The organism is Phenylobacterium sp. (assembly GCF_030651185.1).
GTDB lineage: Bacteria > Pseudomonadota > Alphaproteobacteria > Caulobacterales > Caulobacteraceae > Phenylobacterium.
The window spans coordinates 1-56045 of record NZ_JAUSCJ010000039.1 but is presented as its reverse complement, the minus strand read 5'-3'; the positions used below and the strand labels follow the sequence as shown (position 1 = coordinate 56045).

Annotated in this window: 51 protein-coding genes (1 of these 51 running past the window's edge); 32 read left to right on the top strand and 19 right to left on the bottom strand. The window is 69.7% G+C overall.

Going from position 1 to position 56045, the window contains the following annotated elements; all coding sequences use genetic code 11:
• A protein-coding gene (locus tag Q7J39_RS18445; protein ID WP_304828760.1) for an acyl-CoA dehydrogenase family protein crosses the window boundary here: on the bottom strand, nucleotides 1-417 show its beginning. Its footprint begins 873 nt before the window's first position; only the first 417 of its 1290 coding nucleotides appear in the window; it begins with the start codon at nucleotides 415-417; its stop codon lies off the left edge, out of view.
• A gap of 255 nt (nucleotides 418-672) precedes the next feature.
• Between Q7J39_RS18445 and Q7J39_RS18440 the strand changes: the two genes are divergently transcribed.
• The 10 genes from Q7J39_RS18440 to Q7J39_RS18395 all read left to right on the top strand — a co-directional run bounded on the left by Q7J39_RS18440 (nucleotide 673) and on the right by Q7J39_RS18395 (nucleotide 14193).
• Entirely contained in the window at nucleotides 673-3000 is a 2328-nt protein-coding gene (locus Q7J39_RS18440) for a TonB-dependent siderophore receptor (protein ID WP_304828757.1), read from the top strand.
• Between the two features lie 78 nt (nucleotides 3001-3078).
• On the top strand, nucleotides 3079-4170 hold the full coding sequence (locus tag Q7J39_RS18435; RefSeq protein WP_304828754.1) for an alpha-hydroxy acid oxidase: 1092 nt from the start codon (nucleotides 3079-3081) through the stop codon (nucleotides 4168-4170).
• Nucleotides 4170-4853 (top strand): Fe2+-dependent dioxygenase, encoded by a 684-nt coding sequence (locus Q7J39_RS18430; RefSeq protein WP_304828751.1) that lies wholly within the window; start codon nucleotides 4170-4172, stop codon nucleotides 4851-4853. Before Q7J39_RS18435 ends, Q7J39_RS18430 begins: the two co-directional genes overlap by 1 nt.
• Nucleotides 4854-4927: 74 nt before the next feature.
• Nucleotides 4928-5623, top strand: coding sequence for an energy transducer TonB (locus Q7J39_RS18425; RefSeq protein ID WP_304828748.1), 696 nt, complete (start codon nucleotides 4928-4930; stop codon nucleotides 5621-5623).
• A 9-nt stretch (nucleotides 5624-5632) separates the two neighbouring features.
• Nucleotides 5633-6367, top strand: coding sequence for a MotA/TolQ/ExbB proton channel family protein (locus Q7J39_RS18420; protein ID WP_304828745.1), 735 nt, complete (start codon nucleotides 5633-5635; stop codon nucleotides 6365-6367).
• A 44-nt stretch (nucleotides 6368-6411) separates the two neighbouring features.
• Nucleotides 6412-6831 (top strand): biopolymer transporter ExbD, encoded by a 420-nt coding sequence (locus tag Q7J39_RS18415; protein ID WP_304828742.1) that lies wholly within the window; start codon nucleotides 6412-6414, stop codon nucleotides 6829-6831.
• A gap of 14 nt (nucleotides 6832-6845) precedes the next feature.
• Nucleotides 6846-7121, top strand: a complete 276-nt coding sequence (locus Q7J39_RS18410) for a PepSY domain-containing protein (RefSeq protein ID WP_304828739.1) — start codon at nucleotides 6846-6848, stop codon at nucleotides 7119-7121.
• A gap of 4 nt (nucleotides 7122-7125) precedes the next feature.
• A complete protein-coding gene (locus Q7J39_RS18405) occupies nucleotides 7126-7575 on the top strand; it encodes a hypothetical protein (RefSeq protein WP_304828736.1) in 450 nt (149 codons plus the stop codon).
• A 96-nt stretch (nucleotides 7576-7671) separates the two neighbouring features.
• Nucleotides 7672-8127: a GNAT family N-acetyltransferase gene (locus tag Q7J39_RS18400; RefSeq protein WP_304828733.1), complete on the top strand. Its 456-nt coding sequence runs from the start codon at nucleotides 7672-7674 to the stop codon at nucleotides 8125-8127.
• A gap of 315 nt (nucleotides 8128-8442) precedes the next feature.
• Nucleotides 8443-14193: an ice nucleation protein gene (locus Q7J39_RS18395; protein WP_304828731.1), complete on the top strand. Its 5751-nt coding sequence runs from the start codon at nucleotides 8443-8445 to the stop codon at nucleotides 14191-14193.
• A 29-nt stretch (nucleotides 14194-14222) separates the two neighbouring features.
• On the opposite strand, the gene Q7J39_RS18390 is transcribed toward Q7J39_RS18395, so the two are convergent.
• The 10 genes from Q7J39_RS18390 to hemE form a co-directional block, all read right to left on the bottom strand.
• Entirely contained in the window at nucleotides 14223-14945 is a 723-nt protein-coding gene (locus tag Q7J39_RS18390) for a FadR/GntR family transcriptional regulator (protein ID WP_304828728.1), read from the bottom strand.
• Nucleotides 14946-15057: 112 nt separating this feature from the next.
• Complete coding sequence (cobA, locus tag Q7J39_RS18385) at nucleotides 15058-15831, bottom strand: uroporphyrinogen-III C-methyltransferase (protein ID WP_304828725.1); 774 nt, start codon at nucleotides 15829-15831, stop codon at nucleotides 15058-15060.
• Nucleotides 15821-18496, bottom strand: a complete 2676-nt coding sequence (locus tag Q7J39_RS18380) for a nitrate reductase (RefSeq protein ID WP_304828722.1) — start codon at nucleotides 18494-18496, stop codon at nucleotides 15821-15823. Before Q7J39_RS18380 ends, cobA begins: the two co-directional genes overlap by 11 nt.
• Before the next feature lie 4 nt (nucleotides 18497-18500).
• A complete protein-coding gene (locus tag Q7J39_RS18375; RefSeq protein ID WP_304828719.1) occupies nucleotides 18501-18848 on the bottom strand; it encodes a nitrite reductase (NAD(P)H) small subunit in 348 nt (115 codons plus the stop codon).
• On the bottom strand, nucleotides 18845-21313 hold the full coding sequence (gene nirB, locus Q7J39_RS18370) for a nitrite reductase large subunit NirB (RefSeq protein ID WP_304828716.1): 2469 nt from the start codon (nucleotides 21311-21313) through the stop codon (nucleotides 18845-18847). Before nirB ends, Q7J39_RS18375 begins: the two co-directional genes overlap by 4 nt.
• Before the next feature lie 4 nt (nucleotides 21314-21317).
• Nucleotides 21318-22541: a NarK/NasA family nitrate transporter gene (locus Q7J39_RS18365; RefSeq protein WP_304828713.1), complete on the bottom strand. Its 1224-nt coding sequence runs from the start codon at nucleotides 22539-22541 to the stop codon at nucleotides 21318-21320.
• A gap of 223 nt (nucleotides 22542-22764) precedes the next feature.
• Nucleotides 22765-23820, bottom strand: coding sequence for a CmpA/NrtA family ABC transporter substrate-binding protein (locus Q7J39_RS18360; RefSeq protein ID WP_304828710.1), 1056 nt, complete (start codon nucleotides 23818-23820; stop codon nucleotides 22765-22767).
• The gene (locus Q7J39_RS18355) at nucleotides 23817-24395 is read right to left on the bottom strand and encodes an ANTAR domain-containing response regulator (RefSeq protein WP_304828707.1); all 579 of its coding nucleotides are present in this window, start codon (nucleotides 24393-24395) and stop codon (nucleotides 23817-23819) included. Before Q7J39_RS18355 ends, Q7J39_RS18360 begins: the two co-directional genes overlap by 4 nt.
• 101 nt (nucleotides 24396-24496) lie before the next feature.
• A complete protein-coding gene (locus Q7J39_RS18350) occupies nucleotides 24497-25060 on the bottom strand; it encodes a molybdenum cofactor guanylyltransferase (RefSeq protein WP_304828704.1) in 564 nt (187 codons plus the stop codon).
• On the bottom strand, nucleotides 25060-26121 hold the full coding sequence (gene hemE / locus Q7J39_RS18345; protein WP_304828700.1) for a uroporphyrinogen decarboxylase: 1062 nt from the start codon (nucleotides 26119-26121) through the stop codon (nucleotides 25060-25062). Before hemE ends, Q7J39_RS18350 begins: the two co-directional genes overlap by 1 nt.
• A 127-nt stretch (nucleotides 26122-26248) precedes the next feature.
• Between hemE and Q7J39_RS18340 the strand changes: the two genes are divergently transcribed.
• Complete coding sequence (locus Q7J39_RS18340) at nucleotides 26249-26767, top strand: glycine cleavage system protein R (protein WP_304828697.1); 519 nt, start codon at nucleotides 26249-26251, stop codon at nucleotides 26765-26767.
• Between the two features lie 20 nt (nucleotides 26768-26787).
• On the opposite strand, the gene Q7J39_RS18335 is transcribed toward Q7J39_RS18340, so the two are convergent.
• On the bottom strand, nucleotides 26788-27693 hold the full coding sequence (locus tag Q7J39_RS18335; protein WP_304828694.1) for an ROK family protein: 906 nt from the start codon (nucleotides 27691-27693) through the stop codon (nucleotides 26788-26790).
• Nucleotides 27694-28353: 660 nt separating this feature from the next.
• Between Q7J39_RS18335 and Q7J39_RS18330 the strand changes: the two genes are divergently transcribed.
• Nucleotides 28354-28743: a helix-turn-helix domain-containing protein gene (locus Q7J39_RS18330; RefSeq protein WP_304828691.1), complete on the top strand. Its 390-nt coding sequence runs from the start codon at nucleotides 28354-28356 to the stop codon at nucleotides 28741-28743.
• A gap of 138 nt (nucleotides 28744-28881) precedes the next feature.
• Here the strand turns inward: Q7J39_RS18330 and Q7J39_RS18325 are convergent, their stop codons facing one another.
• Nucleotides 28882-29505, bottom strand: a complete 624-nt coding sequence (locus tag Q7J39_RS18325; protein ID WP_304828688.1) for a TlpA disulfide reductase family protein — start codon at nucleotides 29503-29505, stop codon at nucleotides 28882-28884.
• Between Q7J39_RS18325 and argH the strand changes: the two genes are divergently transcribed.
• The 4 genes from argH to Q7J39_RS18305 all read left to right on the top strand — a co-directional run bounded on the left by argH (nucleotide 29504) and on the right by Q7J39_RS18305 (nucleotide 32755).
• On the top strand, nucleotides 29504-30922 hold the full coding sequence (gene argH / locus Q7J39_RS18320) for an argininosuccinate lyase (protein ID WP_304828685.1): 1419 nt from the start codon (nucleotides 29504-29506) through the stop codon (nucleotides 30920-30922). The genes Q7J39_RS18325 and argH overlap by 2 nt on opposite strands.
• Nucleotides 30919-31203, top strand: coding sequence for a hypothetical protein (locus tag Q7J39_RS18315; RefSeq protein WP_304828682.1), 285 nt, complete (start codon nucleotides 30919-30921; stop codon nucleotides 31201-31203). Before argH ends, Q7J39_RS18315 begins: the two co-directional genes overlap by 4 nt.
• Complete coding sequence (gene lysA / locus Q7J39_RS18310; RefSeq protein ID WP_304828679.1) at nucleotides 31200-32480, top strand: diaminopimelate decarboxylase; 1281 nt, start codon at nucleotides 31200-31202, stop codon at nucleotides 32478-32480. The genes Q7J39_RS18315 and lysA overlap by 4 nt, the downstream gene beginning before the upstream one ends.
• 62 nt (nucleotides 32481-32542) lie before the next feature.
• Entirely contained in the window at nucleotides 32543-32755 is a 213-nt protein-coding gene (locus tag Q7J39_RS18305; RefSeq protein WP_304828676.1) for a hypothetical protein, read from the top strand.
• Between the two features lie 2 nt (nucleotides 32756-32757).
• Here the strand turns inward: Q7J39_RS18305 and Q7J39_RS18300 are convergent, their stop codons facing one another.
• Together Q7J39_RS18300 and Q7J39_RS18295 are read right to left on the bottom strand one after the other, a co-directional pair.
• Nucleotides 32758-33279: a phosphoribosyltransferase gene (locus tag Q7J39_RS18300; RefSeq protein WP_304828674.1), complete on the bottom strand. Its 522-nt coding sequence runs from the start codon at nucleotides 33277-33279 to the stop codon at nucleotides 32758-32760.
• Nucleotides 33272-34177: a DUF3426 domain-containing protein gene (locus tag Q7J39_RS18295; protein WP_304828671.1), complete on the bottom strand. Its 906-nt coding sequence runs from the start codon at nucleotides 34175-34177 to the stop codon at nucleotides 33272-33274. Before Q7J39_RS18295 ends, Q7J39_RS18300 begins: the two co-directional genes overlap by 8 nt.
• A gap of 302 nt (nucleotides 34178-34479) precedes the next feature.
• On the opposite strand from Q7J39_RS18295, the gene ftsE reads away from it, so the two are divergent.
• The 4 genes from ftsE to Q7J39_RS18275 are packed head-to-tail and all read left to right on the top strand — an operon-like array spanning nucleotide 34480 to nucleotide 37458.
• A complete protein-coding gene (gene ftsE, locus Q7J39_RS18290) occupies nucleotides 34480-35205 on the top strand; it encodes a cell division ATP-binding protein FtsE (protein ID WP_304828668.1) in 726 nt (241 codons plus the stop codon).
• Nucleotides 35202-36092 (top strand): ABC transporter permease, encoded by an 891-nt coding sequence (locus tag Q7J39_RS18285; RefSeq protein ID WP_304828665.1) that lies wholly within the window; start codon nucleotides 35202-35204, stop codon nucleotides 36090-36092. The genes ftsE and Q7J39_RS18285 overlap by 4 nt, the downstream gene beginning before the upstream one ends.
• On the top strand, nucleotides 36089-36706 hold the full coding sequence (locus Q7J39_RS18280) for a YdcF family protein (RefSeq protein WP_304828661.1): 618 nt from the start codon (nucleotides 36089-36091) through the stop codon (nucleotides 36704-36706). Before Q7J39_RS18285 ends, Q7J39_RS18280 begins: the two co-directional genes overlap by 4 nt.
• A gap of 2 nt (nucleotides 36707-36708) precedes the next feature.
• A complete protein-coding gene (locus Q7J39_RS18275) occupies nucleotides 36709-37458 on the top strand; it encodes a 1-acyl-sn-glycerol-3-phosphate acyltransferase (RefSeq protein ID WP_304828658.1) in 750 nt (249 codons plus the stop codon).
• On the opposite strand, the gene Q7J39_RS18270 is transcribed toward Q7J39_RS18275, so the two are convergent.
• The gene (locus Q7J39_RS18270) at nucleotides 37455-37994 is read right to left on the bottom strand and encodes a gamma-glutamylcyclotransferase (RefSeq protein ID WP_304828655.1); all 540 of its coding nucleotides are present in this window, start codon (nucleotides 37992-37994) and stop codon (nucleotides 37455-37457) included. The two genes, Q7J39_RS18275 and Q7J39_RS18270, sit on opposite strands and share 4 nt — an antisense overlap.
• A 34-nt stretch (nucleotides 37995-38028) precedes the next feature.
• Between Q7J39_RS18270 and Q7J39_RS18265 the strand changes: the two genes are divergently transcribed.
• The 3 genes from Q7J39_RS18265 to Q7J39_RS18255 are packed head-to-tail and all read left to right on the top strand — an operon-like array spanning nucleotide 38029 to nucleotide 42373.
• On the top strand, nucleotides 38029-39057 hold the full coding sequence (locus Q7J39_RS18265; RefSeq protein WP_304828651.1) for a DUF2125 domain-containing protein: 1029 nt from the start codon (nucleotides 38029-38031) through the stop codon (nucleotides 39055-39057).
• On the top strand, nucleotides 39057-40718 hold the full coding sequence (gene ggt / locus Q7J39_RS18260; protein ID WP_304828648.1) for a gamma-glutamyltransferase: 1662 nt from the start codon (nucleotides 39057-39059) through the stop codon (nucleotides 40716-40718). The genes Q7J39_RS18265 and ggt overlap by 1 nt, the downstream gene beginning before the upstream one ends.
• The gene (locus tag Q7J39_RS18255; protein WP_304828645.1) at nucleotides 40718-42373 is read left to right on the top strand and encodes a glycosyltransferase; all 1656 of its coding nucleotides are present in this window, start codon (nucleotides 40718-40720) and stop codon (nucleotides 42371-42373) included. The genes ggt and Q7J39_RS18255 overlap by 1 nt, the downstream gene beginning before the upstream one ends.
• On the opposite strand, the gene Q7J39_RS18250 is transcribed toward Q7J39_RS18255, so the two are convergent.
• A complete protein-coding gene (locus Q7J39_RS18250; RefSeq protein ID WP_304828642.1) occupies nucleotides 42351-42908 on the bottom strand; it encodes a class I SAM-dependent methyltransferase in 558 nt (185 codons plus the stop codon). The two genes, Q7J39_RS18255 and Q7J39_RS18250, sit on opposite strands and share 23 nt — an antisense overlap.
• A 156-nt stretch (nucleotides 42909-43064) precedes the next feature.
• Between Q7J39_RS18250 and Q7J39_RS18245 the strand changes: the two genes are divergently transcribed.
• From Q7J39_RS18245 to Q7J39_RS18230, 4 genes are read left to right on the top strand one after another with little or no spacing between them, the layout of a single operon-like run.
• Nucleotides 43065-43871 (top strand): chorismate mutase, encoded by an 807-nt coding sequence (locus Q7J39_RS18245; protein ID WP_304828639.1) that lies wholly within the window; start codon nucleotides 43065-43067, stop codon nucleotides 43869-43871.
• A 32-nt stretch (nucleotides 43872-43903) separates the two neighbouring features.
• The gene (hisC, locus tag Q7J39_RS18240) at nucleotides 43904-45025 is read left to right on the top strand and encodes a histidinol-phosphate transaminase (RefSeq protein ID WP_304828636.1); all 1122 of its coding nucleotides are present in this window, start codon (nucleotides 43904-43906) and stop codon (nucleotides 45023-45025) included.
• Nucleotides 45025-45957: a prephenate/arogenate dehydrogenase family protein gene (locus Q7J39_RS18235; protein WP_304828633.1), complete on the top strand. Its 933-nt coding sequence runs from the start codon at nucleotides 45025-45027 to the stop codon at nucleotides 45955-45957. Before hisC ends, Q7J39_RS18235 begins: the two co-directional genes overlap by 1 nt.
• A 53-nt stretch (nucleotides 45958-46010) precedes the next feature.
• On the top strand, nucleotides 46011-46340 hold the full coding sequence (locus Q7J39_RS18230) for a multidrug efflux SMR transporter (RefSeq protein ID WP_304828630.1): 330 nt from the start codon (nucleotides 46011-46013) through the stop codon (nucleotides 46338-46340).
• Here Q7J39_RS18230 and Q7J39_RS18225 read toward each other — a convergent pair.
• Both Q7J39_RS18225 and Q7J39_RS18220 read right to left on the bottom strand, forming a co-directional pair.
• Complete coding sequence (locus Q7J39_RS18225; RefSeq protein WP_304828627.1) at nucleotides 46337-47935, bottom strand: pectate lyase; 1599 nt, start codon at nucleotides 47933-47935, stop codon at nucleotides 46337-46339. The genes Q7J39_RS18230 and Q7J39_RS18225 overlap by 4 nt on opposite strands.
• 186 nt (nucleotides 47936-48121) lie before the next feature.
• On the bottom strand, nucleotides 48122-50821 hold the full coding sequence (locus Q7J39_RS18220) for an ATP-dependent DNA helicase (protein WP_370690111.1): 2700 nt from the start codon (nucleotides 50819-50821) through the stop codon (nucleotides 48122-48124).
• A 395-nt stretch (nucleotides 50822-51216) separates the two neighbouring features.
• On the opposite strand from Q7J39_RS18220, the gene Q7J39_RS18215 reads away from it, so the two are divergent.
• From Q7J39_RS18215 to Q7J39_RS18195, 5 genes are all read left to right on the top strand, one after another.
• Nucleotides 51217-53079: an ATP-binding protein gene (locus tag Q7J39_RS18215; protein ID WP_304828620.1), complete on the top strand. Its 1863-nt coding sequence runs from the start codon at nucleotides 51217-51219 to the stop codon at nucleotides 53077-53079.
• Nucleotides 53080-53177: 98 nt separating this feature from the next.
• The gene (locus Q7J39_RS18210; RefSeq protein ID WP_304828617.1) at nucleotides 53178-53453 is read left to right on the top strand and encodes a hypothetical protein; all 276 of its coding nucleotides are present in this window, start codon (nucleotides 53178-53180) and stop codon (nucleotides 53451-53453) included.
• Nucleotides 53450-54382, top strand: a complete 933-nt coding sequence (locus Q7J39_RS18205) for a phytanoyl-CoA dioxygenase family protein (protein ID WP_304828614.1) — start codon at nucleotides 53450-53452, stop codon at nucleotides 54380-54382. The genes Q7J39_RS18210 and Q7J39_RS18205 overlap by 4 nt, the downstream gene beginning before the upstream one ends.
• A 96-nt stretch (nucleotides 54383-54478) precedes the next feature.
• On the top strand, nucleotides 54479-55246 hold the full coding sequence (locus Q7J39_RS18200) for a DUF3313 domain-containing protein (RefSeq protein ID WP_304828611.1): 768 nt from the start codon (nucleotides 54479-54481) through the stop codon (nucleotides 55244-55246).
• 52 nt (nucleotides 55247-55298) lie between these two features.
• The coding region (locus tag Q7J39_RS18195) for a DEAD/DEAH box helicase (protein WP_304828608.1) at nucleotides 55299-56045 on the top strand (747 nt) is incomplete at its 3' end.

Sequence of the window (56045 nt, the reverse complement as noted above, 5' to 3'; positions counted from 1 at the left end):
CGAGCGGATCTCGCCGTCCATCAGCGGCCGCAGCCACTGGGCCTTCTGGCGCGCCGAGCCATACTGGCGCAGCACCTCCATATTGCCGGTGTCCGGCGCCGAGCAGTTGAACACCTCCGAGGCGAAGCCGACCCGGCCCATCTCCTCGGCGCAGAGCGCATATTCGAGGTTGCTGAGACCCGGGCCCGCATACTCATCCTCGTCCTGCTCAGACGGGTTCAGGAACAGGTTCCACAGCCCCTCGGAGAAGGCCCGCGCCTTGAGCTCCTCGACAATGGGAATGACGCTCCAGCGGGCGGCGCCCTCCCGGTCGGTCTGCTTCTGGTAGATCGGGATGGCGGGATAGACATGGGCGGCCATGAAGGTCCGGACGCGATCGCGCCACATGGTCTCGCGCTCGGAAAGGCCAAAGTCCATCGGCAGGCTCCATCAAGATTGAGGGCGAACCTAGGGCCGCGGCCCGTCCGACGCCTTGACGGGGGTCAACCCGCGGCTCGACGATGATCACGCGACCCGACGCCGACCGCCCGCGCGCCGTCGCACAATTGCCACGCTGGCACGCCCGATAATGCGAGCGCGTCGCAATTACGTTGATAATGCGAATTCTTCGCAATATAGACCCCGGAACTCACTGGCGACGGCGCCGGTGCGAGCGGCACGGGGAATTTCAGCATGAGTGGTTTCAAGGGCAGGACGCTGCGTCCGGCGAGCCTGCGTCAGGCCTCCAAGCACCAGGCGACGACCGCCGGGCTGGGTGTCGCGGTCGGCCTGTCGGCGATGATGATGATGCCGGCTCAGGCCCTGGCGCAGGAGCCGGAGCAACTGGCGACCGTCAAGGTTCAGGACACCGCCATCGACGCCAACCCGAACGCCGAACCCGGCGTGCCGTACAAGGCCAAGGTGTCGGGCGACGAGCGTCACACCCGCCCCCTGGCCGAGACGCCGCTGACCATCAACGTCCTGACCAAGGCCCAGATCGACGACTCCGGCTACACTGACCTGACACGCATCCTCGACGCCCAGCCCGGCATCACGCTGGGCACCGGCGAGAACGGCAACGCGTTTGGCGACCGCTATGTGATCCGCGGCCAGGAAGCCAAGAGCGACACCTTCGTTGACGGCCTCCGCGACCCCGGCATGACGATCCGCGAGAGTTTCGCCATCGAGCAGCTGGAAATCACCAAGGGCCCGAACTCCACCTTCGCCGGCCGCGGCTCGTCGGGCGGGGCGATCAACGCCATCACCAAGCAGGCGACCCCGTTCCTCGACTTCGCCAACCTGCAGGGCACGATCGGGACCGACGACCACCTGCGCCTGACCGCCGACGTCAACAAGGTGGTGAGCGACAGCTTCGCGATCCGCGCCAACGCCCTCTACGCCAAGGAAGACGTTCCGGACCGCGCGCCCGCCTACCGCAAGCGTGAGGGCGCGGCCATCTCGGCCTACTTCACCCCCACCGACGCCTTCGAGGCGACGCTCGACTATTACGGCATGCGCGCCAAGGACAACCCCGACGTCGGCGGCTACCTGGTGGCCGGCAAGCCTGCCCCGAACGTGCCGTCCTACGTCCAGCAGGAAGACTTCCTGGAGTCGGACGTGAACACCTTCACGGCTCGCCTGAAGTACCGGTTCAGCGACAACGTCCGCCTCACCAGCCTGACCCGCTACGGCTCGGCCGACAACGGCTACGTCATCAGCGGCGGCCGCAGCGGGACCACGGGCGCCAACAACCCGGGCGGGGTCTATCCCACCACCACCCTGAGCGCCCACCAGGGCTGGCAGGAGGTCCGCTACTTCGCGAACCAGGAAAACCTGTTCGTGAACACCAACCTGTTCGGCCTGGATCACGAGCTGATCTTCAGCCTCGAATACACCGACAACGCGGTGAAGAACGGCGTCTATGGCGTCACCAACACCGGCGCCTTCAACTGCATCACCGGCACGGGCACGACCCTCAACAACTTCTGCCTGACGGGTGCGAACGGCGCCCTGGTCCCCGGCGGCAACAGCTTGCTGAAACGTAGCATCGTCAAGGGAACCTGGGACACCGACTGGCAGATCAAGACGATCTCGGCCTCGGTCATGGACACCGTCGACCTCACCGACAAGCTGACCGTCTTCGCCGGCCTGCGCTACGACACCTTCGACTTCACCCTCGACGTCCAGAACACCACCACCCTGGTAAAGGCCTCCTATCCCTATTCCGACGACCTGTGGAACGGCCACCTGGGGGTGACCTACAAGCTCAGCGACGGCGTGATCGTCTATGCCACCTACGCCAGCGCCGCCGACATCAACGGCGGTGAGTCCGACGTCGGGACCAGCAGCGGCTACGGCGGCGTGGTGATCTACAACGGCTCGATCGCCGGGGCGAAGCCGGAGCGGTCCCAGAGCTTCGAGGTCGGCGCCAAGTGGAACGTCTTCGACGAGACGCTGCTGCTGACCGGCTCGGTGTTCCAGGTCACCAAGTCCGACGTCATGGAAGGCGCCAACTACGACACGATCGGCACCTTCAACAGCGGTAAGAACCGGGTGACGGGCTTCGAGGTCGGCGCCACCGGCGCCCTCACCGACAAGCTCACCGTCCAGGCCGGCGCGACCTACATGGAAAGCGAAGTGCTAGAATCAGCGACCCCCGCCAATGTCGGCAAGATGCTGGCCAACTTCGCCAAGAGCTCGGGGGTGGTGCAGCTCAAGTACCAGGCCACCGACAGCTTCTACTTCGGCGGCGCGGTGAAGTATGAGGACAAGCGCTACGGTGGCCAGCCCGACACCGCGGCTCCCTTCGACGCGATCACGGGCGCCTATACGCGACCGGTGCCCTCCTACACGGTGCTGGACCTGTTCGCGTCCTACCGCGTCAACCCCAACTTCGAAGTGCGCCTCAACGTCAGCAACGTCACCGACGAAGAGTACTATCTGGCGGTCTATCGCGGCGGCTTCTTCCTCTATCAAGGCGACGCGCGGGCCACCCGCCTGACCCTGAACTACGACTTCTAACGCGCCTGAAGAGGGGCTAAGGGAACGGGGTCGGGCCTTCTGGCGCGGCCCCGTTTCCGTTTTGCGAGGCTGTCCAAAATGGCCGATGGCGACGCTCTGCCGGCGAACATCCACTGCGCGCGCGACTACGAGGATCTGGCGCGCCAGGTGCTGGAGGCTCCGACCTTCGCCCACGTCGCCGGGGGCGCGGGGCGCGACACCGCCGTCGCCGCCAATCTGGCCGCCCTCGAAGCCGTAAGGATCACGCCGCGTGTGCTGCGCGACTTGACCCGGGGCGCCACCACCTGCCGCCTGGAGGGCCGGCCCCATCCGATCTGGCTCGCGCCCGTGGCCTTCCAGGAGCTGTTCCACACGGGGGCGGAGCGCGAGACGGCCCGGGCGGCCGCGGCCACCGGGACCTGCATGGTGGTCAGCACCCTGTCGTCCCTGCCGTTGGAAGAGATCACCGGCCCTGACCGCTGGTTCCAGCTCTATGTTCAGTCCTCTCGGGACGCGACCCTGGACCTGGTGCGTCGCGCGGAGGCCGCCGGTTACGGCGCGATCATGCTGACGATCGACGCACCGGTGCATGCGCCGGGCCTCACCTCCCTGCGCGCCGGGTTCCGCGGCGGACTGACCCCGGCCAACCTTGCGGGCTACGCACCCGTCGATCCCGCCGTGGCGCCCGGCGAGAGCCGCGTCTTCCAGGGCTTCCTGCGCCATGCGCCCACCTGGGCCGATGTCGAATGGTTGCGGGGCCAGACGCGCCTGCCGCTGTGGCTCAAGGGGGTCCTGCACCCGGGCGACGCCACCACCGCCCGCGAGGCGGGCGTCGACGGCCTGGTGGTCTCCAACCACGGCGGCCGCGAACTGGACGCCGCGCCGGCGAGCCTCACCGCCCTGCCCGCCATCCGCGCGGCGGTAGGGCCTGACGTCCCGCTGCTGTTCGACGGCGGCGTGCGCTCGGGCCAGGACGTGTTCCGGGCCATCGCCCTGGGGGCCGACGGGGTGATGATCGGCCGGCTGCAGGCCTATGCCCTGTCCGTCGCCGGCGCGCTGGGCGTCGGTCATCTGATCAAGCTGCTGCGCGAGGAGCTGGAGATCTGCATGGCGCTCTCCGGCTGCGCCAGCCTCGCCGATATCACACAGGCCGATCTGGGTGCGTCGCGCCCGGCGGCGGGAGAGGGTTGATGCTGATCGCTATCGAAGGCGTTCTGGACAAGGGTGAGGTCGGCGCCTTCCGAGCGCGTCTCGACGGCTGCGCCTGGCAGGAGGGCGCGGCGACGGCGGGCGGCCTGGCGCGCAGCCAGAAGACCAACCAGCAACTGGCCGAGGACGACCCCGTCGGCGTCGCCCTGGGGGAGGATATCCTGCGCCGGATCGGCGCGAACCCGCTGTTCGTCTCCGCCGCACTGCCCAGCAAGATCTATCCGCCGCGCTTCAACCGCTATGCCGGCGGCGGGGCCTATGGCGCCCATGTCGACAGCGCCCTGATGCGGACACCGCGCGGCGAGCTGATGCTGCGCAGCGACCTTTCGGCGACCCTGTTCCTGTCGGAGCCCGACGAATACGATGGCGGCGAGCTGGAGATCGAGGGCCCGTTCGGGGTCCAGTCGGTCAAGCTTCCAGCCGGCGACATGATCCTCTATCCGGCCAGCAGCCTGCATCGGGTGACCCCGGTGACCCGCGGCGCCCGGATCGCCTCGTTTTTCTGGATCGAGAGCTTCGTCGGCGACGAGGGCCAGCGCACCCTGTTGTTCGACCTCGACCAGGCGATCCAGGGCCTGACGCCCCTGGCCAAGACCGGGGACGAGAACCTGCTGAAGCTGACCGGGGTCTATCACAACCTGGTTCGCCGGTGGGCGGACACATAACGGCTTGAAAACAGGGCGCGAGAGGCCCCTCACCGAGCTTTTATTACGACGCATTCTCAGCTAGAGACACCGCCATGGTTCAAGTGGCGTCGATGACAGGCGGTCCGCCCGCCTATCGCGGCGGCCAGGAAACGGCCCGCCATCGCGCGACGGCGGTCGGCGTCGTCGTGGCGCTGCATGCCGGCCTCGCCGGCGCCTTCGTGGCAGCCCAGCTCCGCCCGCCGATCACGCCGCCAGAGCCGACACTTTCGGTCAGCTTCATCACAGAGGCCCCGGCCAGCACGGCGCCCACGCCGCCGCAGCCGCCAACCCCAACCCCGCCGCCACCCAAGACGCAGATGCTGGCCACGGCCCGTCCGACCGCCTCCCCCATGACCGCCCCGCCCATGGAGCGCGAACCCCCGCGGGAGGCCCCGGCTCAACCCGCGCCTTCGGCCCCGCCGAGCCTCACCGCGCCGTCCAACGCGCCGGTCGCCGCGACCACCACGCCGCCGAACTTCACCGCGGCCTATCTGAAGAATCCGAGCCCGGTTTACCCGATCGGCTCCCGCCGCCGGCGCGAGCAAGGCGTCCTGCGCCTGCGCGTCCAGGTGAGCCCCGAGGGCGCCCCGACCCAGGTGCTGCTGGACCGCTCCAGCGGCTGGCCTGAACTGGACGCCGCGGCCATGGACGTCGTGAAGAAACGCTACAAGTTCGCGCCCGCCAAACAGGGGGACCGCGCGGTCTCCGCATGGGTGATCGTGCCCATGGAATTCTCGCTGAATCGCTGAAAGACCAACATGGAAGACGCCCAAGGCTTTAGCCATTTCCTTGCCCAGGCCGACTGGGTGGCCAAGACGATTCTGGTCCTGATGGCGGGCGCCTCGCTCACCAGCTGGTACCTCATCGTCACCAAGTCGATGAGCGGCGCCCAGGCGCGTCGCCGGTCGGAAAAGTTCCTGAAGTTCTTCTGGAACGCCCCATCGATCGAGGTCGTCGGCCGCGAACTGGACGGCAAGTCCCCCGACAACGCCTTCGCCCACCTGGCCCAGCAGGGCATCGTCGCCGCCCAGCACCATGAGCGCCACGCCGCCCACCGCCTCAATGAGGCCGGGACCCCCACCGAGTTCCTGACCCGCGCCCTGCGCCGCACCATCGACGAGGAGACCTCGGATATGGAGTCCGGCCTGACGGTCCTGGCCTCAATCGGGGCCACCGCGCCCTTCGTCGGCCTGCTGGGCACCGTCTGGGGCATCTACCACGCCCTGCTGGCCATCAGCCGGTCTGGCTCGGGCACGCTGGACAAGGTCGCCGGCCCCGTCGGCGAGGCGCTGATCATGACCGCCATCGGCCTGGCCGTCGCGATCCCGGCGGTGCTCGGCTACAACTTCATCGTCCGCAGCAACCGCATCACGCTCGCCCGCCTCGACGGCTTCGCCCACGACCTCTTCACCTTCCTGGTCACCGGCGCGAAGGTGGGCTCCACCGAACCGCCCGCCGCGCCCCGCCGCGCCCGCGCGACCCAGGACGCCTAGGGATGGCGTTCGGCGGCTTCGATAGCGGGCGCAGGAATTCGCCCATGGCGGAGATCAACGTGATCCCGCTGGTGGACATCATGCTGGTGCTGCTGGTCATCTTCATCGTGACCGCGCCCCTGCTGACCAACTCGGTGAAGATCGACCTGCCCAAGGCTGTCAGCGCGCCGGACGAGTCGCGGGAGCCGGCCATCCAGTTCGCCATCGACGCCACAGGCCAGCTCTATTGGGACGGCGACAAGATCAACCACGACCAGATGCTGCAGCGGTTCGCCGCCGCCGGCGCCAAGGCCAAGCCCCCCGAACTGCACCTGCGCATCGACCGTCGCACCCAGTACGAGATCCTGGCCGACGTGATGAGCGAGGCCAGCAAGGCCGGGGTCGCCAAGGTGGGCTTCGTCACCGATCCGTCCGGCGCGGTGACCACCGACATCCAGGCGCCCACGCCTGTTCCGCAACCCTGACCCTGGAGCCGATGATGAAGAAGATTCTCTGCCTCGCCGTCGCCGCCCTCTCCCTGGCCGCCGCGGATGTGGCGCTCGCCGACGGCAATGTGTCCTGCCCCGCCGCCAGCCGGGCCGAGCGCAAGCCGACCGCCGAACTCGTGCAACTGCTGAAGAGCAAGGGCTGGGTGGTCCGCAAGCTGCAGATGTTCAACGGCTGCTACGAGGTCTACGGCTTCGACGAGAAGGGCCGTCCGGTAGAAGCCTTCTTCGATCCGAAGACCCTGGCGCGCGTCGCCGTCCAGCCCTGACGACATGCAGACGCCGCCCGCGACGCCCCTCCGGCTCGGCTCGCGCACCAAGCTGACCATCGCCCTGGTCGGGGCCGGACTGTGGGCGTCCGGCGGCCTGTGGCTGATCTTCCATTACTACCTGCGCCGGCCCGGCCCCTGGGGACCGGAACCGCACCTGCTGGAGCCCTGGTGGCTGCGGCTGCACGGCCTGTTCGCCTTCGCCGCCCTGTGGCTGATCGGCCTGCTGTGCGGACTGCACATCATCAGGGCCTGGCAGAGCGGCCGGCGCCGTTGGTCCGGCTCCGTCCTGTTGACCTGGCTGTTGGCCCTGACGCTCAGCGGCTACCTTCTGATCTATGCCGGGGACGACGGGGCCTGGGGGCTGTTGTCGCCCACCCACTGGATCGCGGGCCTGGCCCTGCCGGTCATCTACGGCTTCCACCGGCTGATCCGTTTCCTGCGGCGTCCTTGAAGCTCCGGGTTTGCAGAGGATCCGGGCCGCGACGGGCGAGTGCGCAGGGCCTATATCGGAACCGCGCGGACCCGGTCGCGCCTGGAGCACGGTGGTTTGGCGAGCCGGTTTGGCCTTGAGATTCGCGCCGCCGACAGCGTCGATGCCCCAGGCGTCGCCGAGCTGCTGCAGGCCGCCGGCCTGCCGGGAACCGCCGCCGCCATCACGGCGCGGCTGGAGCGCCTGCGGGTAGAGCGGGCCACCGTGCTGCTGGCCGTCGAATGGGGCCCGCCCAGCGGAATCATCGTCTTCCATCCGCGCCAGACCCTGCTGGCCGACCTGCCCACCGCCTTCGTCGGGGCCTTGCTGGTCGGCCCGGAGGCCCGGCGCCGGGGCATAGGACGCCTGCTGCTGAAAGCCGCCTCCCAGGCCGCCCGCAGCGCCGGATGTGGCGATCTGGCGCTGTCGGCGGCGCCGGAACACGCCAGCCTGCGCGCCTTCGCCGAAGCGACCGGTTTTACGGCCTCGGAGACCAGCTTCGTCCGCCCGCTGCGGAAACAGCGGCCGAGCTAGATCTCCCGGGCGCGGACCTTGTCGCGCTGGATCTTGCCGGCCTCCGGCCCGGACGGCCGCAACCTGTCGTTGGGTAGAAGCGGCGCCGCCCGGCAAAACCTGCCCCGGATCGGCACGGCGAGATCCGTATCAATCCATTGTTTTTCCTCATGAAATTTTAGGACGAACCGGCAGGCACAGCCTTTGCACATAGGGTTAACGGGCGCGAGTTGAAGCGTTCCGCGTGAAGGTCGGCATGAACCACCAGTGCAAGAACGATGACCTGACCGCCCCCCGGGGTGCGCGTCGTCTCGCCTTGTCGGGGGGATCGCCCCAGTGATCTCCCCCATCACCTCCTACAGCCCGGCCCAGATCGCCGGCCTGTCGCGGCAGGAACTGGAGTCCCTGACGCGAGCCGACATGGCCGCGCTGAACTTCAGCCAGATCAATGCCCTGACGGAGACGGGGATTGAGGCCCTGGCCGGCACCCAGCTTCAGGCGCTGTCCACCAAGCAGGTCACCGCGCTGGCGGCCACCCAGATCCGCGCCCTGACCACCAGCCAGATCGTCTTCAGCGCCGCCCAGCTGGCCGCCTTCAACGCCACCCAGGTCCGAGGCTTCGAGCCCGAGGACATCGCCGCCTTCAGCCTCACCCAGATCAAGGGCCTCACCACCGCGGAACTGGCGGGGATGACCGCCGACCAGATCGACGCCTTCTCCGCGACCCAGATCGCCGCGATGAGCGTCACCCAGGTCAGGGGCTTCACCGCCACCGAGGTCGCGGGCCTCGACGACGAGCAGTTCGCGGCGCTCAGCGCCAGCCAGGTCGGGGCCCTGACGCCGACCCAGGTCAAGGCCCTCAGCACGACCCAGATCGCCGCGCTCAGCACCACCCAGGTCAAGGGCCTCACCGCGGCCGAACTCGGGGTGATGACCACGACCCAGGTCAGCGCCCTGACGCCGGAGCAGATCCCGGCCCTGTCGGTCGGCGGATTCCTTGGCGTCACTCCCGCCGGCATCGCCAGTCTCAGCAGCGAGCAGCTCGGCGCCCTGACCCCCACCCAGATCGGCCGGCTCTCGTTCCACCAGGCCCGAGGTCTGACCGCCACCCAGATCACAGGCCTGGCCGACACCCAGCTGGCGGCCCTGACCGCGATCGGCATCAGCGCCCTCACCGCCAACCAGGTGGCGGCCCTCTCCCAGGAGCAGGTGGGCGCGCTCTCCGCAGGCCAGATCAGGAGCCTGACACCGGCGGCCTTGGGCGCGCTCTCCGTCGACCAGATCGACGCCCTGTCGGCCACTCAGATGTCGGCGCTGTCGGTCACCCAGATCCGGGGCTTCGACGCCGCCGACACCGCGTCCCTCGACGCCGTTCAGCTTGGGGCCTTCAGCGCGCTGCAGATGGGCGCCTTCACCGCCAGCCAGATCCGAGCGCTGAGCCCTGAGCAGATCGGGTCCCTGAGCGCGACCCAGATAAAGGGTCTGACCGCCGCCGAAATGACGGCGATGACCGCCACCCAGGTCGGCGCCCTGACGCCTGAACAGATTCCGCAGCTGACGGTCGCGGGCCTCTCCGGCCTCACCGCCATCAACATGGCGGGTCTGAGCGCCGAGCAACTGGGAGCGCTTACCGTCACGCAGGTCGGGCAGCTGGCGCCGATGCAGGTCCGCGGCCTGAGCGCCACGCAGCTTCCCGCCCTTGCCGACACTCAGCTCGCCGCCCTGACCGCCACCGGCATGACCGGCCTGACCGCCACCCAGGCGGCGGCGTTCACCGAAACGCAGATCGCGGCCCTGACGACCACCCAGATCAAGGGCCTCTCGGCCGCCGCCGTCGGCGCGCTGTCCGACACCCAGATCGAAGCCATGTCGGTGAGCCAGGTTGCGGCCCTGACCGCCACCCAGGTCCGCGGCCTCACCGCCACCGAGGCCAGCGCCCTGAGCCCCGAACAACTGGCGGCGCTCAGCAATATCCAGATCGCCAACCTCTCGGCCACGGCGATCACCGGCCTGACCGCCGACGACATCGGCGCCCTGACCACCACCCAGGTTCGCGCCCTGACGGCGGTCCAGCTGGGCGGCCTCTCCACCACCCAGGCCGCCAGCCTACAGGCGACCCAGCTGTCCGTGCTCAGCGCCTTGCAGATGAAGGGCATCGCCGCCTCCGATCTGGCCGCCCTGACCGCCGACCAGCTGGCGGCCCTATCGGCCACCCAGATCGCGGCCCTCGGCGCGGGGCAGATCCAGGCCCTGACCAGCAGCCAGGTGGCCACCCTGAGCACCACCCAGGTGAGCGGTATGGCGGCCACTCAGATCGCCGCCTTCACCGCCGCCCAGGTCGAGGCCCTGGCCACGACCCAGATCGCCGCCATGACGCCTCAGACCTTCAATGGCCTGACCGCCACCAATATGGGCCAGCTGCGCACCGATCAGCTCGGGGCGCTGACCACGACCCAGATCGCCAAGCTGTCGGTCTTCCAGCTCCAGGGCCTGGTCGACACCCAGATCGCGGCCCTGGCCGAGACACAGCTCCAGGCCCTGACCGCGCCGGAACTGGCTTCTCTCTCCGGGACCCAGGTGGCCGCCTTCACCCAGCAGCAGATCTCGGCCCTGACCACCACCCAGGTCCGCGGCCTGACGGCCACCAGCATCGGCTCCCTGACGCCCGAGCAGATCGGGTCGCTGTCGACGACCCAGCTCGAGGCGTTGACCACGGTCCAGCTCAAGGGCTTCACCACCACCACGGCGGCCGGGCTGACGAGCGGCCAATTCGCCGCCTTCTCTGAAACCCAGGTCGCGGCCCTGACCGCCAGCGTCATTGGTGGCCTGACCCTCGACGAGGTGGCGGGCCTGACCGCCAGCCAGCTCGCCAGCCTCTCCACCGCCCAGGTCGGGGCCCTGTCGGAGGATCAGGTCGCGGTCCTGTCGACCACCCAGCTCGGCGCCCTGGGTGCGACCCAGATGCGCGGCCTGACCAGCACCGCGCTTGCGGCCCTGACCGCCAGCCAGTTCGCCACCTTCTCCGCGACCCAGGTGGCGGCGCTCACCGCCAACCAGATCAAGGGCTTCGGCGCTGAGGAGGTGGACGACATGACCGCCGCTCAGCTCGCGAGCCTCACGGCCGCGCAGCTTACCGGCCTGTCGGCCACGGCCATGTCGGCGCTCTCCACCACCGATGTCGCGGCCCTGACCACCACCCAGATCAAGGGCCTGGGCGCCACCACCCTGGCGGCCTTCTCCTCCGAGCAGCTCGGCGCCCTTTCCACGACCCAGGTCACGTCCCTGAGCGTCGCTCAGGTGCGGGCTCTGACCGAGGAATTGGTCCAGGCTCTGACCGCAGAGCAGATCGCCGCTCTGCAGACCAGTCAGGTGGCGGCGATCAACCCGACCGCCATCGCCGGCCTGTCGCCAGAGGACATCGCGGGCCTGTCGTCCACCCAGGTCGGCGCTCTGGTGGCGGCACAGATTCAGGCGCTGTCTGGCGATCAGGTCGAGGCCCTGACCACGACCCAGATCGCCGGCCTCACCGCCCTGCAGCTCAAGGGGCTGACGTCCACCTCCCTGGGCGCCCTCAGCATCGCCCAGTTCGCGGCTCTGTCGGCCAGCCAGATCGGCGCCCTGACCTCGGCGGCCATCGGCGGGCTGAGCCTCGACCAGATCGAGGCGCTCACCACCACCCAACTCGACGCCTTCAAGACCACCGAGATGGCCGGTCTGACCGACAGCCAGGTGGCCGCGATGAGCGCCGCCCAGGTCGCCAGCCTTGAGGCCAGCCAGATCGGCGCGCTGACCGCCACGGCGATGGCCGGCCTGAGCGTCACCGAGATCGGCGCTCTCACCGATACTCAGATCGACGCCCTGACCGCCACCCAGCTGGCGGCCCTGTCAGCCGACCAGATCAAAGGCTTCTCCACCGCGCAGCTCGACGGGCTGACCGCCAAGCAGGTGGTGGGCCTCAACGCCACCAATCTCGGCGCGCTCTCCAACGAACAGATCGCGGCCCTGACGCCGTCTCAGGTCGCCGCCCTTTCGGCCACCGCGATTGGCGGCCTGACCCCGACCCAGATCGCGGCCCTGACCGCGACGCAGATCGACGCGCTCAAGGCGCCGGCGATCGCGGGCCTGACCTCCACCCAGATGGCGGCCATGACCGCCGATCAGATCTCGGGCCTGGAGGCGACCCAGATCGCCGCCCTGAGCGCCAGCGCCATCACCGGCCTCAGCGCCACCGACATCGGCGGGTTCACCGGGGCGCAGGTCGCCGCGCTCAGCGCCACTCAGATGGCGGCCCTGTCGGAGGATCAGGTCGATGGCTTCAGCGCCACCCAGCTTGGCGGCCTGACCGCCAGGCAGGTCGCCGGCTTGTCCGCCACGGCCATCTCGGGCCTGGCGCCGGCGAGCATTGCGGCCTTCACCACGACCCAGGTTTCAGCCCTGGCCGACACCCAGGTCGCCGCCCTGACGGCGGATAACGTCCAGGCGATGACTGCCGCCCAGATCGCGGCCCTTTCGACGTCCGGCGTGGCGGGCCTGGCCAGCACCCACGTCGCGGTCCTGAACGCCACCCAGATGGCGGCCTTTACCCCCACCGAGATCGCCGCGCTGAGCGCCACAGCCGTTTCGGGCCTGACCGCCACCCAGATCGCCGGGCTCTCCAAGCCGCAGCTTGGGGCGATGACCTCGGGCCAGATCGCGGCCATCTCCACCGAAAGCATCGTCGGACTCACGGCCACCGAGATCGCGGGCCTGAGCCTGACCCAGTTCAGCAGCCTGACCGCCACCCAGGTGGGCGCCTTCACCCCGACCCAGGTCGCCTCCCTCACCGCGAGCCAGGTGTCGGCGCTGACGCCGGCCGAGGTCAGCGGTCTGACTCCGACACACATCGCCGCCCTGACGCCCACCCAGTTCGCCGCGCTCAGCGCCACGCAACTGTCCGCCATGTCGGCGACCGGCATCACCGGCCTGACCCCCACCGAGATCGCGGGCCTGACCAAGACCCAGCTAACCAGCTTCAACGCCACCCAGATCGGCGCCCTGACCTCCACCCAGTTCGCGACGCTCAGCCAGACCCAGCTCTCCGATCTGACGGCGACCGAGGTCAGCGGCCTGACCGCCACCCACGTCGCCAGCCTGACCCCGACCCAGATCGCGGCGATGAGCACCACTCACATCGCCGCCCTGTCGGCGAGCGGTGTCTCGGGCCTGACCGCCGATCAGGTCCCGGCGCTCTCGGCCACCCAGATCGCGGCCTTCACCGCCACGGAAGTCGCCGCCCTGTCGGCCGGCGCCATTTCCGGCCTCTCCACCGAGGACCTCACCGGCCTGACCTCGACCCAGTTCGCGGCCCTGACGCCGGAACAGGTCCGCGCGCTCTCCACCACCCAGGTGGCGGGGCTGGGGACCACGCAGGTCGGCCTGCTGGACGCCTCGGACGTGGGCAGCCTGACACCGACCCAGATCGCTGCCCTGACCTCCACCAGCTTCGGCGCCCTGACCCCGACCCAGATCAAGGCCCTGTCGACCGCCGGGATCACGGGCCTGACCGAGAGCCAGATCACCCAGATGACCCTGACCCAGCTTGGTGGCCTGACCACCGAGCAGATCGGGGCGCTGACCACCACGGAGATCGGCTATCTCACCGGCGCCGGACTGGCGGCCATGACGGTCACCCAGCTCAGCGGCCTGGTGCGGATGCAGCTGCGGGCGCTGAGCGAGAGCCAGTTCGACGCCCTGACCGAAACCCAGGTATCGTCACTGAGCGGGACCCAGATCGCGAACCTGGAATCCACCGACCTGAACGGCTTCGAGCCCACCCAGTTCGAGGCCCTGACCTCGACCCAGGTGGGGTCGCTGACCCCCACCCAGCTCAACAGCCTGAACGGGACGATGATGTCGTCCTTCACCGACCGCCAGCTGATGGGCCTGACCGTGACCCAGGTGGCCAGCCTGTCGATCACCAGCATCAGCGCGCTGACGCCTCGCGAACTGATGGCCTTGAACGGCACCCAGATCGACGCCTTCACCCCCACCCAGATGGCCAGCATCACGCCTGAGCAGCTGGCCGCCATGCAGGCCGGCTCGTCCTGATCGCGGCCGTTGCCGCCTGATGTCGCGCTCTAGGCGCCCGCGGCCTTCCCCGCCGCGGCTTCCTGCTCAATCAGCACCAGGGCCTCCAGCATCAGCTCGCGCATCGCGCGGCTGGCGCCCTCGGTGTCGCCGGCAAGGATGGCGTCGGAGACCTTCTGGTGGTCGGCGATGCTGGCCAGGCGGACGCCCTTGCGGCGATTGGTCAGGCGGATGGAGGTGCGCAGGGCGACGTCGATCAGGTCGCGCATCTGGGTGAGGAAACGGTTTCCGCTCGCCCGCAGGATGGCCACGTGGAAGGCGATGTCCGACTCCAGCGGATCGTCCTCGCCCCGCTCGGCGGCCTTCATGCGGTCGAGGGCGGCGATGATGGCGGCCTTGGCCTCATCGGTGGCCAGGCGCGCGGCCATGGAGGCGGCCATGGGCTCGATGGCCAACCGCACCTGGGTGAACTCCAACAGCAGGGTCGGCGAGAACTTGCGCTCCAGGAACCAGCGCAGCACATCGGGGTCCAGCAGGTTCCAGTTGGTCTCCGGCTCCACCCAGGTGCCCTGGCGCGGGCGGGCGTTCAGCAGGCCCTTGGTGGTCAGCATCTTGACCGCCTCGCGCAGCACGCTGCGGCTCACCCCCAGGCGCTTGCACAGCTCGGCCTCGATGGGGAACGGGTTCTGCGCGCCATAGACGCCGCAGACGATCTCCTGGCCCAGGCGCTGGACGATGTCGTGGGTGAAGCTACGGCCGTGGGTGGTCCTCATCGGCGGTTCGCCGGCGCGCCGCGCGCGACCAGGTCAGCGTGCGAAATGAGACACCTCCAGGCCCGCAGCTTGGGTGCGGTCTGGAAAGCATGTTCCAGCTTGGGCCTGACGGTCAAGCGCGCAGGGCGTGGACGATATCTGCGGGCGCCTGGCGGAGAGCGCCGGACGCCAGGGCGGTGACGTCGCCCACCACGATCATCACCGGTCCGCCGCCGGTGGTCGCGGCCAGGGCCGGCAGGCCCTCCAGCGAGCCGGTAACGAACCGCGCGTCCAGGCTGCCGACATTCTCGATCACCGCCACCGGGGTGGCGGGTGCTCGGCCCGCGGCGATCAGGCGGGCGCGGATCTGCTCGGCGGCGGCCCCGCCCATATAGATGGCCAGAGTGGTCTCTGGATCGGCCGCGCCGTCCCAGTCGGCCACCAGCCGGCCCGCGGTCAGGGTCGCGGTGGCGAACACCACGCGCCGCGCCAGGCGGCGATGGGTCAGGGGGAAGTCGAACTGGGCCGCCGCCGCGCAGGCGGTGGTGACGCCGGGCACGGTCTCCACCGGCACGCCGTGCGATTTCAGGAAGGCGCTCTCCTCCCCCACCCGGCCGAAGATCGAGGGATCGCCGCCCTTTAGCCGCACCACCCTCAGGCCGCGCCGCGAAAGCCGCAGCATCAGGCGGTTGATCGTGTCCTGCGCCATGCTGGTCCGCCCCGCCCGCTTGCCGGTCTGGATGCGGATACAGGTGGCCGGCGCCAGGTCGAGGATCTCGGGCCCGACAAGGGCGTCATAGAGCAGGGCCTGGGCGCCCTGGACCGCGCGCATGGCGCGGACCGTCATCAGGTCGGCGGGACCGGGGCCTGCGCCCACCAGCAGCACCTGACCGAGATCATGCGGCATCCTGGGTCTCCTTGATGGTGTTGAGCGCGGCGATGCGGCGGGCGATCTCGGGGCGGCAGGAGCCGCAATTGGTCCCGGCGCCGGTGGCTGCGCCGATGGCCTCAACGGTGGCGGCTCCGCCACGTACGGCATCGTCGATGGTGCGGGCGCCAACCTTCAGGCAGGCGCAGACGGTGGGCCCCTTGTCGATCACGGGACCGGGCGGACGGCCAAACAGCAGGGTGGCGCGCGCGGCGGGGGGAACGTCCTGCTCGAAGAGGTCGGCCAGCCAGTCGCGGGGCGGCAGGGCGCCGCCGGTGGCGACGAACAGCACGCGCTCCAACCGATCGCCGGTAATCCAGGCGTCGCGCCGCGCGCCGGTGGCGAGATCGCCATAGCTCAGCAACTCACCCGTGGGCTCGCCGATCCAGCGGCGCAGACCCTCGCGCTCATCCTCGTCTCCACGCCCGGCGAACTCGTGCAGGGTGCAGGCGGTCTGCGGGATGCGCCGCCAGATCAGGTCCGCGCCCTCCGGCGGGGCGAAGCCCCTGCGGTCGATCAGGAAGCCCTTCCAGGTTTCGCGATAAGCGCGCACCCGAGCGGGCGTGTGCTTGAACTCCGGCTGCCCGGAGGTGGGGTCGATATTGGGCGCGATCAGCGCATTGGACCGCCCGGAAGGCGCATAGGCCTTGGTCCAGTGCATCGGCATGAACACCCCACCCTGCCGCTGGCGGTCGGTCAGCCGGGCCAGCGCCACGGCCTCGCCGCGCACGGTCTGCACCCGGGTCAGGACGCCCTCGGTGACCCCGACGGCGGCGGCATCCTCCGGGTGGATCTCCACGAAGGGCTCCGGCGCGTGACGCCACAGGTCGGCGGCCAGGCCCGTGCGGGTCAGGGTGTGCCACTGGTCGCGGATGCGGCCGGTGTTGAGCGAGAGGGGAAAGGCCGGATCGCAGGCGGTGGCCGGGCCTTTGGGGGCGACCGGCATCATGTTGGCCCGCCCATCCAGCGTCTGGAAGGTCCCATCGGTGAACAGGCGCGGCGTGCCCAGGCGGTCGGTGCCTACCGGCCACTGGACCGGCGCAAGCTCGTCGTAGCCCGCCTGCGACAGGCCCACGAGGCCCGACAGGTTGAGTGTTCGGCTGAGGTTCTCAAACGCCGTGAGGCGGGTCCATTCGCGGAACACGCTGGCCTGGCTGGCCCAGGAAAAGGCGTCGCCGAAGCCCATGGCGTCAGCCACCTCGGCGACGATCCGCCAGTCGGCCTTGGCCTGGCCCGGCGCCGGGAAGAGGGCACGCTGGCGGGAGATCCGCCGCTCCGAATTGGTGACCGTGCCATCCTTCTCGCCCCAGGCCAGGGCCGGCAGCTTCACGTGGGCGAAGGCCATGGTGTCGGTGTCGGCCATGCAGTCGGAGACGACGACGAAGGGGCACTTGGCCAGGGCCTCGCGCACACGTCCGGCGTCCGGCATGCTCACGGCCGGGTTGGTGGCCATGACCCAGATGGCCTTGATCCGCCCGTCGTGGACGGCCTCGAACATGTCGACAGCCTTCAGGCCGGGCTTGGGCGAGGTCTTCGGCGCACCCCAGAAGCGGGCCACGCGGGCCACGTCGTCCGGGGCGAAGTCCATGTGACCGGCCAGGGTGTTGGCCATGCCGCCGGTCTCGCGGCCGCCCATGGCGTTGGGCTGGCCGGTGATCGAAAAGGGACAGGCGCCGGGCTTGCCGATGCGTCCGGTCGCCAGGTGGGCGTTGAGGATCGCCAGGCCCTTGGACACGCCCTGGGCCGACTGGTTGGCGCCCATGGAGAACAGGCTGACGGTCTTGGGGGTCTCGACGAACATCGAAAAGAAGGTCTGGAGATCGGCCAGCGCCAGTCCGCAGTCGGCGGCCACGGCGGCCGGCGACTGGTCGGCTTTGGCAAGCTCGGCCTCCACGCTGGCGAAGCCGTTGACGTGCTCGGCGATGAAGCTGCGGTCGATGGCCCCGCGCGAGATCAGGTCGGCCAGCAGACCGTTCCACAGCCGCACGTCCATCTGTGGCGCCAGGGGCAGGTGAAGGTCGGCCACCTCGGCGGTGTCGGTACGGCGCGGGTCGATGACCACGTGACGCTGACCCCGGACGCGCTGGGCCTCCATGCGGCGGAACAGCACCGGATGGGTCCAGGCCGCGTTGTGGCCACTGAACACCACCAGGTCGGCGAGATCGAGGTCCTCATAGCAGCCGGGCACCAGGTCGGCGCCGAAGGCCTGCTTGTGGGCCGCCACCGCCGAGGCCATGCAGAGCCGGGAATTGGTGTCGATATTCCCCGAACCGATGAAGCCCTTCATCAGCTTGTTGGCGGCGTAATAGTCCTCGGTCAGCAGCTGGCCCGAGACATAGAAGGCCACCGAGTCCGGGCCATGGCGAGCGATGGTCTGGGCGAACCGGCGGGCCACCAGGGATGTCGCTTCCGACCAGCCTACTTCCCGCTCGCCGATCATCGGGCTGAGCAGCCGGCCCTCCAGGCCCACTGTAGCCCCGAGCGTCGAACCCTTGGAACACAGCCGACCTTCGTTGGCCGGGTGGGAGATGTCGCCGCTCACCGCCAGGCTCCGGCCCTGGGCCACCACGCCCGAGACGCCGCACCCCACGCCGCAATAGGGGCAGGTGGTCTTGACGGCGGGGACGAGGGAGCCGTCGGCCACGGGTCTAGCCTCCGACCACGCCCAGCATCAGGCGGCCGTCCACCACCTCCAGCGGAACCACCGGCGCGCAGCCGTGGCCCTTGTCGGCGCCGGTCCCCTCGCCGGTGGCGAGATCGATGACCCGGCCATGCAGCGGGCAGGTCACCGACTGGCCGTGCACGATCCCCTGGCTGAGCGGACCGCCCTTGTGGGGGCACTTGTCCATCAGGGCGAAGACGGCCCCGTCGCCGGTGCGGAAGATGGCGATGTCGCCCCGCGGGCTGGGCACGCGGCGGGCCCCACGGCGCGGGATGTCGGTCACCGCGCCGACGTCGGTCCAGAGGATGGCGGGTTCCTTGACGAGGGCGTTCATGCGGGTTCGAACTCCAGGCGGCGGCTAAGCGGATTGAACTCTTCGGTGTGGCGGCCGGCGACGCGTTCCGCCCACGGATCGATGCGCGAGAAGCGCTGCGAATAGGCGAAGCGGTCATAGAGCGCGCGGCGGTCGTCAGGGTCGGCCAGGGCCGCCTTGATGCTGTCGAGCCCGACCCGGTCCATCCACTTGTAGATCCGCTCCAAGTACCAGCCCTGCTCGCGGTAGAGCTGCACCAGGGCGCAGATGGTCCACATCGCCTCCTCCTCGGTGGCGACCTTGGTCAGGATCTCCGTGCCGCGGATATGCAGGCCCGCGGCGCCGCCGACATGGATCTCGTAGCCACTGTCGACGCAGATGACGCCGACATCCTTGCAGGTCGCCTCCGCGCAATTGCGGGGGCAGCCCGATACCGCCAGCTTGACCTTGGCGGGCGTCCAGGACCCCCACATGAACTTCTCCAGCCGGATGCCCAGGCCCGTGGAGTCCTGGGTCCCGAACCGGCACCAGTCGGCGCCGACGCAGGTCTTCACCGTGCGCAGCCCCTTGGCGTAGGCGTGACCCGAGACCATGCCGGCCGCGTTGAGGTCGGCCCAGACCGCCGGCAGGTCGTCCTTCTTGACCCCCAGCAGGTCGATGCGCTGGCCGCCCGTCACCTTGACCGCCGGAATGGCGAACTTGTCGGCCACGTCGGCGATGGCCCGCAGTTCGTCGGGCGTGGTCATGCCACCCCACATGCGCGGCACGACGGAATAGGTCCCGTCCTTCTGGATGTTGGCGTGGACCCGCTCGTTGATGAACCGCGACTGCTTGTCGTCCTGGTAGTCTCCCGGCCAGGCGCAGATCAGGTAGTAGTTGAGCGCCGGCCGGCACGAGGCGCAGCCGTCCGGAGTCGTCCATTCCAGGGCCTGGTGGATGGCCGGCATGGACTTCAGCCCGCCCTCGACGATCGCGCGCCGGACCACGTCGTGGGTGTGGCTCGTGCACTTGCACATCGGCGCGGGGCCAGTCTGAACCTGGAAGCCGTCGCCCAGGGTCAGCTTCAGCAGCTTCTCCACCAGCGGCGTGCAGGAGCCGCAGGAGGCCGAGGCCTTGGTGACGCCGCGCACGGCGTCCAGCGTGGTGAGCCCCTGGGCCGTGATGGCCCCGGTGATCTGCCCCTTGCACACGCCGTTGCAGCCGCAGACCTCCTGGTCGTCGGACATGGCCGCAACGGCCGAACTAGGGTCCAGGCCCGACAGGCCCTCCGTGATGGCCTGGCCGAAGATCAAGGTCTCGCGGATGCCGCTGACATCGGCCCCCTGACGCATCAGGTCGAAGTACCAGCCGCCATCGGCGGCGTCGCCGAACAGCACCGCGCCGGCCACCTTGCCGTTTTCCAGGACCACGCGCTTGTAGACGCCACGGCCCGCGTCGCGGAACACGATGTCCTCGCAACCCTCTCCGCCCGCGAAGGCGCCGGCCGAGAAGACGTCCACGCCGGACACCTTCAGCCGGGTCGAGAGCATGGAGCCGCCATAGGCGCTGGCCTCGTCGCCGGTGAGCGCCGCCGCCAGGGTCTTGCACATGTCCCAGATGGGAGCGACCAGACCGTAGGCCACGCCCCGATGCTCGGCGCATTCGCCCACCGCATAGATGTCAGGATCGTCGGTGCGCATCTGGTCGTCGACCACCACGCCGCGCGCCACGCCGAGACCGGCGGCCTTGGCCAGCGCCGTATTGGGCCGGATGCCGACGGCCATCACCAGGATGGAACAGGGCAGCACGCGGCCGTCCGACAGCTTCAGGCCGCTGACCTTGCCGTCCTCGCCGAGGATGGCTTCGGACTGGGCCGACAGCACCGTCTCCACGCCGCGCTGCGAGAGCGCCTCGGTGAGCAGGAAGCCCGCGGCCGAGTCGAGCTGGCGCTCCATCAGCACGTCCATCAGGTGGACCACGGTGGCCTTCATGCCGCGCTTGGCCAGGCCGTAGGCGGCCTCCAGACCCAGCAGGCCCCCGCCGATCACCACCGCCGCGCCACCGGCGTCGGCGGCGGCCACCATCTGCTCCACGTCATCCAGGTCGCGGAAGGTGACCACGCCCTTCAGGTCCGCGCCCGGCAGAGGCAGGCGGACGGGGTCCGAACCGCTCGCCAGGATCAGCCGGTCGTAGGCGACCGACAGTCCGCCCTCGGCCGACACCGTCTTGGTCGCCCGGTCGATCCCGGTGACCGCGCGGCCGGCGTGCAGGGTGATGGCGTTGTCGCGGTACCAGGCCTCGTCATTGATGACGATGTCGTCGAAGGCCTTCTCTCCCGCCAGCACCGGCGAGAGCATGATGCGGTTGTAGTTCACCCGCGGCTCGGCGCCGAAGATGGTGATCTCGTAGTGGTCGGGGGCGCGCTTGAGGATGTCCTCCACCACCCGGCACCCGGCCATGCCGTTGCCGATGACGACGAGACGCTGCTTGGAAGCTTGCTGGGTCATCGCTTCAGACCCGGACCGGAGCGGCGTCGGCGGGGGCCAGGGTCGGCCAGACCGCGCGCCAGTGGTTCTTCAGTCCGGCCAGCGCCACCAGGGCGAAGACCGCCAGGGCCGCGAAGCCTAGGAAACCGAACTGGTAGGTGCCGCCCAGCTTCTTGGCCAGGCCGAGGGTGGAGGCCAGGTAGAAGCCGCCGACCCCGCCAGTCATGCCGATCAGACCGGTCATCACCCCGATCTCCTTGCGGAACCTCTGGGGGGCCAGTTGGAACACCGCGCCGTTTCCGGCGCCCAGGGCCGACATGCAGAGGATGAGAACCCCGAAGGCCATCCAGACATTGGGCATCTGGAAGCTGGCGGTGACCAGACCGATGGCCGCGAAGCCCAGCACCACGATCAGGGTCCGCACCCCACCGAAGCGGTCAGCCAGCGCCCCGCCCACCGGCCGGATGAAGGACCCGGCGAAGACGCAGGCGGCGGTGAAGAAGCCCGCCTTCACCGGGTCGATGCCGTATTCGGAATTGAAGTAGATGGTCAGGGACGAAGACAGCCCCACGAAGCCGCCGAAGGTCACGCTGTAGAGCAGCATCAGCCACCAGGCGTCGGCGACCTTCAGAACGTCCAGATACTCCGAGAACTTCTTGGGCTCGGGCTGCTCCGGCGCGTCCTTGGCCATCAGAAGATAGACGACGAAGGCGATGGCCAGCGGGATGATCGCCAGGCCGATGACGTTGTTCCAGCCGAAGGTCTTGGCCAGCAGCGGGGCAAACAGGGCCGCCAGCGCGGTGCCGGAATTGCCGGCCCCGGCGATGCCGAGCGCCAGGCCCTGATGCTCCTGCGGATACCAGCGGGACGCAAGCGGCAGGGCCACGGCGAAGGAGGCGCCGGCCACGCCCAGGAGGAGACCCAGCACCAGCACCTGGTGATAGTTGTGAACCCCCAGAAGCCAGGCGGTTGCGAGACCGGTGATCACGATGCTCTGGCCGATCAGGCCCGTGCGCTTGGGACCGATCCGGTCGACCATCACCCCCGCCACCAGCCGCAGCAGGGCGCCCGCCAGCACCGGGAGGGCCACCATCAGGCCCTTTTGAGCGGGATCGAGGTGGAAGTCCTTGGCGATGGCCACGCCCAGCGGGCCCAGCAGGACCCAGACCATGAAACTGAAGTCGAAATAGAGGAAGGCGGCGAACAGGGTGGGCGTGTGGCCCGACTTGAGGAAGGAACGGCTCAACATGGACTGGAACCTCGGATGAACGAGAGCGGCGGCATCGCCGTTGGGGTGACCGCATCCGAGCGGTCGTCTCGATCAGCCGCGAACGTCGTTGTCCGTGGGCCTGCCCTCATGACGCACTGCAACATGGCCGCTGTCAGCCGGCGTGGGGCGGCGCCCGGCGAGTTCGTGGGCGACGCCTATTTCGCAGGCGCCGCAAAATCATCGGTGATTAAAAACGAGGCGCTCAGCCCGCGTCGAAGGACTTGCCGTCGAACAGGGGCCCCGGCGGGGTCAGCGCATCGGGGCCGAGTCCCGTGGCCTTCAAGGCCTCCAGCGCCAGGTCGGGCCGGTAGACGCGGGCGATCAGGGCGTCGGTGTCCAGCTCCGCGCCGATCTGATTCCATCGCCGCATCTGGGCGAGGAACCACCGGGCGTGCTCCCGGCGCGGAACCGCCGCGCCGTCGCGGTGGAAGATCAGTTCGTCCCCCAGCGCCGGGGCGATCGCCTCGGCCGGCGCCCCGACATAGTCCGGCTGCGCCAGCAGGGCGGCCAACTCGTCGTGGTGCTCCGCCACATCGCACCAGGCCTGGGCCCGGACCAAGGCCCGCAGCAGGGGCGGCAAGCGATCATCCTGCGCGAAGGCCGCGCCGGCCCCCAGCACCTTGTCAGGGCCCGCCGGCCAGAACTGCGAGGTGCGCAGGGCCACGCGCCCCAAGCCGCCCCGGGTCGCCACCGTGTTCCACGGCGCGCCGACGCAGACCCCGTCGACCTGGCCGGTGCGCAGCTGCTCCACCATGCGCGGCGGCGGCGTCACCACCAGCCGCACGTCGCGATCCAGGTCGACCCCGGCCTCCGCCAGCCAGTAGCGCAAGGCGTAGTTGTGCATCGAATAGGGGAAGACGACGGCGAAGGTCAGCGGCGGCTCACCGCCCGCCCGGCGCTGGTCGATGAAGCCCGCGAGCCCCGCGGCGATCTCCTGCAAGGTCTCGGCGCCCGTGGGCAAGGCCTGGCTCAACCGGTTGGACAGGGTCACGCCGGCCCCGTTCACCGCCAGGGCCAGGGGCGCGATCATCGGCGACACCGGACCGCCGGCGCCGGCCGTGGCGGCGAGCGCCATGGGCGCCAGCATGTGGGCGGCGTCCAGCGCGCCCACCGTCACCTTGTCGCGGATCGTGGCCCAGGAGGCCTCGCGGCTCAGAACCACGTCCAGGCCTTCGCCCGCGAAGAAACCCTTGGCCTCGGCCACCACCAGAGGCGCGCAATCGGTCAGGGGGATGAACCCCAGGGTCAGGCGGCTCACGAGGCGTCTCCCTTCAGCACGCCCGCGAAGGCCAGCAGATCCGTCGCCACCGCGCCGATCGGCCGGCCGGTGTCCATGGCCAGCTTGCGCAACAGCTTGTAGGCGGCGTCCTCGTCCAGGCCCCGCTCCTTCATCAGCAGGCCCTTGGCGCGGTCCACCACCTTGCGGGATTCCAGGTTGGCCTTGGCCTTCGCCAGGTCGCCGCGCAGCTGCTGCATCAGCGAGAACCGGGTCATCGCCACCTCCAGGATCGGCCGCACCCGGGCCGGCGCCAGCCCGTCGACGATATAGGCCGCCACCCCGGCGCGGATCGCCTGCTCGGCCAGGCCTGGCTCGGAGCGGTCGGCGAACATCACCACCGGGCGCGGATTGGTCTCGCCGGCCTCGCGCAGGCTCTCCAGGGTGTCGCGGTCGGCGCTGTCGCAGGCCACCACGATGATGTCGGGGGAAAAGCTCGCCACCTCGGCTGAGTCGAACTGCGCGCTCTGGCGCACCTCCAGCGGATCGACGCCCTCAAGCCCCTCGGCCACCAGCGCCGCACGGGCGGGGTCGGGATCTATGACTAGGACGCGCATGGGGCTCTGCTAACGGCCAAGGCCGGACAAGACGCCACCTCGATGGCGCAAAACGCCCAAGGCGCAGCCTGGACGCCCATTTTCAGGGCAGGCATCGCAACTCATTTGGGCGCCTTAGGCCCATCGGGCTCGCCCGCCAAGCGATCACGCTCTTCCGGCGTATTGGCGCCGCGCAGCCTGGGCAACAGCCCAGGGTGCAGCGGGACCTGGATCAGGCCCGCCCGCTCCACGAACCGCCGCAGCGGCCAACTGGCCTCGGCGTCCTGCGGAACAGCGGAGATATCCAGCACCATCGGCAAGGGCTGACCGTCATAGGCTGCCCCGACGCCGCCGGCCGCCAGTAGGGGCGCCAGGTCCTCAGGATTGATCGTCGGCGCGTCCACCGCCAGCACCAGCACCCGTCCCACCTGCCCCCGCGCCAGGGCGATGCCGGCCAGCACGCCGGCCACGGGCCCGCTCAGCGGCGCGGGATCGGGCGCCCGGGGCAGGCCGAACTCGCCGTCCCCCGCCGAGACCACCAATGTGGCGCCGACCGCGCGGGCCAGATCGGCCACCCGGTCGACGGCGCGCCGCCCATCCCAGAGCTGAACCGCCTTGTCCGTCCCCATCCGCCGCGACGCCCCGCCGGTCAGGATGATCGCGCCAAGGGTGGGAGACGAGGACACTAGGCGCGCCAAGCCTGAACCTGCGCCACCAAGGCCGCGACATGCTCGGGCGGCGTGGTCTTGGGAATGCCGTGTCCCAGGTTGAAGATGAACGGCCCGCTGTTGGCGGCGCGCAGGATCCTCTCCACCTCGGCGGTCAGCGCCGCACCGCCGGCCACCAGTAGTTGTGGGTCGAGATTGCCCTGGATGCAGCGGCCCAACTCGCCCTGGATCTTCGCCGCCGCCCAGGCCAGCGGCACGGTATTGTCCAGCCCGACGCAGTCGGCGCCCACCTGCGCGGCATAACTCTCGTAGAGCAGGCCCGCCGCGCGCGGGAAGGCGATCACCGGCACGTCGGGGTGTTTGGCCTTCAGCGCCTTGATGATTTCGGCGACGGGTTCGACGCACCAGCGCTGGAAGAAGGGCTCGGGCAGGATGCCCGCCCAGCTCTCGAACAGCTGGACCGCCTCGGCGCCGGCCTGAATCTGGCGGTCGAGGAACTCAATCGCCGCCGACGTCAGCATGTCGATCAGCGGCTGGAAGCCCTCCGGATCCGACAGCGCCCATTGCCGGATGATCGCGTGATCGGTGGCCCCGCCGCCCCGGCCCTCGACCATATAGGTGGCCACGGTCCAGGGCGCGCCGGCATAGCCGATCAGAGTGACCTCGGCCGGCAGGGCGACCACCAGCCTCCGCACCGTCTCGTAGATCGGAGCCAGGGCCTCATGCAGGTTCGAGAGGCTCAGATGGAGAGCGATATCCTGCGGCGAGCGGATCGGCGGGCTCAGCGTCGGCCCCTCGCCGTCCACATATTCCAGGGTTTGGCCCAGGGCCGCGGCCAGCTGCGGCAGGTCGGCGAACAGGATGACGCCGTCGAGGCCGAAGCGCCGGATCGGCTGCAGCGTCACCTCCACCGCATGTTCTGGTGAATTGCACAGCCCCAGCATCCCGCCGGCGGCGTCGCGGGTGAGGTGATACTCCGGCAGATACCGCCCGGCCTGCCGCATCAGCCAGATCGGCGTCCGCTCGGTCCGCTGCCCCTTCAGCGCGCGCAGCAGCAACTTCTCCTGGGCCTGGGCCATGCTGTTCTCGTCTTGCGTGGAAGTTGCGGCGCATCCCTACCAAGCCGCCCCATCGCCGCCAACGCCCGAAGGCCGACCCTACAAATCCGGATTGACTGCGGCGGGGGTCAGTCCGAGAGAGTTGCCCATGGCGACCTTGATCCTCAGCGTAACCGGCAGCGACCGGCCCGGCCTGACCCAGGCCCTGGCCGCCGCCGTGCTCTCGGCGGGCGGCAACTGGCTGGAAAGTCATCTCAGCCGGCTCGGCGGACTCTATGTCGGATCGGTGCTGGTGGAGGCCGGCGACGCCGAGGCCCTGCGCGCCGCCGTGCAGTCGGTGGACGCCCAGGGCCTGGAGGTTCGCATCGCGCCGGCGCTGGAGACCCCCGAGGCCGGCGGCGAGGAGGTGCTCTTCGCCCTGGTCGGCCAGGACCGGCTCGGCATCGTCCACCAGGTGACGGCGATCCTCAGCGGGCTGGGCGTCAACATCGAAGCGTTCGAGACCCGGATCAGCGCCGAGCCGCACTCCGGAGGCGCGCTCTTCCACCTGGACGCCCGTCTGCGCCTGCCGCCCGCCCTGACCGGCCAGGACGTCCAGGCGGCGCTGGAAGCCATCTCCGCCGAGATCATGGTCGACATCTCCCTGGCCCCGGCGACCGGACGCTGAGGGGGCCGCGACCGCGAGGCCTACCGCGTCGAGGTCTGACGCCGGGCGAGGATGAGGGCGCCCTCCAGGCCGGAATGCTCCAGGGCCGGCGGCCGCAGATAGTTCGGGCCCGGGATTATCGCCGCGCCGTAGTCGCCCAGGTTCCGGGTGAGGGCCAAGGCCACCTCGGCCAGCAGGCCCGGCGTCGACATCACGCCGCCGCCCAGCACGATGCAGCGCGGCGACCAGGCTAGCGCCAGGCTGGCGCAGAGCTGGCCCAGATAGTCGGCGGCGAGGGCCCGAATGTCGGCCCGGTCGCGCAAGGTCTCGCCGTCGGCCAGCCGCCGCCCCAGCGCCGGCCCCGCCGTCAGTCCCTCCGCGCAGTCGTCGTGGAAGGGGCAGGTGCTGGGGATTGTGTCGCCTTCTCGCCGCTTGATCCGCAGGTGCCCGATCTCCGGGTGCAGCGCCCCCTTCAGCGTGCGGCCCTCCACCACCAGCCCCCCGCCGATCCCGGTGCCCACGGTGACATAGGCCACGGCGTCCAGGCCGCGCGCGGCGCCCATGGCCTGCTCGGCGATGGCGGCGGCCGCCACGTCGGTCTCCAGGACGACCGGCGCCTGCAACCGCTCGGCCAGGGACTTGGACAGATTGAAGCCGCTCCAATGCGGCTTGGGCGTCGACAGCATCAGGCCGCAATCGGGCGAGGCGGGGTCGACGATCAGCGGGCCGAAGCTCGCCAAGCCGATGGCGGTGAGTTGGTCGCCCGGCGCCATCTGACCTTGGATGGCGCCCACCAGGTCGGCCATCGCCGCCTGGGGAGTCGTGGTCGCGAACCGCTGGTTCGGCGGCGCGCCGTCGGCCGGGTTCCGCGCGTCGTCCGCCTCGGTGACCCGGCAGAGAATCTTCGAGCCGCCGGTCTCGATGGCGGCGATCAGCACGCGGGTCATGAGAGGCTCCTCGACGCGCCCTTAAGGCTCCCACCGCAACCCGGCTCCCGTCGCCGGCCTCTTATCACGGGCGCTGTCAGCGGCACAAAATAGGCTCAACGCCTTCCACTTCGCCCGGCGCGGCATGGACACCTTTTCACCAAACCGGGCGCCTCTCAGCGGCATCGCCAACGCGACTCGCCGCGGAAAGTCGCGCACCGGTATTCACCCCATTTTGGGTGATGGCGACTCTGGTCGATTCCAGTCGTCATAGGTTTGAAGACCCGCGCCGGTTGAACCCGCCGCGCTGGACAATTCCACAACTCAAGTTCGCTGAGCGATTTCTACCCAAACTGAGTATAGGATTTCGCGCATGGCCATACGTCCGCTCACCGGCGCCCTGGTCGAAGGCCCGCGCCGCCTGCGTCCTCCACCGGAAATTCGCGCTATCGCGACTGATTTTCAAGTGAAATCCCCTACGCCGCGAACCAGATCTCCGCGAATACCGAACGTGATCAGCGGGATTGTCGGCTGAGACGCTCATGCAGCTATGCAAAGCTGTAATATTCGACTTTACTCGCCGAATCTTAAAGTGCCGCGCCCGGCCGCCCCCACCGAGCGCGCGCCGTGGTTGAGGAGAACCAGACCGTGCCGGAGCCATCCAACAAGACCCCGGATCCGATGGACGTAGCCTTGGGTGCAGCGGTGCGAATCCGCAGACGAACGATCGGCATGTCGCAGGAGGCCTTGGCCGAACAGTGCGGCGTCAGTTTCCAGCAGATTCAGAAATATGAGAACGGCGCGAACCGCATCTCGTTCTCGCGACTGGTGCAGATCGCCCGCGCCTTGCGCTGCCGCGTGGTGGACTTGATGGACGTGCTCGACACGCCCGGCCACGACGCCGTGGGCGACCTCGACCTGCTGTCGCGGATGCGCACGCCGGGCGCCCTGGAACTTCTGGCCGCCTTCGAGAAGCTGCCGCAGGACGCGCGCGCCTCCCTCGTCAGCTTCATGCGCGCCCTGACTGGCCCCGACGGCGCGCTTCGCAGCAAGCAGAAGGAACTGGCCTGAGGGCTGGACCGGCTGAACATCGGGTGAGTTACGCCCCCCGGGCCATCGTCCGCGCGGCGGCGCTCTACGCCTAGGTGGCAAGAGGGGCGTGAGGAAGGCGCGCGCGGACTGAAGCCGTAGCCCTTGGCGGTGTTGGGATCAGCTCTCGGCCAGCACCTTGTCGATCACCGCCTTGGCCTCGGCGCTGGACCAGTCGGCGCCGCCCGCGAGACGGGCCCGCTCCACGCCATCCTTGCCGAAGATCACCGTGGTGGGCATGCCGGTCGCCGCCGGCTTGAAGTCATAGGGCAGCTTCAGCTTGGGGTCCCGATAGAAGACCAGGGGCGCGTGTTTGGCGATGAACAGGCGCGCCTTGTCGGCGTCGCGATCGCCGTCGATGCTGACCACCACCACGGCCACCGGCTGGCCCTGATATCCCGCCGCCAGCTTGGCCAGGGTCGGCATCTCGATAACGCAGGGCCCGCACCAGGTGGCCCACAGATTGACCACCACCACCTTGCCCTGGAAGTCCGCCAGACGGACCGGTTTGCCGTCAGCGTCCTGGAAGCTGGTGACCGGCGCGGGGCCGGCTTCCGCCGGGAAGATCAGCTTGGCCATCTCGCCCTTGGCCAGACTCTTCAGACTCGTTGTCTGGCGGGGGTTTATGGATGCCTGCGCCATGATGTAGACAACCGCCGCGACGCCCATCAGGGCGACGCCCCAGAGCGCGCCCTTCAGCAGGCGCGATTTGGGTTTCGACGTCTCTTCGGGTGCTTGGCTCATGTCCGACGACTCCACTCACGGTTCTGACGCGCCCGCATCTGGCCAGGCCATGTGGGGCGGAAGGTTCAGCGCGAAACCGGCCGAACTGATGCAGGCGATCAACGTCTCCATCGGGTTCGACAAGCGCCTGGCGCCGCAGGACCTGGCGGGGTCCCGCGCGCACGCGGCGATGTTGCGCAAGCAAGGCGTCATTACAAGCGCCGACGAGCAGCAGATCCAGGGCGGGCTGCAGGCCATCGAGGCCGAGATGGCCGCCGGGACCTTCCCCTATCGCGACGAGTTCGAAGACATCCACATGAACGTGGAGGCCCGGCTGCGCGAGCTGATCGGCCCGGTGGCCGGACGCCTGCACACCGCCCGCTCCCGCAACGACCAGGTGGCGGTCGACTTCCGCCTGTGGGTGCGCGACGCCTGCGACCGCACCATCGTCCAGCTCCGTGCTCTTCAGCAGGCGCTGATCCTCAAGGCCGAGGCCCACGCCGAGACCCTGATGCCGGGCTTCACGCACCTGCAACCGGCCCAGCCCGTGACCTTCGGCCACCACCTGATGGCCTATGTGGAGATGTTCGGCCGCGACGCCGGGCGCTTCGCCGACGCGCGCCGCCGGATGAACGAGTGCCCCCTTGGCGCGGCTGCCCTGGCCGGATCGCCCTTCCCCATCGACCGCGACGCGACGGCCCGGGCACTCGGCTTTGACCGGCCCACCGCCAATTCCCTCGACAGCGTCTCGGACCGCGACTTCGCCCTGGAGGCCCTGGCCGCCGGCACCTTGACGGCCATCCACCTGTCGCGCCTGGCCGAGGAGATCGTGATCTGGATGACTCCGCAGTTCGGCTTCATCAAGCTGACCGACGCCTTCACCACCGGCTCCTCGATCATGCCGCAGAAGAAGAACCCGGACGCCGCCGAGCTGGTGCGCGCCAAGACCGGCCGCCTGATGGGCTCCTTCACGCAGCTCGCCGTGGTGATGAAGGGCCTGCCGCTGGCCTATTCGAAGGACATGCAGGAGGACAAGGTGCCAACCTTCGACGCCTTCGATGCGCTTGAGCTGTCCCTGGCCGCCATGACCGGGATGGTCGATGACATGGAGCCGGTTTCGGCGAAAATGGCCGCCGCCGCCGGCGCGGGCTTCTCAACCGCCACCGATCTCGCCGACTGGCTGGTGCGGACCCTCGACATGCCGTTCCGCGACGCCCACCATGTGACGGGCGCGGCGGTGAAACGGGCCGAGCAGCTTGGCTGTGATCTCTCCGACCTGCCCTTGAAGGATCTTCAGGCCCTGTCCCAGGGGATCACCGCCGAGGTCTACGATGTTCTCACCCCACGGGCTTCCGCCGGGAGCCGGAAAAGCTACGGCGGCGCCGCGCCGGACCAGGTTCGCGCCCAAGTCGCGCGTTGGAAGGATATGCTGAAATGACCCTTCGCCCCCTCGTGCTGATCGGCGCGCTCGCGCTTTCGGCCACCGTCCTGTCGGGCTGTGGCAAGATGGGCGAACTGGAACGTCCTGGCCCCATCGGCCAGCCGCGCTCCAACGCCGACGCCGGCGCCAAACCCACCCGTTCGATCCGCACCGTCGATCCCCGCGACCGCAATTCCGATCCCGCCCCGCAGCGGCAGGCGCCGATCGAGAGCACCAACGACCCGATGGCCAGCGGCCCGCAGGGGGCGCTGAACGACCCCTACGCCCGCCCGCGATGAACCACTTCGAGCTTTCGGGGGGCGAGCTCGCCTGCGAGGACGTCAGCCTGACCGCGATCGCGGAAGCGGTCGGCACGCCGGTCTATGTCTATTCCACCGCCACCCTGGAGCGGCACTACACGGTGCTGCGCGACGCCCTGGTGAACGAGGGCCTGGGCGATCCGCTGATCGCGTTCGCCGTGAAATCCAACTCCAACATCGCCGTCCTGCGAACCCTGGGAAACCTGGGAGCCGGCGCCGACACAGTCTCCGAGGGCGAGATCCGCCGCGCCCTGGCGGCCGGCATCCCCGGCGATCGCATCGTCTTCTCCGGGGTCGGCAAGACCGAGGCCGAGATCGCCTTCGCGCTCAAGTCCGGCGTGGCGGAGATCAATGTCGAGTCCGAGCCCGAGATGCACATGGCCTCGGCGGTCGCCCAGTCGCTGGGGACCCGAGCCACGATCGCCATCCGCGTGAACCCGGACGTCTCGGCGGGCGGCCACGCCAAGATCTCCACCGGCAAGTCCGACAACAAGTTCGGCGTCTCCTTTTCAGAAGCCGAGCGGCTCTACGCCCAGGCGTCCAACAATGCGGGCCTGAAACCCATCGGCGTCACCTGCCACATCGGCAGCCAGATCACCCACCTGGCCCCGCTGGAGGAAGCCTTCGTCAAGATGCGCGGCCTCGTCGAGCGCCTGCGAGGCGAGGGCCTGGCCGTCGAGCGGCTGGACCTGGGCGGCGGCCTGGGGGTGCCCTATTTCAACATGCCGACCCCGGCCACGCCCGCCGACTACGCCGCCATGATCGCGCGGACCATGAAGGGCCTGGACGTCCAGTTCGCCTTCGAGCCCGGCCGGATGATCAGCGCCAACGCCGGCGTCCTGCTGTCGACCGTGCAGCACATCCACGAGCGCCCCGAGGGTCGCAAGTTCGCGGTGCTGGACGCGGCCATGAACGACCTGATCCGGCCGGCCATGTACGACGCCTATCACGACATCCGCCCGGTGAAGCCCCGCCAGGGCGATCCCGTCACCTATGATGTGGTGGGTCCGATCTGCGAGACCGGCGACACTTTCACCCGAGACCGCGACCTGCCGCGCCTGGAGGCCGGCGACCTGGTGGCCTTCATGAGCGCCGGCGCCTACGGGGCGGTGATGTCGAGCGAGTACAACAGCCGCCTGCTGGTCCCAGAGGTGCTGGTGAGCGGCGACCGCTTCGCAGTGATCCGGCCACGCCCGACCTATGAGGACATGCTGGCCCGCGAGGCCATGCCCGACTGGCTGGCTCCGGAGGCCTGACAGGCGCTCGGAACCCCTTGGGGCCGGCCATTGTTCCCTTGGGTGACCTAGGAGGTCTCCTCATGAGTACGCGAGTCTATATCGCCGCCGTTCTTGGCCTGATGGTCGCCGGCGTGCTGTTCGGCATCGGCGCCATTCCGGTCTTGATGATCCCGGCCCTGTCGGCGAAGGCCAACCTGCTCCTGCCCATCGTCGTGGTCCTGTCGATCGTCTTGACCCCGCCGATCGCCTGGAAGCTCGCACCGAAACTGCGCGCCAAGCCCCACGCGCCCTAGGATCAGTCCAGCGCCCCGATATAGGGCAGGCCCCTCAGGGCCCCCGCCGCGTCCATGCCGTAGCCCACCAGGTAGCGGGCCGGAGCCTCCCAGGCGACGAAGTCCGGCACAATGGCCCGCGGCGTCGGCCAGGGCTTGGAGGCGAAGACGGCGGTGAAGGTCCGGGCGGCGCCCGCGTCGCCCACCAGGCGGCTGGCTTCCGACAGCGACAGGCCGGTGTCGATGACGTCATCGATGATCAGGGCGGTGCGGCCCGACAATGGGCGCTGCAGGTCGGCGCGCACCTCGCAGCGGCCCAGGCTGGCGCGCTCATCGCCATAGGAGGCCAGCCACAGGGCGTCGAAGCGTACATGGCGGCCGATACGCGACAGGGCCCGCGTCAGGTCCGAGGCGAACCATATCCCCCCGGTCAGCAGGCAGACCGCCACGGTGTCGTCGTCGATCCGGGGCGCGATCTCGGCGGCCAGGGCCGCGACGCGGGCGGCGACCTCAGCTTCGGACAGCAGGACGACGGGATCAGCCATGGGGCTCCAGGGCGTAGGGGCTGTCGGAGGACAGGGGCTTGGCCTCCACCGGCGCGGGGGTGTGGGCGGCGTCGGGCGCGTGGGCGGCTTGCGGCGCATCGGCCTCGGCCGCGCCGCGCAGGGAATGTTCTGGCGCCGGGTGGGCGGTTATCGGCGCCTTGGCGTGGGCTTTCTTGCCCTTGGCCTTGGCGGTGTCCGGCGCGAATGAAATCTGCAGGTCATGGGCCGTGGTGGGCGGGTCGAGGATGGCGAGCGCGAAGTGACGGGTCTCGCCGGGCGGCACCACCGGATCGGCGGGACGGGCGACCTTGGTGACGATGGTCTTGCCGGCCTTGTCGAGCAGTTCGATCTTCAGCGGCGGCGTGACGATGGCGTGGTCTTCCACATTGCGGATCATGCCGGAGATGGAGAGCGCGGCGTGGCCGTCCTGCAGGGCGGGTTCGGCCCGCGAGCCCTCGATCACCAGGCCGAGCGTGTTCACCGGCAGACCGGCCAGGGCATAGGCCTTGGCCGAGCCCGGCATGATCTTCACCACGTCGACCCGGAAGACCACCGCCAGACCGACCACGATGGCGATGGTCGCCGCCATGCCGGCCCAGACGATGCCGTGGGCCGCGGCCTCGCGCACCTTGCGGGTGGTCTCCACCTTGGCGCGGATCACCTTGGGCAGTTCGGCGCCGGGCAGGTCACTCAGCGCGGCGGGTTCCTCGATCTGAGGTTCGAAGGGATCGCGGGCGACCGCGCCCTCCTCGGCCGAGACGTCCAGTTCCAGGGTCGCCTCAGGGTGCGCCGTCCAGCGGTGGCCACAGGAGGCGCACTTCACCGCACGGCCCTCCGGGGCGATCTTGCGATCGTCCACGAAATAGCTGGTGGCGCACTCTGGACAGGTCAGGATCATGACGGCGGAATGGGTCTCGTAACCTGGGCTGTTGTTCTGGAGCGTCGCCGCCCTGGCGCGATCGCGGGTCTGGAGGTTCGCCCTCCGGGCCCGCACCGAATCCAGCGCGAACTGTTACCGCGATTCCTAACATGCGGGCCTTGCCAAAACCCAAATCCCTGGCAGCGGCGTATCGTCCGGCAGGAGATTCGCCCGTCAGGCGAGCGGCGCCGCAAGCTTGACCCTAGGACCGGAAGGCTCCGCGGCCGTCCGAACGGGTTCTGCTGGCGCATCGACCGGGCTTAGGGTAGCCGGGAAGGCCGATGCCCAGACAGCCGCATGATGAGGGGGCGCTCGACGCCGATGGCGCCGTCCTGGCGTTTGACGACGTGTCGATGCGCTATGGCCGCGCGCCCGAGACGTTGAAAGACCTCAACTTTTCCCTGGCGCCGGGCTCCTTTCACTTCCTCACCGGAGCCTCCGGCGCCGGCAAGAGCTCGCTGTTGAAGCTGATCTATCTGGCCGCAAAGCCCTCCAAGGGCCTGATGCACCTGTTCGGCCAGGACGTGTCGGCCGTACCGGTGAAGGAGCAGCCGATGCTTCGCCGGCGGATCGGGGTGGTGTTCCAGGAATTTCGCCTGCTGGACCATATGAGCGCCTTCGACAATGTGGCCCTGCCCCTGCGCATCGCCGGCCGCAAACCCGACAGCTACCGCCAGGATGTGGCCGAACTGCTGGCCTGGGTGGGCCTGCGCAGCCGGATGCACGCCATGCCCGCGACCCTGGCCGGTGGCGAGAAGCAGCGGCTGGCCATAGCCCGCGCCGTGGTCAACCGCCCCGACATCCTGTTGGCCGACGAGCCCACGGGGAATGTTGATCACGAGATGGGCCTGCGCATTCTGCGGCTGTTCGTGGAGCTGAACCGGCTGGGCACCACCGTGCTGATCGCCACCCATGACCAGGACCTGGTGGCCCGTTCGGGCAAGCCGGTGCTGCACCTGGAGGAGGGCCGGCTGACCCAGCTCGGTCCCGTGGGAGGCGCCGGATGAGCGACTTCGATCCCCTCCGCTGGAAGCCCGCCCCCTTCCTGCCCGAGGCCGACGCCCGCGACGGCTCGCTGATCTTCGTGGTGGCCACCCTCTGCTTCCTGGCCTGCCTGACGGCGCTGGCCGTGCTGGCCACCGACCGCGCGGCTCGCGGCTGGAGCGACCAGCTCAGCGGCCAGGCCACCGTGATCGTGCGGGCCAAGGGCGCCGAGACCCCCGACAGCGCCGCCGCCCGCGCCGCCGAGGCGCTCTCAGGCCTGCCCGGCGTCGGCGAGGTCCGCGCCCTGGAAAAGGAGAAGGCCGAGGCGCTGATCGCCCCCTGGCTCGGCGACATCGCCGACCTGGACGACCTGCCGGTGCCGCGCCTGGTGGCCGTCGACCTCGACCCCAAGGCTCCGGCCACGCCCCAGAGCCTGGAAAAGGCCTTGAAGGCCCAGGGCCTGGACGCCGTGGTCGACGACCACTCCATCTGGCTGAAGGACATCCAGCGCGCCGCCGGTTTCGCCCGCTGGGTCGGGCTGGCGGTCTTCGCCCTGATCGCCGCGGCGGCGGGGGCCGTGGTGGCCTTCGCCACCCGCGCGGGCCTCACTGCCCGCCATGAGGTGGTGGAGGTGCTGCACCTGGCGGGGGCGGAGAACGACTTCATCGCCCGCCTGTTCCAGATGCGGTTTGCGCGCATGGCCGCGCTGGCGGGCTTGTTCGGCGCGGGCGGTGCGGCGATCATGGGGGCGATACTGCGTCTCATGGGAGGGGGCCAAGGCTTGACTCCGGTGCTGCCCATCGTCTGGACCGACCTGCTGGCCGTCCTGCCCTGCCCCGTGGCGGCGGGTCTGGTGGCGGCCGTCGCCGCGCGCCTGACCGCCCAGGCCCTGATCGCGAAGATGACATGAGAAGCCTCGTCGCGATCCTGGTGGCCGCCCTGATCTGGACGGTGGGCCTGCTTTCCTTCACCGCCCGCATCGAGACCTCGACTCCCGTCGCCGAGCCGGCCCGCGCCGACGGCATCGTGGCGCTCACCGGCGCCGGCTCCAACGAGCGCCTGGCCGCCGGCGTCAGCCTGCTGGAGGACGGCAAGGCCCAGCGGATGCTGGTCTCCGGGGTCAATCCCGAGGCCAGCCGCGAGGACATCCGCACGGTGAGCAAGGCGGTCCGCCGACTCTATGACTGCTGCGTGGACCTGGACTTCACCGCCGCCGACACGGTGGGCAACGCCCGCGAGACCGCCGACTGGGCCAGGAACCTGCGCTACAAGAGCCTGATCGTGGTCACCGCCGACTATCACATGCCCCGCGCCATGCTGGAGCTACGGGCCACCATGCCCGACATCGACCTGCGCCCCTATCCGGTGGCCACCAAGGTCGTGAACGCCAAGCGCTGGTGGCGCACCAGCGGCGGCGCCCGCTTGATGATCGTGGAATATTCCAAGTATCTGGCGATCCTCGGCCGCGAGGCGGTCCGGAAGCTGGGGCCGAACGACGCCCCGGCCCAAGACAAGAAGGCCTGACCTTGCAGAAGCTTCGCTCCCTGACCTTCGCCGTGGTGTTCTACGCCTGGTCGGTCTTCGTCTCCCTGGTGATCCTCACCCCGATGCTGATCGCGCCGCGTAGCTGGACGGCGGCGACCTTCGGCCTGTGGAGCCGGGGCATCCGCTTCCTTTTGAAGGTGATCGCCGGGATCGAGGTCGAGGTGCGGGGTCGTGAGTTCATGCCCACCACCGCGGCCCTGGTGGCCCCCAAGCACCAGTCGATGTTCGACGTCTTCTCCCAGTTCTCCCTGCTGCCGGACGCCTGCTTCGTCACCAAGAAGGAGCTGCTGATGATCCCCTTCTTCGGCTGGTTCGCCATGAAGGCGACCATGATCAGCGTCGACCGCGCCGGCCATTCCACGGCCCTGCGCAAGCTGGTCCGCGACGCCAAGGACCGCTTCAAGATCCCGCGCCAGCTGGTGATCTTCCCTGAAGGCACCCGCGGCGATCCCGGCGCGCCCGGCGACTACAAGCCCGGCATCGCGGCCCTCTACCGCGAGCTGGACCTGCCGGTCTATCCGATGGCCACCAACGCCGGGGTCCACTGGTCGCGCAAGGGCTTCAACCTGACGCCGGGCGTGATCGTCTTTGAATATCTGGAGCCCATCCCGCCGGGCCTGAAGCGCGGCGAGTTCATGCGCACCCTGGAGGAGCGGATCGAGACCGCCACGGAGAAGCTCCTGGACGCCGACCCCGCCTACAGGCCGCCTGCCGCGGTCGCAGCCACTTAGGCCGCGTCGAGCTCGCGGGCCTCCACCAGGCCCAGCAGTCTGGCCATGACCACGTCGTGGACCCCTTCGGCCCGCAGGTGTTCCACCAGGTCACGAAGGTAGTCGACATTCTTGCCCGAAAGCCCCGTCGCGCCGGCGATCAGTTGCGCCTGCCGCTCCAGGCTGAGCGCGCCGGCCCACTGCGGGTGCTTGATGTCAGAGAGGAAGACCAGGGTCTCGACCCGGCGACCGTCACCCAACCGGACATTGGCGCGGCTCTCGACATAGGTTTCGGTGGGTTGCTCGCGTTCGCGCAGATAGGCGTAGGTTTCCGCCCAGTCGCTTTCCGGCACCCGGTAGGCGGCGCCCCGCACCGCGCCGCCGGGCGCCAAACCCAGGACCAGTCCCGGGCGTTCATAGGTGCCACGGTGGTGGACGGAATAGATGCAGAAGGCGCGGCGGCGGCCATGTAGGGTGGCGGTCTGGCGCTCGACGTATGCGAAGCCAGGCCGCCACATCAACGACCCGTAACCGAAAACCCAACGCTCAACAGACATGGCCCGCCGTTCCAAGACCCCCGAAGCTCCCCCTGTGCCCGATCCGGAACCCGCCCGCAAACCGCGAAGGTTCTGGCTCTATGCGCCGTTCATCGTCCTGCTCGTCGCGGCGGCGGGATGGACAGCCCTCTGGCTGCAGGTGCGCGGCCAGGCCGCGACCCGCATGGACGCCGCCGTCACCGAACTGCGCAAGGCCGGCTACGAAGTATCCTGGAAGGACCGCACGCTTGGCGGTTACCCCTTCCGCCTCGACGTGGTGCTGACCGACGCCCGCATCCGCGAACCAGGCGGCTGGGCGGTCGCCACCCCCAGGCTGGAGGCCGAGGCCTTCCTCTATTCCCTGGGTCACTGGATCACCGCGGCGCCCGAGGGCCTGACCCTGACCCGGCCCATCGGCGGTCCGGTGGAGGTGCGCGGCGAACTGCTTCGCGCCAGCCTCAGCGGCCTCGACAAGCGCCCGCCGTCCTTCTCCTTCGAGGGCCGCAAGCTGACCTTCGCCTCCGGCGCCGGGGCCCAGCCCTTCGGCCTGTCGGCCGCCGACAAGGTGGAGCTGCACCTGCGGCCCGGTCCCGACGACCAGGGCGCCATCCTGTTCAAGGTCGACAACGGCAAGGCCCAGCTCAGCGGCCTGTTCGCCCAGCTGGCCGGCGACAAACCCGTTTCCATCGTCTGGGACTCGATCCTCACCAAGATGAGCGGCTTCAAGGGCCAGACCTGGCCCGCCGCCGTGCGGGCCTGGAGCGGCAGCGGCGGCTTGATCCAGGTTCGCCAAGCCGGGGTCACCGCCGGCGAGGCCCTGATCGGCGCCCAGAGCGGGCAACTGGGGGTCGGCTATGACGGCCGGCTGGTGGGGTCCATGGACGTCACCCTGCGCCAGGCGCCGCGCGCCCTGGCCGCCATGGCCGCGACAGGGACTTTGCCGCCGGAAACGGCCCTGGCCGCCGCCGCCGTGGCCGCCGCCCGCGAGGACAGCGCCTCGGTCGCGCGTGCGACCCTGACCTTCGAAGCCGGGCGCATGACCCTGGGGCCCGTGGCGGTCGGCGCCTCGCCCCGGGTCTATTGATGCTGGGCCAGCCGAACGCCAGGCCGGTCCCCTTCTCCCGGCGGCGAATGTCGCCGGCGCTCGGCCAGGGCGGCATGGTCGCCGCCGCCCATCCGCTCACGGTGGCCGTCGCCCTCGACGTCCTGAAGCGCGGCGGCAACGCGGTGGACGCCGCCGTCGCGGGCGGGCTCACCGCCTCGGTCGTTATGCCGGAGATGTGCGGCTTGGGGGGCGACCTGTTCGCCATCGTCCATGCGCCGGGCCATGAGCCCACGGCGATCCTGGGAAGCGGCGCGTCGCCTCGGTCGGCTACCCTGGACCAGATGCGCAGGCACGGCGACCCCAGCTCCACCGGGGGCAGGATGCCCTTCCGGGGACCGCTCTCGGTGGCCACGCCCGGCATGGTCCACGCCTTCGGCGCCCTGCTGGAACGCTTCGGTTCCAGGCCGCTGGCGGAACTGATTGAACCGGCCATCGCCTATGCGGAGGGCTTCCCGCTCACCCCCCTGGGCGCCCACTTCATCGCCACCTCGGCGGAGCTGCTGCGGCAGTATCCGGCCTCGGCGGCGGTGTTCCTGCCCGGCGGCGAGGCCCCCAAGGCGGGGCAGATTCTGCGCCAGCCCGACCTCGCCCGCACCCTGAGCATGATCGCGGCGCAGGGAACCGGCGCCTTCTATTGCGGCGACATCGCCGAGGCGATCGCGGCCTTCATGGCGGCCAACGGCGGCGAGCTTTCCGCAAACGACCTGGCCGCCCACGAGACCGTCCTGGCCGCGCCCATCGCCACCACCTATCGCGACCACACCGTCTTCCAGACCGGCCTGCCGACCCAGGGGATGATCCTGCTGGAGGCCCTGAACCTCGCCGAGCAGATCGACGGGCAGGCCCTGGCCAAGGGCGACGCAAGCGCGATCCACCTGCTGGCCGAGGCCATCAAGATCGCCTATGCCGACCGTCTTGGATACGCGGTCGACCCCGCCTTCGGGGACCCCCGGCTTCAGACCCTGATCTCCAAGGCCTGGGCCGCCCGGCGCTTCGCCGCCATCGATCCCGAGCGCGCCGCGACCACCGTCCCGGCCGGCGAGATGGCGGACGGCGACACCACCTATTTCTGCGTCGCCGACGGCCAGGGGATGATGGTCTCGCTGATCCAGTCGGTGTCCTCCAACTTCGGCAGCGGGGTGGTGGCCGGCGACACCGGGGTCGTGCTGAACAACCGCGCCGGACGCGGCTTCTCCCTGGAGGCGGGACATCCCAACATCTTCGCGCCGGGCAAGAAGACCCTGCACACCCTGAACTGCTATTCGGTCGCCGACGCCTCGGGCACGCCCATCCTGGTGGGCGGCACGCCGGGCGGCGACGGCCAGCCGCAGTGGAACCTGCAGACCCTGATCGCCCTGATCGACGGCGGCCTGGACGTGCAGGCGGCCGTGGAGGCCCCGCGCTGGACCGTTTGGCCGGGGACCGATCCGTCGACCCTGCCCAATCCCTATGAACTGCAGATCGAGTCCCGCGTCGGCGACGCGGTCCTGGCCGAGCTGGAGGCCCGCGGCCACAGCCTGCGCCGCTTCGGCGCCTGGGGCGGCGGCGGGGCGGCCCAGGCCATCGCCCGCGATCCGCTAACCGGTGTCTTGGCCGGGGGCTCCGACCCCCGCGCCGAGGGCCTGGCCCTGGGGTTCTGATGACGACGCCTGCGATCCTCTTCGAGCCGGACGGCTATGTGGTCACCGGTCCCAGGATCATGGGACGCCAGTCAGCCGGCAACGGCTTCCTGCGCGCCGCGGTGCAGGGACGCGCGGGCCAGCAGGTGTGGGGCTACACGGCGCGGCGCCCGTCGGCGGAGGCGTTCGGCAGGCTCGTGAGGGAGATGGATTCCGCCGCCCAACCTGGCTGGGTGGTGCCCCACCAGTTCGATCGCATGCGGGAGCTTGGCCTGCTCTACACCCCCGGACCTGGCCTTGAGGTGGCGGGCCAGCTGAGGCTGCGCGCCGGGATAGACGCCTATAGTATCTGCGGTCTGACACATACCATCGCCTCGGACCGCGCCATGGCCGAGATCACCGGCCTGCTGACCGCCCCTGTCGCCCCGTGGGACGCGCTGATCTGCACCTCGGCCGTGGCGCGGGAGACCATCGACCAAGTGCTGGAGGCCCAGGCTGACTATCTGGCCTGGCGGCTCCAGGCTCCCATTCGTCAAGTCTCTCCCATGCTGCCCGTCATTCCCCTGGGTGTGCATTGCGCGGATTTCGACACCACCCCACAGGACCGGTCCCAAACGCGGGCGGACCTGGGCCTCGCCATGGACGAGATCGCCGTGCTGTTCGCCGGGCGGCTGTCGCCGGCCGGAAAGGCCCACCCCTTCGCCATGTGGCGCGGCCTGCAAGCATGCGCGGAACGAACCGGAAAGAAGATCGCCTTCGTCCAGGCGGGCCAGTTCTTTAACCCTGAAACCGAGGCCATGTACCGCCAGAGCGCGGCCTGGATCTGTCCCGACGTGCGGCAGGTCTTCGTCGATGGCCAGGACAGCGCGGTCTACCGCTCGGTCTGGGGGGCGGCGGACATCTTCCTCTCCCTGGCCGACAGTGTGCAGGAGACCTTCGGCCTGACCCCGGTGGAGGCGATGGCGGCGGGCCTGCCGGCCGTGGTCAGCGACTGGGACGGCTACAAGGACACGGTCCGCGACGGCCTGGACGGTTTCCGCATCCCCACCTGGTCGCCGGGACCAGGCGAGGCCGGCGCCGAGATGGCGCGCGACTACGAGACCGACGCCACCACCTACGACTTCTACATGTCGCGGCTCAGCACCACCGTCTCGGTGGACCTCCAGGTCCTGACAGACCGGCTGTGCGAGCTGGTCGCCAACCCCGATCTGCGCCGCCGCCTGGGCGAAAGCGGCCAGCGCCGCGCGCGGGAGGTGTTCGACTGGCGGGTGGTCTATGGTCAGTACGAGGCCCTGTGGGCCGAGCAGACCGCGCTGCGGCAGGCCCACGTCCCCGACGGCCCCGCGCCGAAGGCCTCCCCCAGCCGCCCCGATCCATTTTCCAGCTTCGCCACCTATCCGACCCACCACATCACCCAGGCGACCCGGGTCGCGCCCGGCCCCGACCCGGGCGTCGGGTGGCACGACCGGCTGGCCTCGGGGCTGTTTGGCCTGTGGCGCACGCCGCAAGCCCTGCTGGCCGCCATCCTGGCGCAGGTCGACCAGGGCGAGACCGATGTCGGCGACCTGGCGCGGGCGACCCGCTGCGAGCCCTCGTTGATGATCGTGATCGTCGGGCGGCTGGCGAAGATGGGGCTGCTGCGGCTATCGCAGCCTACTTCACCACCCGCAGGGTGACCTGAAGCTCGCGCACGACGCCCCAGAGCTGATCGGCCTGCTCGCGCAGGTCCTCGCGGGTCATCTCGCCCCGCTCCACCTTCGCCAGCCAGTGGGGATCATAGACCTGCACGGCGTGGGCGATCTCGAAGTCCACGTCCATCAGCAGGGCCAGCATGGTGTAGTTGGCCCGCGCCGCCATCCAGACGCGGTTCTGGGCCTTGGACATCATCTTGAAGGTCAGCGGCGTGAAGGCCCGAACGTGGGTGGGGTCGGACCAGTAGGTGTCATGGCGCACGTGGGGGACATGGATCTCCACCAGCCCGCCCGGCGCGGTCACCCGGTACAGTTCCCGCATCACCGCGGCGAAGACTTTGAAGTCGGCGCCGACGTGCTCCAGGACGTGCTTCATCAGCACATGCTCGAAACCATCGGTGGGCAGGTCCCAGGGCGTGGCCTCGATATCCAGCCGCTGATCGGGTTCGCATTCGGGGAAGTTGTCGACGTTCAGCCAGCCGTCGCGCTTGTCGAACCCGCATCCGAGATTGAGCTTCATGGACCCGACCATGGCGCGCCGGCGAGGGCGCGGCAACCAGCGAGCGCGGCTTTGCGCGGCAACCGGTTTCCCGTGCAACTTTATTGCGGCGGACGGCCCTATTGCGCGGGGGCGTGCGATGACTTAAGCGCCGAACCTTCGTTTTCGGGGGACAAAATGGCCGACGCCGATCCCAAGCTTGCCGCGCCGTCCCTCGACGCCGTGCGTGCGCGCCTGGACGAGATCGACGCCGCCCTGCTGGCCCTGGTCGATGAGCGCGCCGGACTGGCCAGGCACGTGGCCGCCGCCAAGGCCGCCGCCGGCGACGGCGACAAGTTCGCCCTGCGCCCCGGCCGCGAGACCGCCCTGCTGCGCCGCCTGCTGGCCAGGGAGCGCACGGCGGCGAGGCCCAGCCTCGTGGTCCGCATCTGGCGTGAGCTGATCGGCGACAGCCTCTCACGCCAGGGGCCCTTCCACATCAATGTCTGGGGCGGCAAGGACCCGGCGCGGTCCGTCGAGTTCGCCCGCCACCGCTTTGGCGCGGCGCCGCCGCTGCGGAGCGTGCCCAAGGCCGAGGAGGCGCTCGCCGCCGCCAAGACGCCGGGCGGGGTCGGGGTCCTGGCCCTGGCCGCCGACACCCCCTGGTGGGGCCGGCTGCTGGCCGATCCCAAGCTGCAGGTGTTCGCCGCGCTGCCCTGCCTGGCCGCCTGGGGGCCGATGACCGCCCTCGCCGTCGCCGAGGTCGAGGTCGAGCCGACCGGCGACGACCGCACCTTCTGGGTCACTGACGCCCCTGGTTCGGCCGCCGCCATCGAGGACGTCCTCTCCCGCGACGGCGTGGCTGGCGACCTGATCGCCGAGGCCGGCGGCCTGAAGCTTTTCGCCCTGATCGGCTTCTACCAGGCCGGCGACGAACGCCTGGCCCGCGCGCCAGGGCGCCTTTCCGGGGTGATCGGGGCTGCGCCCGCCCCGCTGGACGTGTAAGAGGCGGGCCTCATCCCCGCTTGAAGCGTCCCATGTCCGACACCGTCCTCGACCGCGCCAAGGCCCAGCGGCCCACGCCGAAGCCCGGCATCCTCGACATCGCCTGCTATGTGCCCGGCAAGGCCAAGGTCGAGGGTATCGAACATCCGCTGAAGCTGTCGGCCAACGAGAACATCCTGGGCTGCAGCCCGGACGCCAAGGCGGCCTTCGCCGGCGCTATCGACCTGCTGCACATGTATCCCGACGGCCGCACCACCATCCTGCGCACCGCCATCGCCGAAAAGTACGGCCTGGAGCCTGAGCGCCTGATCTTCGGCTGCGGCTCCGACGAGATCTTCCAGCTGCTGAACCAGACCTTCCTCGAACCCGGCGACAACATCGTCCAGGGCGAGTTCGGCTTCGGCGCCTACGCCATCGGCGCGCGGGCCTGCGGCGCGAACGTCAAGTTCGCCAAGGAGGTCAACCACCGCATCGACGTCGACGCCCTGCTGGCGGAGGTCGACGAGCGCACCCGCCTGGTCTTCGTCGCCAACCCCGGCAACCCCACCGGCACCTGGATCACCGGCGAGGAGATCCGACGCCTGCATGCGGGTCTGGCCCCCAGCGTCGTGCTGGTGCTGGACGGCGCCTATGCCGAGTTCGTGGCCGATCCGGCCTTCGAGGACGGCATGTCCATGGTGCGCGAGTTCGAGAACGTGGTGGTCACCCGCACCTTCTCCAAGCTGCACGGCCTGGCCGCCCTGCGGGTGGGCTGGGCCTATATGCCGGTGGACATGGCTGACGCGCTGGACCGCATCCGCCTGCCGTTCAACGTCAACATCCCGGCCCAGGTCGCCGCCGTCGCCGCGCTCGGCGATGAAGACTTTCAGGCCCGGTCGCTGGCGCTCATCGAACAATGGCGGCCCTACCTGATCCAGCAGCTGGGCGGCCTGGGCCTCGAGCCCGTGCCCTCGGCGGCCAACTTCGTGCTGGTGGGCTTCCCCAAGACGCCCGGCAAGACCGCCAGGGAGGCCGAGGCCTATCTGGCGTCGAAGGGGATCATCGTGCGCGGGGTCGGCGGCTACGGCCTGCCCGACCACCTGCGGATCACCATCGGCCTGGAAGACCACAACCGCGCCGTGGTGGAGGCGCTCGCCGCCTTCGTGAAGTCCTGATGGGCGAGATCCTGTTCCCCCGCATGGCGGTGATCGGCTGCGGCCTGATCGGCTCCTCGGTGATCCTGGCGGCCCGCGAGGCCGGCGCCGTGGGCGAGGTGATCGTCGCCGATCTCAGCGAGGCCCACCGCGCCCGCATCGTCGAACTGGGCTATGCCGACAAGGTCACCGGCGACATCGCCGAGGCCGTCACCGGCGCCGATCTGGTGGTCTTCGCCGTCCCGGTGCTGGCCATGGGCGAGGCCGCCAAGGCCGCCGCGCCCGCCATGAAGCCCGGGGCCATCGTCACCGACGTGGGTTCGGTGAAGGGTTCCGTCGCCCAGGCCCTTATGGCCGCCCTGCCCGACACCGTCTTCATCGTGCCCGGCCACCCCATCGCCGGCACCGAGCACTCCGGCCCCGACGCCGGCTTCGCCGAGTTGTTCCAGAGCCGCTGGGTGATCCTGACGCCGCAGCCGCGGCAGGACGATCCCTATCTCGAAGCGGTCAGCCAGCTCTCAGAATTCTGGCGAGCGCTGGGCGCCAACGTCGAGCTGATGGACGACCGCCACCACGACCTGGTTTTGGCCGTCACCAGCCACCTGCCCCACCTGATCGCCTACAACATCGTCGGCACCGCCGCCGACATGGAGGAGGTCACCCAGGCCGAGGTGATGAAGTATTCCGCCGGCGGCTTCCGCGACTTCACCCGCATCGCAGCGTCGGATCCCACCATGTGGCGCGACGTCTTCGTGGCCAACAAGGAGGCGGTGCTGGAGATCCTGGGGCGCTTCACCGAGGACCTGCAGGCCCTGTCACGGCAGATCCGCTGGGGCGAGAGCGACAAGCTGTTCGAACTGTTCAGCCGCACCCGCGAAATCCGCCGCGGCATCATCGCGGCGGGCCAGGAAAGCCCAGAACCCAACTTCGGCCGGGATCGCGGCAAGCACTAGCAGGTAGGGTGGCGGCACCCGGCGATTCGCCGGGGCCTCGGAGAACGACAGCCATGAACGGCTACGCCTGGCTCGGCATCGCCATCCTCTGCGAGGTGATCGCCACCACCGCCCTGAAGGCCTCGGACGGCTTCTCGAAAACCCTTCCGTCGATCATTTCGGCGGCGGGCTACGGCGTCGCCTTCTACTGCATGTCCCAGTCGATGAAGACCGTGCCGGTCGGGGTCAGCTACGCCATCTGGTCGGGGATCGGCATCGTGCTGATCACCCTGCTGGCCTGGGTGATCTTCAAGCAGAAGCTGGACCTGCCTGCGGTCATCGGCATGGGGATGATCCTGGCGGGCGTTCTGGTGATCAACCTCTACTCCAAGGCCGTGGTCTAGCCGCCGTCCACTGCGCTGATCAGGACGCCCATGTTTTTGATGAAGGCCGAGGTGGAGATGCCCATCACCGGCTTGTCCGTCGGATAGGGCGAGGTGTCCCAGGCGTCGCCGACATGGGTCTGGGAATAGTCGCCGGGCGCCGCCACCGCCGGACCGGGGCCTTGGTAGGGATGGCTGGTGGCCACCAGCGGCGTCGGCCAATAGCCCTGCGCGTTCAGGTCGGCCACCAGCTTGGCGGCGGCCTCGGGGCTGGCCTTGGACGGCGCCAGGGTCCCGCCGCCATTGAGGTCCGATGTGGCGAAATCCTGGTTGGCGAAGAAGCGCGGCAGGGGCCCCGTGTGGGTCAGGGGCGAGTTCGCCGCCGCCTGGTCCCGCGGCGTCGCCTTCAGCGCCGCGTAGCGGGCCCGCAGCTCTTCCAGCTTCACCAGCCGGAAAGAGCTGTAATGGGCCAGCGTCTTCTCCGGATTGTCGTCGGCATAGTACTCGCCGTTGACCACATTGGACCCGCGCCGGTGGATGTAGAGCGGCCGGTCGGTCCCGATCTCCAGGAAGGTTGGATGGGTGCGGCCGTCCGGCCTGCGCGCCGGCAGGGCCACCTTGGCCAGCCAGTCCAGGGCCTGCGGCACGCGGGCCAGATACTTCGGATCGCCGGTCAGTTCGTAGAAGGTCATCAGCTGGCCGACATTGGCCGCCGTGGTGTGGGTGGTGAGCGCCCGGGGTTCATAGCTGCGGGCGGCCGAGGGCGTCAGGTCGTCCACACGGTGCTGCAGGCCCCAGCCGGCCTGGGGCGCCGGCTGCTGGGTGATGACGAAGACCTCCATCGCCCGGCGGATCGCAGGCCCCACGCGCGGGTCGCCCAGGGTCTGGGCCACCATGACCAGGAACTTGATGTTCTCGCCCGCCACGTCGTCGTTGAAGGTGATGTAGCTCGTATAGTCGGCCCCGTGCTTCGTGAACGGCCGCCCCGCCGGCCACCGCTGCGGCCAGCCGCCGTTGGGGTACTGGCTGTTCAGGACGAAATCGAGCGCCCGGTCCAAGGCCGGCTTGAATTTGGCCTCGCGCTTCTCGAGGTACAGGCGCAGCAGGAACTGCATGGCCTCCGAGGACCCCGCGTCGTCAAAGGTGGCGTTGCCCCAGTCGTGCTGGAATTCCTCCATCCGCCAGGCGTTGGCGCCGATGGTGGCGTACCACCTGGCCTTGGCCGTCTCGCCGCCGAAATCGATCAGGTAGTTCCAGCCGCCGGCCGGCAGCTGGCCCGCCATCAGGCACTCGGCGGCCTGGGTGGCGGCCGCGTAATAGGCCTCGTCGCCGGTGGCGTGATAGGCGTCGAGGAAGAGGTGGCCCATCGTGCCGGTCCCTGGCGGCTGCACCCAGACCTGGGTGGGCGAGGCCTCCAGCTCTCCCCAGCGACGCGAAAAGTCGGGCAGGTAGGACCAGACATAACCCCCATGCACGGCGGCCTTCTCGGTCATGAAGGCGGTGGCGCGCTTCATGGTGGCCAGCACCTCCGCGCGCGTGGGACCCGGCGACGCAGCGGCCGGAAGCGCCAGGGCGCCGGCCATGCTGGCGAGGATGACCCGTCGGGTCGCATGCATATGGAGCCTCCCTGGCGGCGCTTCGCGCATCATGACACCGGTGTCATGAGACGCAACCTAGCCTAGCTGATTTCCGCGGGCTGGCCTGATCGGGCTGGACTGAGCGGCGTGAGCAACCAGCCCCGATGCGGGCGACCAGCGGCCCTTTCCCTCCCCGGTTCCGCTTCGCTGCACAGGTAAGGAGAATCAGGTTCCCAGGAACTCGGCCGTCGCCTCGATGGCCTCCACCAGGCCGAGGCGCTCGATCTTCACCCCCTCCGGCAGGCCGGAGAACAGGCGGGTGGGGGCCGCGGCGTCCAGCATGACGAAGACTCCCTTGTCATCGGCGCGGCGGATCAGCCGGCCGAAGGCCTGGCTGATGCGGTTGCGGGCGACGCTGTCGTCATAGGCCTTGCCGCCGAAGCGGACCCGGCGGGCCTTGTGCAGGATATCTGGACGCGGCCAGGGGACCCGGTCGAAGACCAGCAGGCGCAGGGACCTGCCCGGCACATCCACGCCGTCCCGGACGGCGTCGGTGCCCAGCAGGCAGCTGTCCTGCTCGGCCCGGAAGATGTCCACCAGGGCGCCGACCTCCAGGGGATCGACGTGTTGGGCGTAGAGGGCCAGGCCCTTGTCGGAGAGTGGCGCGGCGATCTTCTCATGGACCGCGCGCAGGCGGCGGATGGCGGTGAACAGGCCAACCCCCCCGCCCCCCGCGGCCAGGAACAGTTCGCGCATGGCCGCAGCCACCTGGCGCGGGTCGTCGCGGCCGACATCGGTGACCACGAAGGCTCGCGAGTTGGTCTCGTAGTCGAAGGGCGAGGCCAGGCGCAGGGTCTTGGGACGGTCGGGCAGGCGCGCGGCGCCGGTGCGCATCTCGGCCAGAGCGAAGGGGTCGGCCAGGGTGGAGTCGGCCAGGGTGGCGCTGGTCACCAGCACCCCGTGGGCCGGGGCGATGACGGTGTTGGTGAGCGGCTCGGTGGGATCGACCCAGTGGCGGCGGCAGGCGGCGTCCACCACCCGGCCATAGAGGAAGGTGGCGTCGAACCAGTCGACGAAGTCGGGGTCATCCTCGGCGTCCTCGTCGATGGCCCGCAGCATGGAGCGCCAGGCCGGCAGGGTCATGCGAGCGCGCCGGTCTAGCCCCCTCAAAGCCCCTTCAATACGCGCCCGATCGCCCGGCGGCAGGGTGGCGGCCTCGTCGTCCAGCACGTCCTCGAGGTGACGGGCCAGGGCCAGCAGGGGCGCCTCGATGGCGGCGAGCGCCGAGGCGGCGGCCCGCGCGGTCTCGCGCACCAGATCCAACGCCGGGCGGGCGGCGCACTCCATGCCCACCTCGGACGGGGCGGCGCGGGCGCGCAGCTGCTCGATCACCGCCACAACGAAATGCTCGACGGGTCCCGACGGATTGACCTCTCCGTTGGGGGAGGCCACACGGCCCGACCAGCCCTCGCCCGGCAGGGCGGCGGCGGCGCGGGTGGCGTCCACCAGGGCGCGCTTGGCGTCATCGCGGTCGCCCAGCACCTCCATCAGGCGGGCTTCAAGACCCCGGCCCCGGCGGCCCCGGCCCTCGGGGCCCCGGATCCAGCGGCGCAGCTCGGCTGACTCCGCGCCGGAGAGCGCCGCCGCAAAGGCCGCATCGGCAGCGTCGAACAGGTGGTGGCCCTCGTCGAAGACGATGCGCTTGAGCTGGGTGGTCTCGCCGTCGGCCTTGGAACCCCGCGCGGCCCGCGCGCCGTCGAAGGCGGCCTGGGTCAGGACCAGGGCGTGGTTGGCGATGACGATGTCGGCGCGGCGGGAACCCCGCACCGCCTTCTCGACGAAACAGGCGCGGTAGTGGGCGCAGCCGGCGTGGATGCATTCGCCCCGCCGGTCCACCAGGTTGGCGGCGCTGGCCTGGCCCACCGGCGGGATGGCGAACAGGGTCGGCAGCCAGGCGGGGAAGTCACCGCCGGTCATGTCGCCGTCGCGGGTGGCGCGCACCCAGCGGGCGGTCAGCGCCAGGCCGATCAGGTCGGCCCCGCCGAGCTGGGCGGTGTTGGCCTGGTCCTGGAAGTTCAGCAGGCAGAGGTAGTTCTCCCGCCCCTTGCGGACCACGGCCTTTTTCGCGCGGACCTTGGGGTCGGGATAGATGGCGTGGCTCTCGCGCTCGATCTGGCGCTGCAGGGCGCGGGTATAGGTGGAGATCCACACCGCAGGCCCATTGGCCTCCGCCCACAGCGAGGCGGGCGCGAGATAGCCCAGGGTCTTGCCGACCCCGGTGCCGGCCTCGGCCAGCATCATGCGCGGCTCGCCCTCCTTCTCGCGCGGCGAGAAGGCGAAGGCGGCCTCGGCGGCGAACTCGGCCTGGGTGGGCCGGGCCTCGTCCAGGCCCGCCTGCCGCAGCAGGTCGGTAAGGCGCTGGGCGGCGGCCTCCGGGGCGATGGGCCGCGAGCCGGCCTCGCCGGGGGGCGCCTGTTCCTCCCACTCCGCCACGCGGGTCCACACATCCATTCCCGAGCCGCGGAAGGCGTTGCCCACCGGGGCCGAGCGCAGGGCGCCGATCACGGCGGTTCCCCAGGCCCAGCCGGCCCGGCCCAGGGTCTCAGCCAGGGCCAGGGCCTCCTCCCGCGAGGGCTCCGGGGTCAGGGCCAGTTCGGCCAGCAGGACATGGCAGGCCTCGCGCAGCACCTTGGCCTGTTCCGCCGCGCCCTTGGGTTCGGGCAAGCCCAGCGCCAGGGCCAGCCCCGCCGCCGATGGGGCGCAGAACCGGGCGGGGCGGACGAAGGCGAACAGCTCCAGGGCGTCGAAGAGCCCCTGCGATCGGCCCGGCGCATGCACCCCCAGCCGTTTGGCTGTCATGCCCGCATGGGCCACCAGGACCGGGCCGTGCTCGAACAGGTCGCGAGCGTCGGGCGCCCGGATCATCTCCGCCCGCGCCGCACCGGCCGCCGCGGCGCGGGGGCCGGGCAGGACGACAAGGGCGGGGGCCAGATCAAGACTCGGGGCGAGGGCGTTCACTCCGCGGTGTTAGCCGATCCTCGGGCGAAACGGAACGGGAACGGCGCACCGGGTGCTTCACGATCCCGGGGGGACAGGTTGACGTCCTCCTGAAGGCGAATCCGGGCTAGAGTGATGGCTGCGAGACCTTAAGGTGTACCCGGTTCGAGTATAAAATCCGCGCATCCTCAATGGTTACATGCCCAAAATGGGTTGTTCTGCGGCTATTTTCAAGTAAATCGCGTAAATTCCAATATCGTTGGAATGTTTGTTTACTGCGTTCTCGATAGACATCATCCCGAAAACAGGGACCGGGAAATCGGATGTTGACCCAACCATCGAGGGGGGTTTCGGACGGCGGCGGCGCGCCGGCCTTTGCCTTCGACCTGCTGGGCGCCGCGCAGAAGAACGCGCTGGCCACTATGGTCGTGCAGCTGGCGGCGTCCCTCACCATGCCGGTCCTGGGCCGCGTCGAAGCCAGGGGCTGGTATCTGGCGTGGCTCGCCTTGGTGCTGTTGATCTTCGGCGCCCGGATCTTCGTGGAACGGAGGCTGGGCCGACTGCTCAAGGGGCCCGCCGCCGCCGACCAGCTTGCCCCATGGGCGATCGCCCATTCGGCGGGCCTGATATTCAGTTCGGGCCTCTGGGCCCTGCTTGCCTGGATCCAGTTGCCGGCCGAGACGGTCCAGACGCAGTTCTTCATCATCATCGTGGTCTCGGCCCTGGCCGCCGGCGCGACCGGCATCCTGGCGCCCCTGAAGACCACCGGCCGGATCTACATCACCCTGATGCTGGCCCCCGCCTCTCTGCGCCTGATGCTGGACGGCGACATGGCGCTGGGGGTGCTGGGCCTGGTGTTCTGCGGGGTGATGATCGCCTCGCACAGGAACAGCCACGCCCTGCTGCTGCGTTCCATCGCGCTCGGGCGTGAGAACCTGGGCTTGGTGAGCGAGCTCCGCGCCCGGAACGACGAGATCGAGCAGATCAACCAGTCCCTCGAACAACGGGTCGCCGACCGCACCAAGGCCCTCGAGCTGCTGGCGATCGAGGCCCAGGCGGGAAGCCGGGCCAAGTCGGAGTTCCTGTCCACGATCAGCCACGAGATCCGCACCCCGCTGAACGGCGTGCTGGGCATGGCCCAGGTCATGGAGCGCGGCGAGCTGACCGCGCCGCAGCGCGAGCGGCTGTCGATCATCCAGACCTCGGCGCTCACCCTGCTGGGGGTCGTCAACGACGTCCTCGACATCTCCAAGATCGAGGCGGGTAACATGACGCTCAACCCCGCAGAGTTCCTCCTCGCACCGTTCGCGGACGGGATTCGGCGGCTCTATGGCGTGCTGGCGGAGGAGAAGGGGCTGACCTTCGACCTGTCCCTCGGCGAGGCCGCCTCCGGCATGCGCTTCGGCGACGAGGTTCGGCTGCGGCAGATCGTTTCCAACCTGATCTCCAACGCCCTGAAGTTCACTGCGGCTGGAGCGATCTCGGTCGGCATCGGGGGCGATGCCGACGGGATCACGATCGAGGTGCGTGACACCGGCGCGGGCATCGCCCCGGAGGACCAGGTCCACGTCTTCGACCGCTTCGTCCAGGCCGACGGCTCCAATACCCGGCGCGCTGGCGGCACGGGCCTGGGCCTGGCCATCTGCCGGGAGCTGACGGAGCTCATGGGCGGCGAAATCTCGCTGGTCTCCGCGCCGGGCGAAGGATCGTGCTTCACCGTTCGCCTGCCGATGCCGGTTCGCGGGGCGCGTCCCCCGGTCTCCGCCCTGCCTCCCACCGAGCCCCCTCGACCCGCCGTCAAAGGCGCCCGCGTCCTGGTGGTGGACGATAACCCGACCAACCGGCTGGTGCTGCAGACCATGCTGGAGGACTTCGGTCTCTCCACGGGCATGGCTCATGACGGCGTCGAGGCGGTCTCAGCCTGGGAGAGCGGAGAGTGGGACGCGATCCTCATGGACATCCACATGCCGCGAATGGACGGCCTTGACGCCACCCGTGTCATCCGCGCCCGGGAAACCGGCGTCACGCGGGCCCGTACTCCGATCATCGCGGTGACCGCCAGCGTCCTGTCTCACGAGACCGCCGCCTATCGCGCCGCGGGCATGGACGAGGTGGTCGCCAAGCCCGTGGAGAGCCAGATCTTGATGGACGCCCTGAGCCGGCAGAAAGCCGGTTCAGGGGTTTAAGGAACGGCCTCACGCGAAAATCGCCCGTTCACAGGGCCCGCCACCTGGACCATGATCGCACCCAACCCCGTCATCAGCATGGGAACGAGGGGGGCGACATGACGCGCCAGAAGGTGCTGGTTCTATATCTGGCCAATTCCGCGCTGGATTCTCCGGTGGTCGCCTGGGCGGTCTATGACGGGACCGGCGAGACTCGCCCGATGGCCGGTGACAATGACGACCCGCCCTATCGCACCGGGGCCGACGCCCTGCGCGACGGCTGGCGGCTGTTCCAGGCCTCGCAGATCCTGCCGCACCCGCGCGGCGAGGAGTTCGACCTGGCCTATCTGAAATACGAGTTCTTCTTCGAGCAGCTTGTGGAGACGGTGGCGTGAGCGAGCAACCTGTCCTGCTGGACTCCCTGCAGATGGCCCGCTTCGTGGCCCGCGGGTTCCTGCGCTTCGACGGCGTGGTCCCCGACGAGATCAACCGGCAGTTCCTGACCGAGGTCGGCGAGGCCGCAGAACCCGAGCCCGGCCGCAAGGTGATGCGGGCCTTCGGAGAGCTGCTGGGGCAGGCGGAAATCCCGGAGGTGGCCGCGGGCGCGCCGCTCTCGGCCACCTATCCACAAGGCTCCGCCATTCGCCGCCTGCTGGACCTGCCGCTGGTGAAGGGCGCGATCGAGAGCCTGGCGGGCCCCGACCCGATCTTCGATCACCACTTCCTGCACGTCACCTTCCCGCCGGCCTATCACGAGGCCGGGGGCGGCGAGAACGTCTCCCAGCACACCCACCAGGACTCCACCGTCGACCCATCCAAGGGCTTCGACCTGCAGATCATGTACTACCCGCACAAGGTCACCCGCGAGATGGGCGGCACCCGCTTCATCCCCGGAACCCACCTGCGCAAGGTCAGCGAGGTGGCGCTGGGGCGCTATCAGAACATGCGGGGGCAGCAGCACATGGTCTGCGAGGCGGGGACCCTGCTCTTCCTGCACAACGGCCTGTGGCACGGCGGCGGAGTGAACCACGCCGACCGCACCCGGACCATGTTCAAGATCCGCATGAACCCCAGCGAGCCCCAGGTGCGGCGTTGGGACATGACGACCCTGCCCGCGCCCAATCCTCGGCCGATCTTCTATGTGAAGAGCGCCCAGCCGGAGACGGTGGAGTCGATCCTGATGGCGCCGGAGCCCTGGTTCGAGCAGGACACCGGGCGGCTGGAGTTCGTCAACCGCATCAAGCTGTGGCGCCACCTAAGCGGAAATTTGGGCTACGACGCCGATCACTGGATGAGCCGCCTGGAAAACCCCGCCCGCGCCTGAAACGCGCCGAGGGAACGGGCGCGGGTCCGAAGCATTTGGGTCGCGGCAATGATCGGCATTGCGCGTCCGCCCGCCTGTGCGCCTCGTATCCCCCAAATGAAAAAGCTCCTGATCCTTCCTCTCCTTGGGCTCGTCGCCGCCTGCAGCACTCCCACCCAGCCCACCGGGATGCTGTCGACCTATGACGGGCTGGCCGTGAACCCTGGCGCCGTGCGGGCCAGTGTCTCCGATCGGCGGGACGAGGCCGGCTTGGAGAAGGTCCATCGGGTGGCGCTGACGCCGACCGAGGTGGCGGAGACCACAGCAGCCTGGATGTCGCCGGGCGAGCGGACCACCCTGCTGCGGGAGATCGACGCCCAGCTCTGCTTCGAGCTGTCCGAACGCTATGAGATCGCCACGCCCGCCGAGGCCGCCGACGCCAAGGTCCGCGCCGTGCTCAGCCAGGTGAAGGCCACCGGCCGGGTGGGATCGGCGGCCTCGGCGGCGGCGGGCTTCTTCATCCCCGGCCCCATCGGCCTGCGCGCCCCGGGAACCCTGGGCGGGCTCGGGGTCGAGGCCGAGATGATCGGCGCGGACGGCAAGCAGCTGGCGGCCATCACCTGGACCCGGCAGGGCATGGCGGTGGGGACCGATAACCCCTCCCTCAGCCGCATCGGCGACGCCCTACAGTTCGCCGAGCCCTTCGCCGACGACGCCGCCAAGGCCATGACCGCAAAGGATCGTAAGCCCATCAAGCTCGCCAAGCCCGACCCCTGCGCCCAGTACGGCTCGCGCCTGCGGGTGGAGGGCATGGCCGCCAAGTTCGCCACCGGCCTCTATGTCCCGCAGATGAGCGGTGCGAAGGCCAACACGCCCCAGCCTTGACCGCCACGCCTTTGGGCGTGAAACGGAACGGGAACATGCTATAGGGCGAGGGATGGCCGAAGACGCGGGCGCCGCCCCTCCCCTCCTGCCCCCGAGGTTCGCGGACTGGTTTTCGGCCCGCGGCTGGAACGCGCGCGAACATCAGCTGGAGATGATCGCCAAGGGTCGCGCCGGCCGCGACGCCCTGCTGATCGCGCCGACCGGCGGCGGCAAGACCCTGGCAGGGTTCATGCCCAGCCTGATCGAACTGGCCGAACGGCCGCCGGCCAACACGCCCCGCGGAATCCACACCCTCTACATCTCGCCGCTGAAGGCCCTGGCCGTCGATGTCGAGCGCAACCTGATGGCGCCCATCCTCCAGATGGGCCTGCCCATCGTGGCCGAGAGCCGCACCGGAGACACGGGCCAGGCGCGCCGCCAGCGCCAACGGATCAAGCCGCCGGACATCCTGCTGACCACGCCCGAGCAACTGGCCCTGTTCTGCGCCTGGGAGGGCGCCCGGCTCTATTTCGAGGACCTGGCCTGCGTCATCGTCGACGAGATCCACGCCATCCACGCCTCAAAGCGGGGCGACCTGCTGGCCCTGGACCTGGCGCGGCTGCAGACCTTCGCCCCGAGGATGCGGCGGGTGGGACTGTCGGCGACGGTGGACGATCCCGACGTGATCCGCCGCTGGCTGGGCTGCTTCCCTCCCCCGTTTACGGGGGAGGGGGACCGCGAAGCGGTGGAGGGGGCGAGACCGGGCGCTGAGCTTGAGGCCGCCCCCTCCCCCACGCCGGCGGCGCGGTCCCCCGCCCCC

Bases quoted from the DNA above. Each gene is read 5' to 3' on its own strand.
- Q7J39_RS18440 (WP_304828757.1), top strand. From the start codon at position 673: ATGAGTGGTTTCAAGGGCAGGACGCTGCGTCCGGCGAGCCTGCGTCAG.
- Q7J39_RS18435 (WP_304828754.1), top strand. From the start codon at position 3,079: ATGGCCGATGGCGACGCTCTGCCGGCGAACATCCACTGCGCGCGCGAC.
- Q7J39_RS18430 (WP_304828751.1), top strand. From the start codon at position 4,170: ATGCTGATCGCTATCGAAGGCGTTCTGGACAAGGGTGAGGTCGGCGCC.
- Q7J39_RS18425 (WP_304828748.1), top strand. From the start codon at position 4,928: ATGGTTCAAGTGGCGTCGATGACAGGCGGTCCGCCCGCCTATCGCGGC.
- Q7J39_RS18420 (WP_304828745.1), top strand. From the start codon at position 5,633: ATGGAAGACGCCCAAGGCTTTAGCCATTTCCTTGCCCAGGCCGACTGG.
- Q7J39_RS18415 (WP_304828742.1), top strand. From the start codon at position 6,412: ATGGCGGAGATCAACGTGATCCCGCTGGTGGACATCATGCTGGTGCTG.
- Q7J39_RS18410 (WP_304828739.1), top strand. From the start codon at position 6,846: ATGAAGAAGATTCTCTGCCTCGCCGTCGCCGCCCTCTCCCTGGCCGCC.
- Q7J39_RS18405 (WP_304828736.1), top strand. From the start codon at position 7,126: ATGCAGACGCCGCCCGCGACGCCCCTCCGGCTCGGCTCGCGCACCAAG.
- Q7J39_RS18390 (WP_304828728.1), bottom strand. From the start codon at position 14,945: ATGAGGACCACCCACGGCCGTAGCTTCACCCACGACATCGTCCAGCGC.
- cobA (WP_304828725.1), bottom strand. From the start codon at position 15,831: ATGCCGCATGATCTCGGTCAGGTGCTGCTGGTGGGCGCAGGCCCCGGT.
- Q7J39_RS18375 (WP_304828719.1), bottom strand. From the start codon at position 18,848: ATGAACGCCCTCGTCAAGGAACCCGCCATCCTCTGGACCGACGTCGGC.
- nirB (WP_304828716.1), bottom strand. From the start codon at position 21,313: ATGACCCAGCAAGCTTCCAAGCAGCGTCTCGTCGTCATCGGCAACGGC.
- Q7J39_RS18365 (WP_304828713.1), bottom strand. From the start codon at position 22,541: ATGTTGAGCCGTTCCTTCCTCAAGTCGGGCCACACGCCCACCCTGTTC.
- Q7J39_RS18355 (WP_304828707.1), bottom strand. From the start codon at position 24,395: ATGCGCGTCCTAGTCATAGATCCCGACCCCGCCCGTGCGGCGCTGGTG.
- hemE (WP_304828700.1), bottom strand. From the start codon at position 26,121: ATGGCCCAGGCCCAGGAGAAGTTGCTGCTGCGCGCGCTGAAGGGGCAG.
- Q7J39_RS18340 (WP_304828697.1), top strand. From the start codon at position 26,249: ATGGCGACCTTGATCCTCAGCGTAACCGGCAGCGACCGGCCCGGCCTG.
- Q7J39_RS18335 (WP_304828694.1), bottom strand. From the start codon at position 27,693: ATGACCCGCGTGCTGATCGCCGCCATCGAGACCGGCGGCTCGAAGATT.
- Q7J39_RS18330 (WP_304828691.1), top strand. From the start codon at position 28,354: ATGGACGTAGCCTTGGGTGCAGCGGTGCGAATCCGCAGACGAACGATC.
- argH (WP_304828685.1), top strand. From the start codon at position 29,504: ATGTCCGACGACTCCACTCACGGTTCTGACGCGCCCGCATCTGGCCAG.
- Q7J39_RS18325 (WP_304828688.1), bottom strand. From the start codon at position 29,505: ATGAGCCAAGCACCCGAAGAGACGTCGAAACCCAAATCGCGCCTGCTG.
- Q7J39_RS18315 (WP_304828682.1), top strand. From the start codon at position 30,919: ATGACCCTTCGCCCCCTCGTGCTGATCGGCGCGCTCGCGCTTTCGGCC.
- lysA (WP_304828679.1), top strand. From the start codon at position 31,200: ATGAACCACTTCGAGCTTTCGGGGGGCGAGCTCGCCTGCGAGGACGTC.
- Q7J39_RS18305 (WP_304828676.1), top strand. From the start codon at position 32,543: ATGAGTACGCGAGTCTATATCGCCGCCGTTCTTGGCCTGATGGTCGCC.
- Q7J39_RS18300 (WP_304828674.1), bottom strand. From the start codon at position 33,279: ATGGCTGATCCCGTCGTCCTGCTGTCCGAAGCTGAGGTCGCCGCCCGC.
- Q7J39_RS18295 (WP_304828671.1), bottom strand. From the start codon at position 34,177: ATGATCCTGACCTGTCCAGAGTGCGCCACCAGCTATTTCGTGGACGAT.
- ftsE (WP_304828668.1), top strand. From the start codon at position 34,480: ATGCCCAGACAGCCGCATGATGAGGGGGCGCTCGACGCCGATGGCGCC.
- Q7J39_RS18285 (WP_304828665.1), top strand. From the start codon at position 35,202: ATGAGCGACTTCGATCCCCTCCGCTGGAAGCCCGCCCCCTTCCTGCCC.
- Q7J39_RS18280 (WP_304828661.1), top strand. From the start codon at position 36,089: ATGAGAAGCCTCGTCGCGATCCTGGTGGCCGCCCTGATCTGGACGGTG.
- Q7J39_RS18270 (WP_304828655.1), bottom strand. From the start codon at position 37,994: ATGTCTGTTGAGCGTTGGGTTTTCGGTTACGGGTCGTTGATGTGGCGG.
- ggt (WP_304828648.1), top strand. From the start codon at position 39,057: ATGCTGGGCCAGCCGAACGCCAGGCCGGTCCCCTTCTCCCGGCGGCGA.
- Q7J39_RS18255 (WP_304828645.1), top strand. From the start codon at position 40,718: ATGACGACGCCTGCGATCCTCTTCGAGCCGGACGGCTATGTGGTCACC.
- Q7J39_RS18250 (WP_304828642.1), bottom strand. From the start codon at position 42,908: ATGAAGCTCAATCTCGGATGCGGGTTCGACAAGCGCGACGGCTGGCTG.
- Q7J39_RS18245 (WP_304828639.1), top strand. From the start codon at position 43,065: ATGGCCGACGCCGATCCCAAGCTTGCCGCGCCGTCCCTCGACGCCGTG.
- hisC (WP_304828636.1), top strand. From the start codon at position 43,904: ATGTCCGACACCGTCCTCGACCGCGCCAAGGCCCAGCGGCCCACGCCG.
- Q7J39_RS18235 (WP_304828633.1), top strand. From the start codon at position 45,025: ATGGGCGAGATCCTGTTCCCCCGCATGGCGGTGATCGGCTGCGGCCTG.
- Q7J39_RS18230 (WP_304828630.1), top strand. From the start codon at position 46,011: ATGAACGGCTACGCCTGGCTCGGCATCGCCATCCTCTGCGAGGTGATC.
- Q7J39_RS18225 (WP_304828627.1), bottom strand. From the start codon at position 47,935: ATGCATGCGACCCGACGGGTCATCCTCGCCAGCATGGCCGGCGCCCTG.
- Q7J39_RS18220 (WP_370690111.1), bottom strand. From the start codon at position 50,821: ATGATCCGGGCGCCCGACGCTCGCGACCTGTTCGAGCACGGCCCGGTC.
- Q7J39_RS18215 (WP_304828620.1), top strand. From the start codon at position 51,217: ATGTTGACCCAACCATCGAGGGGGGTTTCGGACGGCGGCGGCGCGCCG.
- Q7J39_RS18210 (WP_304828617.1), top strand. From the start codon at position 53,178: ATGACGCGCCAGAAGGTGCTGGTTCTATATCTGGCCAATTCCGCGCTG.
- Q7J39_RS18200 (WP_304828611.1), top strand. From the start codon at position 54,479: ATGAAAAAGCTCCTGATCCTTCCTCTCCTTGGGCTCGTCGCCGCCTGC.